General features: G+C 32.2%; 62 protein-coding genes and 1 riboswitch (2 of these 63 only partly in view). Of the genes, 41 read left to right on the plus strand and 21 right to left on the minus strand.

Annotation, left to right across the window (positions count from 1 at the left end):
* Window positions 1-178: the end of a phytase gene (locus tag J8L88_RS02750; RefSeq protein WP_211059886.1), read on the plus strand. The gene continues 833 nt to the left of window position 1, outside the view; the window shows 178 of its 1,011 coding nt (coding positions 834-1,011); its start codon lies off the left edge, out of view; its stop codon occupies window positions 176-178.
* A 116-nt stretch (window positions 179-294) separates the two neighbouring features.
* On the opposite strand, the gene ahcY is transcribed toward J8L88_RS02750, so the two are convergent.
* Window positions 295-1,611, minus strand: coding sequence for an adenosylhomocysteinase (gene ahcY, locus J8L88_RS02755; RefSeq protein WP_027394806.1), 1,317 nt, complete (start codon window positions 1,609-1,611; stop codon window positions 295-297).
* A 138-nt stretch (window positions 1,612-1,749) separates the two neighbouring features.
* On the opposite strand from ahcY, the gene J8L88_RS02760 reads away from it, so the two are divergent.
* The 8 genes from J8L88_RS02760 (at window position 1,750) to J8L88_RS02795 (ending at window position 7,845) form a co-directional block, all read left to right on the plus strand.
* Window positions 1,750-2,379, plus strand: coding sequence for a 4'-phosphopantetheinyl transferase superfamily protein (locus J8L88_RS02760; RefSeq protein ID WP_027394807.1), 630 nt, complete (start codon window positions 1,750-1,752; stop codon window positions 2,377-2,379).
* Window positions 2,380-2,413: 34 nt separating this feature from the next.
* On the plus strand, window positions 2,414-2,674 hold the full coding sequence (locus J8L88_RS02765; protein ID WP_027394808.1) for a hypothetical protein: 261 nt from the start codon (window positions 2,414-2,416) through the stop codon (window positions 2,672-2,674).
* Window positions 2,658-3,290, plus strand: a complete 633-nt coding sequence (pnuC, locus tag J8L88_RS02770) for a nicotinamide riboside transporter PnuC (RefSeq protein ID WP_118387940.1) — start codon at window positions 2,658-2,660, stop codon at window positions 3,288-3,290. Before J8L88_RS02765 ends, pnuC begins: the two co-directional genes overlap by 17 nt.
* Window positions 3,251-3,820, plus strand: a complete 570-nt coding sequence (locus J8L88_RS02775) for an AAA family ATPase (protein ID WP_027394810.1) — start codon at window positions 3,251-3,253, stop codon at window positions 3,818-3,820. The genes pnuC and J8L88_RS02775 overlap by 40 nt, the downstream gene beginning before the upstream one ends.
* Window positions 3,817-5,382 carry a DUF4301 family protein gene (locus tag J8L88_RS02780; RefSeq protein ID WP_027394811.1) on the plus strand — a complete coding sequence of 522 codons (1,566 nt, stop codon included), beginning with the start codon at window positions 3,817-3,819 and terminating at the stop codon, window positions 5,380-5,382. The genes J8L88_RS02775 and J8L88_RS02780 overlap by 4 nt, the downstream gene beginning before the upstream one ends.
* Window positions 5,379-5,780: an alternative ribosome rescue aminoacyl-tRNA hydrolase ArfB gene (gene arfB, locus J8L88_RS02785; protein ID WP_027394812.1), complete on the plus strand. Its 402-nt coding sequence runs from the start codon at window positions 5,379-5,381 to the stop codon at window positions 5,778-5,780. Before J8L88_RS02780 ends, arfB begins: the two co-directional genes overlap by 4 nt.
* Before the next feature lie 199 nt (window positions 5,781-5,979).
* Complete coding sequence (locus tag J8L88_RS02790; RefSeq protein ID WP_027394813.1) at window positions 5,980-6,309, plus strand: hypothetical protein; 330 nt, start codon at window positions 5,980-5,982, stop codon at window positions 6,307-6,309.
* A gap of 183 nt (window positions 6,310-6,492) precedes the next feature.
* Window positions 6,493-7,845: a sigma-54 dependent transcriptional regulator gene (locus J8L88_RS02795; RefSeq protein ID WP_211059887.1), complete on the plus strand. Its 1,353-nt coding sequence runs from the start codon at window positions 6,493-6,495 to the stop codon at window positions 7,843-7,845.
* Here J8L88_RS02795 and J8L88_RS02800 read toward each other — a convergent pair.
* Window positions 7,842-10,277, minus strand: a complete 2,436-nt coding sequence (locus tag J8L88_RS02800; RefSeq protein WP_108804855.1) for a hybrid sensor histidine kinase/response regulator — start codon at window positions 10,275-10,277, stop codon at window positions 7,842-7,844. The two genes, J8L88_RS02795 and J8L88_RS02800, sit on opposite strands and share 4 nt — an antisense overlap.
* A gap of 318 nt (window positions 10,278-10,595) precedes the next feature.
* Between J8L88_RS02800 and J8L88_RS02805 the strand changes: the two genes are divergently transcribed.
* The 9 genes from J8L88_RS02805 to moeB all read left to right on the plus strand — a co-directional run bounded on the left by J8L88_RS02805 (window position 10,596) and on the right by moeB (window position 20,186).
* Complete coding sequence (locus J8L88_RS02805) at window positions 10,596-12,779, plus strand: TonB-dependent receptor (RefSeq protein WP_211059888.1); 2,184 nt, start codon at window positions 10,596-10,598, stop codon at window positions 12,777-12,779.
* Window positions 12,780-12,842: 63 nt separating this feature from the next.
* A riboswitch (TPP riboswitch) is annotated at window positions 12,843-12,940 on the plus strand.
* An 83-nt stretch (window positions 12,941-13,023) separates the two neighbouring features.
* Window positions 13,024-13,224 (plus strand): sulfur carrier protein ThiS, encoded by a 201-nt coding sequence (gene thiS, locus J8L88_RS02810; RefSeq protein ID WP_027394817.1) that lies wholly within the window; start codon window positions 13,024-13,026, stop codon window positions 13,222-13,224.
* A gap of 46 nt (window positions 13,225-13,270) precedes the next feature.
* Entirely contained in the window at window positions 13,271-15,130 is a 1,860-nt protein-coding gene (thiC, locus tag J8L88_RS02815; protein ID WP_211059889.1) for a phosphomethylpyrimidine synthase ThiC, read from the plus strand.
* A gap of 76 nt (window positions 15,131-15,206) precedes the next feature.
* Complete coding sequence (locus tag J8L88_RS02820) at window positions 15,207-15,815, plus strand: thiamine phosphate synthase (protein WP_118387932.1); 609 nt, start codon at window positions 15,207-15,209, stop codon at window positions 15,813-15,815.
* 7 nt (window positions 15,816-15,822) lie between these two features.
* Entirely contained in the window at window positions 15,823-16,578 is a 756-nt protein-coding gene (locus J8L88_RS02825) for a hydroxymethylpyrimidine/phosphomethylpyrimidine kinase (protein WP_027394820.1), read from the plus strand.
* 6 nt (window positions 16,579-16,584) lie between these two features.
* The gene (locus J8L88_RS02830) at window positions 16,585-17,211 is read left to right on the plus strand and encodes a thiamine phosphate synthase (protein ID WP_211059890.1); all 627 of its coding nucleotides are present in this window, start codon (window positions 16,585-16,587) and stop codon (window positions 17,209-17,211) included.
* A gap of 7 nt (window positions 17,212-17,218) precedes the next feature.
* Window positions 17,219-17,989, plus strand: coding sequence for a thiazole synthase (locus J8L88_RS02835; RefSeq protein ID WP_027394822.1), 771 nt, complete (start codon window positions 17,219-17,221; stop codon window positions 17,987-17,989).
* Window positions 17,982-19,094 (plus strand): 2-iminoacetate synthase ThiH, encoded by a 1,113-nt coding sequence (gene thiH / locus J8L88_RS02840; protein WP_027394823.1) that lies wholly within the window; start codon window positions 17,982-17,984, stop codon window positions 19,092-19,094. Before J8L88_RS02835 ends, thiH begins: the two co-directional genes overlap by 8 nt.
* 30 nt (window positions 19,095-19,124) lie before the next feature.
* Entirely contained in the window at window positions 19,125-20,186 is a 1,062-nt protein-coding gene (moeB, locus tag J8L88_RS02845; RefSeq protein WP_027394824.1) for a molybdopterin-synthase adenylyltransferase MoeB, read from the plus strand.
* Here the strand turns inward: moeB and J8L88_RS02850 are convergent.
* Complete coding sequence (locus J8L88_RS02850) at window positions 20,183-20,617, minus strand: hypothetical protein (RefSeq protein ID WP_027394825.1); 435 nt, start codon at window positions 20,615-20,617, stop codon at window positions 20,183-20,185. The two genes, moeB and J8L88_RS02850, sit on opposite strands and share 4 nt — an antisense overlap.
* Window positions 20,618-20,786: 169 nt before the next feature.
* On the opposite strand from J8L88_RS02850, the gene greA reads away from it, so the two are divergent.
* From greA to J8L88_RS02865, 3 genes are all read left to right on the plus strand, one after another.
* Window positions 20,787-21,263 carry a transcription elongation factor GreA gene (gene greA, locus J8L88_RS02855; RefSeq protein WP_027394826.1) on the plus strand — a complete coding sequence of 159 codons (477 nt, stop codon included), beginning with the start codon at window positions 20,787-20,789 and terminating at the stop codon, window positions 21,261-21,263.
* A 120-nt stretch (window positions 21,264-21,383) separates the two neighbouring features.
* Entirely contained in the window at window positions 21,384-21,773 is a 390-nt protein-coding gene (locus tag J8L88_RS02860; protein WP_211059891.1) for an HIT family protein, read from the plus strand.
* A 1-nt stretch (window position 21,774) separates the two neighbouring features.
* Window positions 21,775-22,191 (plus strand): thioesterase family protein, encoded by a 417-nt coding sequence (locus tag J8L88_RS02865; RefSeq protein ID WP_027394828.1) that lies wholly within the window; start codon window positions 21,775-21,777, stop codon window positions 22,189-22,191.
* Window positions 22,192-22,198: 7 nt separating this feature from the next.
* On the opposite strand, the gene J8L88_RS02870 is transcribed toward J8L88_RS02865, so the two are convergent.
* Both J8L88_RS02870 and J8L88_RS02875 read right to left on the minus strand, forming a co-directional pair.
* Window positions 22,199-22,558 carry a hypothetical protein gene (locus tag J8L88_RS02870; RefSeq protein WP_027394829.1) on the minus strand — a complete coding sequence of 120 codons (360 nt, stop codon included), beginning with the start codon at window positions 22,556-22,558 and terminating at the stop codon, window positions 22,199-22,201.
* A gap of 37 nt (window positions 22,559-22,595) precedes the next feature.
* The gene (locus J8L88_RS02875) at window positions 22,596-23,810 is read right to left on the minus strand and encodes a HAMP domain-containing sensor histidine kinase (RefSeq protein ID WP_027394830.1); all 1,215 of its coding nucleotides are present in this window, start codon (window positions 23,808-23,810) and stop codon (window positions 22,596-22,598) included.
* A 136-nt stretch (window positions 23,811-23,946) separates the two neighbouring features.
* On the opposite strand from J8L88_RS02875, the gene J8L88_RS02880 reads away from it, so the two are divergent.
* From J8L88_RS02880 to upp, 4 genes are all read left to right on the plus strand, one after another.
* Window positions 23,947-24,822 (plus strand): flavin reductase family protein, encoded by an 876-nt coding sequence (locus J8L88_RS02880; protein ID WP_118387920.1) that lies wholly within the window; start codon window positions 23,947-23,949, stop codon window positions 24,820-24,822.
* Window positions 24,823-24,830: 8 nt separating this feature from the next.
* Window positions 24,831-25,205, plus strand: a complete 375-nt coding sequence (locus tag J8L88_RS02885) for a DUF3127 domain-containing protein (RefSeq protein WP_027394832.1) — start codon at window positions 24,831-24,833, stop codon at window positions 25,203-25,205.
* A 243-nt stretch (window positions 25,206-25,448) separates the two neighbouring features.
* Entirely contained in the window at window positions 25,449-26,087 is a 639-nt protein-coding gene (aat, locus tag J8L88_RS02890; RefSeq protein WP_027394833.1) for a leucyl/phenylalanyl-tRNA--protein transferase, read from the plus strand.
* Between the two features lie 27 nt (window positions 26,088-26,114).
* The gene (gene upp / locus J8L88_RS02895) at window positions 26,115-26,768 is read left to right on the plus strand and encodes a uracil phosphoribosyltransferase (protein WP_118387918.1); all 654 of its coding nucleotides are present in this window, start codon (window positions 26,115-26,117) and stop codon (window positions 26,766-26,768) included.
* Between the two features lie 5 nt (window positions 26,769-26,773).
* Here upp and J8L88_RS02900 read toward each other — a convergent pair whose 3' ends face one another.
* Both J8L88_RS02900 and J8L88_RS02905 read right to left on the minus strand, forming a co-directional pair.
* Window positions 26,774-27,184, minus strand: coding sequence for an ACT domain-containing protein (locus J8L88_RS02900; RefSeq protein ID WP_027394835.1), 411 nt, complete (start codon window positions 27,182-27,184; stop codon window positions 26,774-26,776).
* A 3-nt stretch (window positions 27,185-27,187) separates the two neighbouring features.
* The gene (locus J8L88_RS02905; RefSeq protein ID WP_211059892.1) at window positions 27,188-27,751 is read right to left on the minus strand and encodes a DNA-3-methyladenine glycosylase I; all 564 of its coding nucleotides are present in this window, start codon (window positions 27,749-27,751) and stop codon (window positions 27,188-27,190) included.
* A 235-nt stretch (window positions 27,752-27,986) separates the two neighbouring features.
* Here J8L88_RS02905 and J8L88_RS02910 point away from each other — a divergent pair, with 235 nt between their 5' ends.
* Window positions 27,987-28,598 carry a thioredoxin family protein gene (locus tag J8L88_RS02910; RefSeq protein WP_211059893.1) on the plus strand — a complete coding sequence of 204 codons (612 nt, stop codon included), beginning with the start codon at window positions 27,987-27,989 and terminating at the stop codon, window positions 28,596-28,598.
* Between the two features lies 1 nt (window position 28,599).
* On the opposite strand, the gene J8L88_RS02915 is transcribed toward J8L88_RS02910, so the two are convergent.
* The 7 genes from J8L88_RS02915 to J8L88_RS02945 all read right to left on the minus strand — a co-directional run bounded on the left by J8L88_RS02915 (window position 28,600) and on the right by J8L88_RS02945 (window position 33,292).
* Complete coding sequence (locus tag J8L88_RS02915) at window positions 28,600-29,220, minus strand: hypothetical protein (RefSeq protein WP_027394838.1); 621 nt, start codon at window positions 29,218-29,220, stop codon at window positions 28,600-28,602.
* Between the two features lie 117 nt (window positions 29,221-29,337).
* The gene (gene truB, locus J8L88_RS02920; RefSeq protein ID WP_027394839.1) at window positions 29,338-30,045 is read right to left on the minus strand and encodes a tRNA pseudouridine(55) synthase TruB; all 708 of its coding nucleotides are present in this window, start codon (window positions 30,043-30,045) and stop codon (window positions 29,338-29,340) included.
* Window positions 30,046-30,054: 9 nt separating this feature from the next.
* Entirely contained in the window at window positions 30,055-30,849 is a 795-nt protein-coding gene (locus tag J8L88_RS02925; protein WP_027394840.1) for an undecaprenyl-diphosphate phosphatase, read from the minus strand.
* Window positions 30,850-30,911: 62 nt separating this feature from the next.
* Window positions 30,912-31,175, minus strand: a complete 264-nt coding sequence (locus tag J8L88_RS02930; RefSeq protein WP_027394841.1) for a DUF3098 domain-containing protein — start codon at window positions 31,173-31,175, stop codon at window positions 30,912-30,914.
* Window positions 31,159-31,563, minus strand: coding sequence for a hypothetical protein (locus J8L88_RS02935; protein ID WP_118387911.1), 405 nt, complete (start codon window positions 31,561-31,563; stop codon window positions 31,159-31,161). The genes J8L88_RS02930 and J8L88_RS02935 overlap by 17 nt, the downstream gene beginning before the upstream one ends.
* Window positions 31,564-31,568: 5 nt before the next feature.
* Entirely contained in the window at window positions 31,569-32,402 is an 834-nt protein-coding gene (gene lgt / locus J8L88_RS02940; RefSeq protein ID WP_118387909.1) for a prolipoprotein diacylglyceryl transferase, read from the minus strand.
* A gap of 11 nt (window positions 32,403-32,413) precedes the next feature.
* Window positions 32,414-33,292 carry an ABC transporter permease gene (locus J8L88_RS02945; protein ID WP_027394844.1) on the minus strand — a complete coding sequence of 293 codons (879 nt, stop codon included), beginning with the start codon at window positions 33,290-33,292 and terminating at the stop codon, window positions 32,414-32,416.
* A 308-nt stretch (window positions 33,293-33,600) separates the two neighbouring features.
* Here J8L88_RS02945 and J8L88_RS02950 point away from each other — a divergent pair, with 308 nt between their 5' ends.
* From J8L88_RS02950 to J8L88_RS02980, 7 genes are all read left to right on the plus strand, one after another.
* Window positions 33,601-33,738, plus strand: a complete 138-nt coding sequence (locus tag J8L88_RS02950; protein WP_155839740.1) for a hypothetical protein — start codon at window positions 33,601-33,603, stop codon at window positions 33,736-33,738.
* Window positions 33,739-33,899: 161 nt separating this feature from the next.
* Window positions 33,900-34,832 carry a ketopantoate reductase family protein gene (locus J8L88_RS02955; protein ID WP_211059894.1) on the plus strand — a complete coding sequence of 311 codons (933 nt, stop codon included), beginning with the start codon at window positions 33,900-33,902 and terminating at the stop codon, window positions 34,830-34,832.
* 59 nt (window positions 34,833-34,891) lie between these two features.
* A complete protein-coding gene (gene leuS, locus J8L88_RS02960) occupies window positions 34,892-37,705 on the plus strand; it encodes a leucine--tRNA ligase (RefSeq protein ID WP_211059895.1) in 2,814 nt (937 codons plus the stop codon).
* Window positions 37,706-37,795: 90 nt separating this feature from the next.
* On the plus strand, window positions 37,796-38,077 hold the full coding sequence (locus J8L88_RS02965; RefSeq protein WP_233557452.1) for a SemiSWEET transporter: 282 nt from the start codon (window positions 37,796-37,798) through the stop codon (window positions 38,075-38,077).
* Between the two features lie 133 nt (window positions 38,078-38,210).
* A complete protein-coding gene (gene ald, locus J8L88_RS02970) occupies window positions 38,211-39,326 on the plus strand; it encodes an alanine dehydrogenase (RefSeq protein WP_118387903.1) in 1,116 nt (371 codons plus the stop codon).
* Window positions 39,327-39,431: 105 nt separating this feature from the next.
* Window positions 39,432-40,124, plus strand: coding sequence for a zinc metallopeptidase (locus J8L88_RS02975; RefSeq protein WP_211059896.1), 693 nt, complete (start codon window positions 39,432-39,434; stop codon window positions 40,122-40,124).
* Window positions 40,125-40,204: 80 nt separating this feature from the next.
* Entirely contained in the window at window positions 40,205-41,620 is a 1,416-nt protein-coding gene (locus tag J8L88_RS02980) for an FAD-dependent oxidoreductase (protein ID WP_211059897.1), read from the plus strand.
* Here the strand turns inward: J8L88_RS02980 and J8L88_RS02985 are convergent.
* From J8L88_RS02985 to J8L88_RS02995, 3 genes are all read right to left on the minus strand, one after another.
* Window positions 41,609-42,952 (minus strand): glycosyltransferase family 39 protein, encoded by a 1,344-nt coding sequence (locus J8L88_RS02985; protein WP_211059898.1) that lies wholly within the window; start codon window positions 42,950-42,952, stop codon window positions 41,609-41,611. The two genes, J8L88_RS02980 and J8L88_RS02985, sit on opposite strands and share 12 nt — an antisense overlap.
* Window positions 42,949-43,419 (minus strand): Lrp/AsnC ligand binding domain-containing protein, encoded by a 471-nt coding sequence (locus tag J8L88_RS02990; RefSeq protein ID WP_027394851.1) that lies wholly within the window; start codon window positions 43,417-43,419, stop codon window positions 42,949-42,951. Before J8L88_RS02990 ends, J8L88_RS02985 begins: the two co-directional genes overlap by 4 nt.
* Before the next feature lie 69 nt (window positions 43,420-43,488).
* The gene (locus tag J8L88_RS02995; RefSeq protein ID WP_027394852.1) at window positions 43,489-44,859 is read right to left on the minus strand and encodes a saccharopine dehydrogenase family protein; all 1,371 of its coding nucleotides are present in this window, start codon (window positions 44,857-44,859) and stop codon (window positions 43,489-43,491) included.
* 153 nt (window positions 44,860-45,012) lie between these two features.
* Between J8L88_RS02995 and J8L88_RS03000 the strand changes: the two genes are divergently transcribed.
* Both J8L88_RS03000 and pckA read left to right on the plus strand, forming a co-directional pair.
* Window positions 45,013-45,396, plus strand: coding sequence for a DUF423 domain-containing protein (locus tag J8L88_RS03000; protein WP_027394853.1), 384 nt, complete (start codon window positions 45,013-45,015; stop codon window positions 45,394-45,396).
* A gap of 67 nt (window positions 45,397-45,463) precedes the next feature.
* Window positions 45,464-47,080 (plus strand): phosphoenolpyruvate carboxykinase (ATP), encoded by a 1,617-nt coding sequence (gene pckA, locus J8L88_RS03005; protein ID WP_027394854.1) that lies wholly within the window; start codon window positions 45,464-45,466, stop codon window positions 47,078-47,080.
* Between the two features lie 105 nt (window positions 47,081-47,185).
* Here the strand turns inward: pckA and J8L88_RS03010 are convergent, their stop codons facing one another.
* Window positions 47,186-47,932 (minus strand): uroporphyrinogen-III synthase, encoded by a 747-nt coding sequence (locus tag J8L88_RS03010; protein WP_027394855.1) that lies wholly within the window; start codon window positions 47,930-47,932, stop codon window positions 47,186-47,188.
* 35 nt (window positions 47,933-47,967) lie between these two features.
* On the minus strand, window positions 47,968-48,621 hold the full coding sequence (locus tag J8L88_RS03015) for a DUF4271 domain-containing protein (protein ID WP_027394856.1): 654 nt from the start codon (window positions 48,619-48,621) through the stop codon (window positions 47,968-47,970).
* Between the two features lie 176 nt (window positions 48,622-48,797).
* Here J8L88_RS03015 and J8L88_RS03020 point away from each other — a divergent pair, with 176 nt between their 5' ends.
* The 3 genes from J8L88_RS03020 to J8L88_RS03030 are packed head-to-tail and all read left to right on the plus strand — an operon-like array spanning window position 48,798 to window position 51,411.
* Complete coding sequence (locus J8L88_RS03020) at window positions 48,798-49,529, plus strand: polyprenol monophosphomannose synthase (RefSeq protein WP_118387893.1); 732 nt, start codon at window positions 48,798-48,800, stop codon at window positions 49,527-49,529.
* Between the two features lie 2 nt (window positions 49,530-49,531).
* Complete coding sequence (locus J8L88_RS03025) at window positions 49,532-50,872, plus strand: dihydroorotase (RefSeq protein WP_211059899.1); 1,341 nt, start codon at window positions 49,532-49,534, stop codon at window positions 50,870-50,872.
* The gene (locus tag J8L88_RS03030) at window positions 50,869-51,411 is read left to right on the plus strand and encodes a DUF4296 domain-containing protein (RefSeq protein WP_211059900.1); all 543 of its coding nucleotides are present in this window, start codon (window positions 50,869-50,871) and stop codon (window positions 51,409-51,411) included. The genes J8L88_RS03025 and J8L88_RS03030 overlap by 4 nt, the downstream gene beginning before the upstream one ends.
* Here J8L88_RS03030 and J8L88_RS03035 read toward each other — a convergent pair.
* Together J8L88_RS03035 and J8L88_RS03040 are read right to left on the minus strand one after the other, a co-directional pair.
* Complete coding sequence (locus tag J8L88_RS03035) at window positions 51,380-52,390, minus strand: NAD-dependent epimerase/dehydratase family protein (protein ID WP_211059901.1); 1,011 nt, start codon at window positions 52,388-52,390, stop codon at window positions 51,380-51,382. The two genes, J8L88_RS03030 and J8L88_RS03035, sit on opposite strands and share 32 nt — an antisense overlap.
* Before the next feature lie 109 nt (window positions 52,391-52,499).
* Window positions 52,500-55,412, minus strand: coding sequence for a CHAT domain-containing tetratricopeptide repeat protein (locus J8L88_RS03040; RefSeq protein ID WP_211059902.1), 2,913 nt, complete (start codon window positions 55,410-55,412; stop codon window positions 52,500-52,502).
* Between the two features lie 243 nt (window positions 55,413-55,655).
* On the opposite strand from J8L88_RS03040, the gene J8L88_RS03045 reads away from it, so the two are divergent.
* From J8L88_RS03045 to tyrS, 3 genes are all read left to right on the plus strand, one after another.
* Window positions 55,656-56,237 carry an RNA polymerase sigma factor gene (locus tag J8L88_RS03045; protein WP_027394862.1) on the plus strand — a complete coding sequence of 194 codons (582 nt, stop codon included), beginning with the start codon at window positions 55,656-55,658 and terminating at the stop codon, window positions 56,235-56,237.
* 4 nt (window positions 56,238-56,241) lie between these two features.
* Window positions 56,242-56,988 (plus strand): tetratricopeptide repeat protein, encoded by a 747-nt coding sequence (locus tag J8L88_RS03050; protein ID WP_211059903.1) that lies wholly within the window; start codon window positions 56,242-56,244, stop codon window positions 56,986-56,988.
* Between the two features lie 76 nt (window positions 56,989-57,064).
* Window positions 57,065-57,093 carry the 5' end (the start) of a tyrosine--tRNA ligase gene (gene tyrS, locus J8L88_RS03055; protein ID WP_211059904.1) on the plus strand. Its footprint extends 1,267 nt past the window's final position, so 29 of the gene's 1,296 nt are visible here — the first part of the coding sequence; the start codon lies at window positions 57,065-57,067; the stop codon falls past the right edge of the window.

Raw genomic sequence — 57,093 nt, forward strand, 5'->3', positions numbered from 1 at the left:
TGTTTTCTCTAGAAAAGATAATAGCTATATTAAGGCTATAAATTTAGGAACTACGGCAACAGATGGGTGTGATGTAGTTACAATTCCCTTGGGTACTACTTTTACAAAGGGTCTTTTTGTTGCAATGAATGAGCAAAAGGATTTTTATTTCTACGATTTAAGTAGATTGGGGTTGTAAACTATTTATAGTTTAAGCTGATAAAAAAACTCCTTGTCTAAAACAAGGAGTTTTTTATAATATATTCCTGCTAAAAACTTAAATTCAATTTTAAGTAGAGGAATTATTATCTGATTTTAGTATCTGTAATGTTCAGGTTTAAAAGGACCTTCAACAGTTACACCAATATATTCAGCTTGATCGTTTCTTAATTCTGTTAATTCTACTCCGATCTTTTCTAAGTGTAATTTTGCTACTTTTTCATCTAAATGTTTTGGTAGCATATATACTTCATTCTTGTAGCTTTCACTGTTTTTCCAAAGCTCAATTTGTGCTAATGTTTGGTTTGTGAATGAATTACTCATTACAAAACTTGGATGACCAGTAGCACAACCAAGGTTTACTAAACGGCCTTCTGCAAGAATGATTACATCATTTCCGTTTACATTATACTTGTCAACCTGAGGTTTGATGGTATCTTTAGTGTGGCCATACTTTTCGTTTAACCAGGCCATATCGATTTCATTATCAAAATGCCCAATGTTACAAACAATAGCTTTGTCTTTTAAGGCTTCAAAATGTTGCCCTTGAACGATATCTTTATTTCCAGTAGTAGTAATAACAATATCACTATTTCCAATAACCGTTTCTAGTTTCTTTACTTCAAAACCGTCCATAGCAGCTTGTAATGCGCAGATAGGATCAATTTCGGTAACAGTAACTATACTTCCTGCACCTTTAAAAGAAGCTGCAGTACCTTTACCAACATCACCATAACCACAAACAGTAACTCGTTTTCCTGCTAGCATCACATCGGTTGCTCTTCTTATTGCATCTACTGCACTTTCTTTACATCCGTATTTGTTATCAAATTTAGATTTAGTAACAGAGTCATTTACATTGATAGCGGGCATTGGTAATGTTCCGTTTTTTACTCTTTCGTATAATCTATGAACACCTGTTGTAGTTTCTTCTGATAAACCTTTAATTCCTTCAGCTAATTCCGGATAACGATCTAATACCATATTTGTTAAATCACCACCATCATCAAGAATCATATTTAATGGTTTGCGATCTTCTCCAAAGAATAAAGTTTGCTCAATACACCAGTCAAATTCTTCCTCGTTCATGCCTTTCCAAGCATATACAGGGATCCCTGCATCAGCAATAGCAGCGGCAGCTTGATCTTGTGTAGAAAATATGTTACAAGAACTCCAAGTAACCTCTGCACCAAGAGCTTGTAATGTTTCTATTAACACAGCAGTTTGGATAGTCATATGAAGACATCCTGCGATACGAGAACCTTTAAGAGGTTGTTCGTCTTTATACTCTTCTCTAAGGGACATAAGACCTGGCATCTCAGCTTCTGCTAGTTCGATTTCTTTTCTTCCCCAGGCAGCTAATGAAATGTCTTTAACTTTGTAAGGAACATAAGGTACTGTTTTGGTACTCATAGTATCTGTTTTATGTTTATGAAGTGCAATAATTTTAGTATTTCGCACTAAATTATTCTAAATTCGTCTCCTGAAAATCAAGATACTGATGTCCTGAATTTCAGTTTGCAAAGGTACATAATAACTTTAAGAATTCACATGCCTCTTTACAAAACTATAACAGTAGATGATAGTACTAATATATTGATTTGGAAGATAGAAGAGTCTTTTGAAACGCTGTCGGAAGGAATTAAGTTAACAGATCATTGTCAGAATCGCGTTGATAATATGAAATCTGATATGCATAGAAGAGGGTTTATGAGTGTCCGTCATTTATTAGCAGTTTTTGGATACAATGATCACGATTTATATTATGATGATTTTGGTAAGCCACATCTAAAAGATGGAAAGCAAATTTCAATAACACATTCTTACGAGTATGCAGGAATTATTATAAGCGATAAACTTGTGGGTATTGATATTGAAAAACAACGCGAAAAAATTCTTAGAATTGCTCATAAGTTTGTAGATTCTGAACAAGATTTTGTAAATCAACAAGAGGACAAAACCCGAGTGTTGACCGTTATTTGGGGAGCAAAAGAATCCTTATATAAATTATATGGTACTGCAGGGTTGAGTTTTGAGCAAAATATACACATCATGCCATTTGATCTAAATATGCCTTTTACTGCAGGCAGTATTCATTATAATGAAACGATTAGTCATTATGATATAACTTTTTTAGAATTTGATGGGTTTACCTGTGTATATGCTTTGCCCTATGTCTGAGTATAAGAACTAGAATTTTTGAAAATTTGACAAGATGCAGATATCAATAGAGTTAACACTTACCCCTTTACAAAATGATTTTGAAGAACACATTATTAAGTTTATAAAAAGACTTAGAGATTCAAAATTTATAGTATTAGAAAATCCTTTGAGTACTCAGGTATATGGAGGTTATGATGAGGTAATGCCGTTTTTAACTAAAGAAATTAGGAAAGCCTTTGGGGATATGGAGCATGTTTTGGTTTATATGAAAATGGTGAAAAGTAATAGAAGTGACTATGAGCCAAATTTTTGATTTCCTTTTCGGACAATATTCGGAATATTCTACACTAGATATTTCTTTAGAAGTTATTGCAGTATTATTCGGGATAGCAAGTGTTTTTTTTGCTTGGTTTAATAAAATATGGGTATATCCTACCGGATTAATCAGTACTTCTATTTATGTATATTTACTTTTAAAATGGTCGTTATTGGGTGATATGATGATCAATGCATATTATTTTGTGATGAGTATATATGGTTGGTATATATGGACAAAGAAAATAGATGAAACAAATACAACTCCCATTTCTAGAGCAACTTCTACAGAAAAGAAAATAGAATTTTTAATTTTTATTGGTACTTTAATTTTTGTATTTGTTGTTTATAGAACATTTGATAAATGGAATGATTGGACCGCATATGTAGACACATTGACAACAGCAATATTTTTTGTTGGGATGTGGTTGATGGCAAGAAGAAAAATAGAGAATTGGATTTTTTGGATTATAGGAGATATTATTTCTATTCCTTTGTACTTTTATAAAGGGTTTACTTTTACCAGTTTTCAGTATGTGATATTTACATTTATGGCAATTCAAGGATATTTAGCATGGAAGAAAAGCTTAGACAAGAACCCAGTGACTGTATAAGAATTGTATTATTTGGCCCTGAATCAACGGGTAAAACTACTTTATCCAGACAATTGGCAAATCATTATAATGTTTCTTGGGTGCCAGAATATATGAGAATATATCTTCAAGATAAATGGAATAGACTTAAAGAAGTTTGTGTCTATGAAGATTTGATTCCCATTGCTACGGGACAAATGAAGTTAGAAAATCAAATGATTAAAAAAGATGATCCAATAATCTTTTGTGACACAAATCTTTTGGAGATTAAAGTCTATTCTGAGGCTTATTATGATGGATTGGTCCCAGAAGTTATAGAGAAATTTTCGCTAGAAAACACATATGATTTGTATCTTTTAACTTATATTGACACTCCTTGGGTTCCGGATGATTTAAGGGATAAGCCGGATCAGAGAGAAGAGATGTTTTTGAATTTCAAAGAATCTTTAGAAGAAAATAATTGTAATTATGTTACATTAAAAGGAGATCCAGATACTCGTTTTAAGAAAGCAAAAGTTATCATTGACCAATTAATAAAAGAAGCAAAGTGAATATTACGGATAAGGATATTAAACTAATAAGATCAAAAGAATTAACTGTAGAAAAAGTATTATCTCAGATAGAGACATTTAAGAACGAAATTCCTTTTGTAGCCTTAAGAAGCGCAGCTAGTTTAGATAATGGAATTTTAAAATTTTCTGAGCACTATCAATCTGAGTTAACTAAATTATATGAGTCAAGATCTGCTAATCTAGATACAACCAAATTTGTTCCTGCTTCTGGAGCCGCAACGAGAATGTTTAAGGAATTGTTCAAGTTTTTAGATAATTATGAGTATCAAAAAGAAAGTTTAAATTCATATACCAATCATGAGAAAGCTAATGCAATTCGGCTTTTTTTAATAGGACTAGAGAAGTTTCCTTTCTATGATATCGTTATGCAAAAAGTGAAAAGTGCTTACCCTAATTTTGCATCACTCTCAGAAGGGCGACAGCTTCATATTTTTGTGGAAATGATGTTGAAGGAAAAAGGATTGAATTTTGGGGTATATCCAAAAGGGTTGTTGCCATTTCATAAATATACGAATAGCATATCGACTTCTTTTGAGGAACATTTGTTTGAAGCTGCTGGATATAATAAAAATATGAATGGTGATTCTAAATTACATTTTACCATTTCTAAAGAACATTTAGACGCTTTTAAAGATGAATTCGAGAGAATTAAGAAAAAAGTAGAAGCAGAGACTGATACAAATTTTATAATTACATATTCTTTTCAAAAATCAGAAACAGATACGATTGCAGTAGATGAAAATAATGAACCATTTAGAAAAGAAGATGGCTCGTTGTTGTTTAGACCAGGAGGACATGGAGCTTTAATTGAAAATCTGAATGATTTAGATTCTGATATTATATATATTAAAAATATTGATAATGTCGTGGTTAGGAAATATCAAGACGAAGTGTCTGGGTATAAAAAGGTATTGGCTGGTAAGTTAATTGAGATTCAGGATGAAGCGTTTAGAATATTAAATGCAATTGATAAAGAAGCTCCTACAGAAGCGGAATTAAAGGATATCAAGAAGTTTTTGGTGGAACAGCTTAATGTGAGATTGCCTTTGGATTTTGATAAGTTTTCAGAAAATTATAAACTTCAATTTTTAAAAGAATCATTAGATAGGCCTATTAGAGTTTGTGGTATGGTAATTAACGAAGGAGAACCTGGTGGAGGGCCTTTTTGGATTAAAAAAGAAAATGGAAGACTGGTTTTACAAATTATCGAAACACCTCAGATAAACTCCGAGGACAATAGACAGCAGGATATTTTAAAAAGTGCTACTCATTTTAATCCAGTAGATTTAGTTTGTGGCGTTCGCGATTATAAAGGGAATAAATTTAATTTATTGAATTTTGTAGACCCAGATGCTGGATTCATAACGACAAAATCACTTAATGGTAAGGTTTTAAAAGCATTAGAGTTACCAGGTTTGTGGAATGGAGCTATGGCAAATTGGATTAGTGTTTTTGTAGAAGTTCCGCTAACTACTTTTAATCCTGTTAAAACCGTAAATGATTTATTAAAGTCAGCACATCAAGTAAAACTTTTCTCGTGAACACTGCTATCATAATTAATGAATTAAAATTTAAAGCGGTTAGAAGTTCTGGCGCAGGAGGCCAGCATGTTAATAAGGTGTCTTCTAAAGTTGAGCTTGTTTTTAATATTTTGGATTCTAAAGGGTTGACTGATGAAGAAAAATTAAGAATTACTCAAAAGTTGACTTCAAGAATTACCAAATCTGGTGAGCTCATTTTAAATTGTGGGGATACTAGAAGTCAACATAGAAATAAAGAACTTGTAATTAGTAGATGTTTGGATATTTTAAAAGCAAGCTTGCTTGCTCCTAAACCAAGAAAACGGTCTAAACCCACTAAATCTTCTATTAAAAAACGATTAGAAAGCAAAAAAAGACAAGCTTTAAAAAAGTCTAATCGTAGAAAACCACTGTTGTAATAATAATCGTATTAAAAGTGTGTAAAATTTCTACACTTTTGTGTGGATTTTACAAATTTCTACAGTTTTTTATTTTCGCAGAAAATACTTAAACACCTGTAATATAGTATTTTAAATCATTTTCTTTTGCTATTTATTTTTTGGAACAATTATTCCTATTTATAATACCGTAAGACCAGTTTTTACAATAATTATAAAAATGAAAAATTTACAAATGATCATCGCGATAGTAGTTAGCATTATATCAGCACAAGGAGTGATAGCTCAAGATGAGTTGGCTGAAAATGACGGATGGGAATTTATGGATTATGAATATGAAGTACAGGAGTATGCAGAGATCGAAATTGTAGAATTACCAATGTCAATTCAAGATGCTGCTGCAAGAGATTTTGAAAACTTACGTATACACAAAGCCTACATTTCAAAGGATAATACTTATAAAATTATTCTTAAAGGTAAAGATAACTACACTAAAGTTGTATTTGCTAGCGCTAATGGCGAATGGATAAAGCCAGACGACAAATCTTAAATCTAGGGGTAGAAAAGGATATCGTTTTGCAACCAAAAGACGATATAAAGTTGTTTAGTGCTAAAAAGAGACCCAATCCCAAGGGTCTCTTTTTTATTTTTTACGTTTCTTTGATGTAGAGAATTATTAAATGTTTTTAATGTTTAATTTTATGTAATACATTTAGAATTAAATGATGTCAATATGTCCAAATTACTGATTGTTGAAGATGATGTTGCTTTTTGTACAATGCTTAAAACTTTTTTGCAGAAAAAAGGATATGATGTATCTACTTCATTTTCTGGTAGCGAAGCAGTTTTGCAAATTCAAGAGCATACATTTGATGTTGTACTCACTGATGTAAGGTTGCCGGATAGAGATGGAATTACCTTATTAGAAGATATTAGAGCGAAAAACCCAAAGACTCAAGTTGTAATTATGACGGGTTATGCAGAAATTAATATGGCAGTTAGTGCTATTAAGCAAGGTGCTTTTGACTATGTTTCTAAGCCATTTAATCCAGATAAGATACTTCAGATTATAGAAAATGCTTTAAAAGCTGATACTAAGGAGCTAGAACCAAATAGAAATAAAGATTCTAAGAAGAACGATGTAGTTATTGCTAATAATAATTCTTTTGTAAAGGGAATTAGTGATGCTTCTAAAAAATTAAATGAATACGTTGCATTGGTAGCACCTACGCGTATGTCTGTGCTAGTTATAGGGGATAGTGGTACAGGAAAAGAATATGTGGCAAGTAGTATCCATAAAGCTAGTAAAAGATCGGATAAACCTTTTGTTCCTGTAGATTGTGGTGCAATTCCGAAAGAAATAGCTTCAAGTGAATTTTTTGGTCATATTAAAGGATCTTTTACAGGGGCAGTAAATGACAAAGTAGGACATTTTGAAGCTGCTAACGGAGGTACTCTGTTTTTAGATGAAATAGGTAATCTTAGTTATGAATTGCAAGTTCAGCTACTTCGGGCGTTACAAGAACGAAAAATCAAGCCAGTAGGTAGTAATAAAGAAATAGAGGTAGATATTAGGGTTATTGCTGCTACCAATGAAGATCTTAGTAACGCTGTTAAAGAAGGAGAATTTAGAGAAGATCTGTACCATCGACTAAATGAATTTTCGATAAAAGTCCCTCCATTAAAAGATAGAATAGAAGATTTGATGCTTTTTGCGAATTATTTTTTAGAAGAATCTAATGTAGAACTAGATAAGCATGTAGTAGGTTTTGCGGATGAGGTATTGGATACTTTTAAAAAATACGATTGGCCAGGAAACTTAAGGGAGTTGAAAAATATTGTAAAGAGATCAGTTTTGCTATCTCAAAATGAGATGATAACTATGGATATACTACCTAGTGATATAGCGTATGCTTCTCATAATTCTAAACAAACGTACGGTTTGTTTAAAAATCAGAATGAACAGGAGTTGATTTTGGATGCTTTAGAAAAAGCAAATGGCAATAAGGCTAAAGCAGCACGTATGTTGGATATCGATAGAAAAACACTATACAATAAGTTAAAACAATACGATATAAGTCTTTAGTTTTTGACTTTTAATTTATTGATTAAATCTTCTATTTTGTGTATTCCTTCTTCCGTAAGTGAAAGTATTTTATTAGGTGTGAACTCGTAATCGTCTTGATGTTCTAAAGTGTTTAAAATAGGAACAATTTCCCTTGCTTTTATTTGCTTAAACATGGGTAACATTTTATGAGCTAATCTTTTAATTTGTTCAAAGTCTTCATTACTAATGGCAGATTTTAATTCTGTTATGTGATCTATTGTGCTATTGCAGAAAGTTTCTAAAATAGCATATAGAGATTCTGAATCTCCTTGAGCAAAAAGCATTAGATCGTTTAATGAGTAATTGGCGTCTTTTTCTTGATCAGACGTGTTATTTTCATACCCAAGATCTACATCGATGGTTTTAATTTTTAAAACACCTGCGATTAAATCTATTAAAGCTTGTGGAGCATATGGTTTACGAAGGCTTCCAGAAAAACCTGCATCTTCATATTCTGATAAAGAAATTGCAGTTCTACCTGATAACGCAATAATTGGTAAATCGTTATATTTAGAATTATTCTGAATTTCTTTTAGTAGTTCAAAACCATCCATTTTAGGCATTTGTATATCGGTCAGAATTAGATCGTACTCGTTTTTGTTTAAAAGCTCCAATGCATCTATTCCATGTTCTGCTATATCATACGACAACCCTATTAGTGATACTACCTCACTAGTTAAATCTAGTTGGCTGAGATCATCATCTACTATAAGGACCTTTTTGTTTGTAAAATGTTGAATTTCTACAGATTCATTGTCTTCTTCTGTAATTTGAGTTTTAGCAAGTTCAATAGGTATACAAAATATAAAATTACTTCCTTTTTCAACTTCACTCTCTAACTTGATTTTTCCATTAAGTAGTTTGATTATTTTTTTGGTAATTGCTAGACCTAAACCAAAACCACCATATTTTTTTTCCGTATCGTCATCTCCTTGGGAGAATTCTTCGAAAATGTATTTCTGTTGTTCCTTAGTAATTCCAATACCGGTATCTTTTACAGAAATTACAAGCTCCTTTTCCGCAAGACCGTTTTCAGTTATTTTACCATCTATAGTAATTGAACCTTGATCAGTAAACTTATAGGCGTTGTTTAATAAGTTAGTGAGAATTTGTTTGATTCTAAATGGATCTCCTAAGTACTGCTTGTTTAGACTTTTATCCACGTTTATAAAAACCTCTAGGTTTTTAGTATCGTTCACAGGGATGATACTGGTAATAGTATTTTCTATTAACTTTTTAGGAGAAAAAGGTAATTCTTCTATAACCATTCTACCAGCCTCAAGTTTAGATAGATCCAAGAGATCATTTACTAAATGAAGAATATAATCAGAGGATTTTTTTAGATGTCCTAAATAGTGTTTTTGTTTATTAGTTAACCCTGTTTTTTCTAATAAATCGGAATACCCAATAACTGTATTTAAAGGAGAGCGAAGATCGTGAGTCACTGTGTTTATTAGCGATTCTCTAGTTTTTAGTAAAGTTTCTTTATAGGTCTTTTCTGCTTCTAATTCGTTTCGATATTTCTGACTCTTTGATACATCTTTGGTGATCAAAAAGAGAAAAGTAATAGCGATTATTAAGCTAATTGCAGTAATAATTATAATGAATTGAGCAGTTTTATCAAGAATATTATTAGATCGTTCTAGTTTCGCCACATATTCCTTTCGCTCATTATCTTCTATAGCAGCCATCAAATCTCGAAGCTGTCGAGTAATAATTTGATCGTTCTTTAAGAGTTTATTTTCTCTAGCTTTGATCTGTCTTTGGTACCTTCTTTCTTTTTCCTCAGCATCCGAAAGTGCCTGATAAATAGATCTGGCAATAGAATCAATAGTTTGATTGGTTAAACGCTCTTCATTATCTTTTCTCGTATATTCTAACCAAGCTATGATAGCCTCTTTTTTTTGAGGACTATATTTTCTAAAGCGTTTATCATAATCGGTATAATTCCCAAAATTCTCATTCTTCTTTAGTTGGTCCATTACATTTTCCTGCAACCCTTTTTCTTTACTTTGCTCATATATTGCAATAAGTTTCTCAAAGTTTTGGTTTTTATTGTCAATTAAAACCTTAATGCTGTCAATTTTTCTGGATTGTAATGTGTCAAGAGACATTGTACTAACTCTATCTATGGTACTTATAATAGAATCAATTTTTGTTTTATAATTTTTGAATTTCTCTGTATCTGAGGTTTGGATGATATTTCTTGTTAGACTTTCTGCCTCGTAAAGACCGGTTATGGCTTCGCCAACTAAGAAAAGTTTTTCATTGTTATCATTTTTAATTTTAGTGATTTCAGAATAATTGCTAAACTGCCTGTAGATCACCCAAAAAGCAATTACTGCAAGTACAATTGCCAGTGTGTAACCAGCAATTATTTTTAACGTAATAGAACGTTTTGTATTTTTCATACTATACTAACTTCAAAAAAACAGAAGCATTGTTTTTATCTTTAATAAAGTTACAATAAATCAATTAAACATAGTACTTTTGCGGCAAAATCTCAAAGGGGTGCAATGTCTTAAAAAAAGAATTTTTTTAGACAAAGCTGAGATCATACCCGATGAACCTGGGCAGGTAATGCTGCCAAGGGACGCTAGAAGTTATTAATGTCCTTGGATAATAGTACTTTAGGGAATAATAATTATGCTTTTTATGCAGTGTAATTATATTAAACTAATTTTAATCGTTGAATAATTACTCCTTTTATTCGTATCAATATTTTACGAATGAAAAACATATTGTTTTATCTCATCATCTTTTTATTGAGCCTACAGATCTCAGCTCAGGAAAAGCAAAAAGATTCCATAACCAATAAAGTTGAAAAACTGGATGAAGTTCTAGTTAAATCTGTTCGTGTTGATGCAGATTCGCCAATAACACATTCTAATCTTTCTAAAGAAGAATTGGCTACTCGTAATCTTGGTCAGGATATACCAATATTACTTAACTATTTGCCAGGCGTTGTAACTACCACGGATGCAGGAGCAGGAGTCGGGTATACATATATTAGAGTGAGAGGTAGTGATGCATCCCGAGTAAATGTTACTTTAAATGGAATTCCTTTTAATGATGCGGAGAGTCAAGGTACCTTTTGGGTTAACCTACCTGATTTTGCATCTTCTGTAGAAAACTTACAACTTCAGCGTGGAGTTGGAACTTCTACCAATGGTTCTGGAGCCTTTGGAGCTAGTTTAAATCTACTAACGGATGCTGTTTCCGAAAATGCAAATGCAGAAATTTCTAATTCATTTGGGTCTTTTGGTACAAGAAGACATAATCTTAAGTTTAGTACTGGATTGCTCAAGGATCATATAGAAATTGCAGGTCGTTTATCGGCAATTGCATCTGATGGATATATCGATAGAGCATCATCGGATTTGAAATCATATTTTTTACAAGGTTCTTATGTAGATGAAAATACATTAATTAAGGCAGTTGCTTTTGGAGGGCATGAAATTACATATCAATCTTGGTTCGGAATAGATGAAGCAACTCTAGAAAGTGATCGTACTTTTAATCCTGCAGGTCAATATACAGATGAGGACGGAAATACACGTTTTTATGATAACGAAGTAGATAACTATAAACAAGATCATTATCAATTACACTGGAACCAGAAATATAATAATTATTGGTCTACTAATGTGGGACTTAATTATACGTATGGTAGAGGGTTTTTTGAGCAGTATAAGGAGGATGAAGATTTTGCTGATTATGACTTTACTCCTATTGTTATCGGTGGTGAAACTATCAATACTACAGATTTAGTTCGTCGTCGATGGTTAGATAATGATTTTTATGTAATTAATGCCACCGCTAATTATAAGAATAATAATTTGGATGTTGATTTTGGTGCATTTTATAGTTTTTATGATGGTGATCATTTTGGAGAAGTAATTTGGGCACAAAATGCTGGAGGATCAGAAATCAGGGATAACTATTATTTCGGTAATGGAAAGAAAAATGAGTTTACCATTTTTGGGAAAACTACCTATAGAGTTAACAATAAATGGAGCGCATTTGTAGATTTACAAGGGCGTTTTGTAGGGTATAAAACAACTGGTTTAACATCCGATCGAGTTCCATTAGAAGTAGATGAAGACTATGATTTCTTTAATCCAAAATTGGGAACTACATACCAAATCAATGCTTCTAATCAATTATATGCATCTTATGCAAGAGCGAATCGAGAGCCAAGAAGAAGCGATTTTGAAAATGGAATTAACAAGGCAGAAAAACTTAATGATATCGAATTAGGTTGGAGGTTTAATAAAAAGAGAACGATAGTAAATGCTAATTTATATTACATGTGGTATAAAGATCAATTAGTACTTACCGGAGCATTGGATGATGTAGGAGCACCTATAAGAGCTACAAGTGGAGAGAGTTATCGTTTAGGGATAGAAATTGATGCCGATATAACTATTACGGACAAATTTATTGTAAAGCCTAATATAGCTATTAGTACCAATAAAAATAAAGATTTTGTAACTTCTAGAGATGGTAGTTTAGTAAATTTAGGAAACACTAATATTTCTTATTCTCCAAATATAGTAGCAGGGAATATGTTTATATATCAACCTGTAAAAAACCTTCAACTTGGATTTCTTTCTAAATTTGTTGGAGAACAATATATGGGTAATATAGATAGTGAAACCTCTAAATTGGATAGCTTCTTTATAAATGACCTAAACGTAGTATATGAGATCAAAAACATACCAGTTTTTAAATCTATTGTGCTAACAGGTTTAGTGAATAATATTTTTGATGCAGAATATGTGTCTAATGGGTATTTCTTCACTTTTGATGATGATTTTAGTAATCCAGGAACAGTTACAACGGTTGAAGGAGCAGGATTCTATCCACAAGCTGGAATTAACTTTTTACTCGGAGCAACATTAAAATTTTAAGTTAAAAAACCTAGAAAACTAATATTTCTTAGTATAGTTTTCTGGGTTTTATTATTTTTATCAAATGAACTTTAGGGGTGACTCCTTATTATGGAGTCTGAGAAATACCCTTTGAACCTGATGCAGTTAGTACTGACGAAGGGAAAAGTTAATCTCATTTCTTATATTATAAGATATATAAGAATATGATTTTCTTCTCAAAGAACAGGTTTTACCTAAAGTTTATGGATTTAAATCTAAATAAATGACCATAAACGTTAATAATCAAAAGCAAATTATTTCAGAAAATAGTTCGATAGATTTTCTATTAGAAGAGCTATCACTTTCTAAAAACGGAATTGCTATTGCTATTAATAATCAAATCATAACCAAAGATACTTGGAGTGATACCATCGTTAAGGTAAATGATAATGTTACCATCATTCGTGCTACACAAGGAGGATAAATAAAATACTAACTAGGCTTACTAAAAAGTTAAAACGACTTACTTTATGAAGAAAAAAGATACTGCACCACAGGAGGGGAAAATAACAACAACTCCTTTTCCAAGTTCTAAGAAGATCTACGTAAATGGAAATATCCATCCAAAGATTAAAGTGGCCATGCGAGAAATAGAGTTAAGTGATACCGTAGATTCGATGACTCGTAAGAAAACACCCAATGAATCAGTAGTAGTATATGATACCAGTGGGCCATATACCGATCCGAGCAAAGAAATTAATGTGCATGAAGGGATTGAGCGTATTAGAGAACAATGGATTTTGGATCGTGGTGATGTAGAAGAATTGGATAATTTTTCTTCAGAATATTGTAATCAACGTCTAAATGATGCAAGTTTAGATCATCTTAGGTTTAACCATTTAAGAAAGCCTAAGAGAGCAAAAGCAGGAAAGAATGTTTCCCAAATGTATTATGCTAAGCAAGGAATCATAACTCCTGAAATGGAATATGTTGCTATCCGAGAAAATCAAAAAATTGAAGAAGCTACCAGAATTGCTAATCAACATCCAGGTCAAGATTTTGGAGCAAGTATTCCTAAAAAAATTACAGCAGAGTTTGTAAGAGAAGAAGTAGCTAGAGGAAGAGCAGTAATCCCTTCTAATATAAATCATCCAGAAGCAGAACCAATGATCTTGGGGCGTAATTTTTTGGTAAAGATAAATGCCAATATTGGTAACTCTGCTACAACTTCTAGTATAGAAGAAGAAGTAGAAAAAGCGGTTTGGGCTTGCCGTTGGGGAGCTGATAATATTATGGATCTTTCTACAGGTCAGAATATTCACGAAACACGAGAATGGATCGTTCGTAATTCTCCAGTACCAATTGGTACAGTGCCTATTTATCAAGCTTTAGAAAAGGTAAATGGAAAAGCAGAAGACCTTACTTGGGAGATTTTTAGAGATACTTTGATAGAGCAAGCAGAACAAGGAGTGGATTATTTTACAATACATGCGGGTGTACGTTTAGCATATGTTCCTATGACAGCAAAAAGAGTTACAGGAATTGTTTCTCGAGGAGGTTCTATTATGGCAAAATGGTGTTTAGCACATCATAAAGAAAGTTTTTTATATACTCATTTTGAAGAAATTTGTGAGATTATGAAATCCTACGATGTAGCCTTCTCTTTAGGAGATGGTTTACGTCCAGGGAGTATAGCTGATGCTAATGACGAAGCACAATTTGCAGAATTAGAAACGCTAGGTGAATTAACAAAGATTGCCTGGAAACACGATGTACAAACTTTTATAGAAGGACCAGGGCACGTTCCTATGCATATGATTAAACAAAATATGGATAAGCAATTAGAAGCTTGTGGAGAAGCACCTTTTTATACATTAGGTCCTTTAACAACTGACATTGCACCAGGATATGATCATATAACATCAGGAATCGGTGCAGCAATGATCGGTTGGTATGGTACAGCCATGTTATGTTATGTAACTCCTAAAGAACATTTAGGTTTGCCTAATAAAGAAGATGTTCGCGTTGGTGTGATTACCTATAAGTTAGCGGCTCACGCTGCTGATTTAGCAAAAGGGCATCCAGGAGCACAACATAGGGATGACGCATTAAGTAAAGCTCGATTTGAATTCCGCTGGGAAGATCAATTCAATTTAGCTCTAGATCCAGAAAGAGCAAGAGAATATCACGATGAGACATTACCGGCAGAAGGAGCAAAGATTGCTCATTTTTGTAGTATGTGTGGTCCAAAATTTTGTTCTATGAAAATCTCACAAGAAGTACGTGATTATGCTGCTCAAAAAGAAATTGATGATCAGAAAGCTCTAGAAAAAGGAATGCAGGAGAAAGCAGAGGAGTTTAAAGAAAAGGGAAGCGAAGTATATCTATAAGTATAAGTTGTCGGGCATTGAGTTTCTATAATTATGATACTCAATGCTTGATGTCCAATTACCTGACACCAAAAAGATGATTATAGTATTAACATCAGAAAAACCAATTCCTAACGAAGCCAATCAGATTAATCAATTATTTAAAGCTGGTTTAGAAATATTACATCTTCGTAAACCGACTTTTACAATTGATGGATATCGATCTTTGTTAGATTTAATAGAGGCTAAATATCATAATAGAATAATGACGCATCAGTTTCCCGAGCTTACTCAAGAATATAAATTAAGAGGGATTCATTTACAAGAGCAAGCACGTATTGATCTAGAAGATGCATTAGAAGTTACTATTAAAGTTTATACTAATAAAGGGTTTTCTGTGACAAGTTCTTTTCATTCTAAAGAGGATATTGAAGCATGTAAAGCAGATTTCGAATATGTTTTATTAAGTCCGGTTTTTGGATCAATTTCTAAAGCAGGTTATGAAGGGAAAGGTTTTGATGTAAATGACTTGAATCATACCATTATCGGAATGGGAGGAATTAATGAAACTACTTTACAAAAAACCTATGATTTAGGATTTAAAGGAGTTGGTGTTTTAGGTGGTATTTGGAATACTGAAGATCCTATAAATAGTTTTTCTAAAATACAGGAAGCAAATAATATAGTGTTAAAAGACACGATTTAGATTCTATATGCAAAATCGTCCTAATGTACTTACAATTGCCGGTTTTGACCCTTCTTCGGGAGCAGGATTAACAGCAGACATTAAAACTTTTGAAGCTTTAAAATGTTATGGAATAGCAGTTTGTACGGCAAATACTATTCAGAATGACAAAGATTTTGAGGCATGTCATTGGATCGAAGAACAAATTATAAAGAATCAGATAGAAGTTTTATTGAAAAGATTTAAGATTGATTATGTAAAAATCGGGATTATCCAAAATTGGGAAGTACTTCTTGATATTATTGACTTTCTATTAGAGAAGAATAGTAATATGAAAATTGTCTTAGATCCAGTTTTAAAATCAAGTTCGGCTTATGATTTTCATGAGCTTTCAATTGTAGCACCTGAATTCGAAGAGATATTAGATAAAATATATCTTTTGACTCCAAATTATAGTGAAATTAATGCTTTTTATCCTGATAAAACTATTGAAGAAACGATACAACATATTTCTAATAAAACGAATGTATTGCTAAAAGGAGGCCATCGAGAAGAAATGCTGGGAAAAGACGAATTATTTACCAAACAGGGAACTTACTTTGTATTAAATCCTAAAAACAAAAACATGACTGAAAAACATGGAAGTGGTTGTGTGTTATCATCGGCGATAACAGCATATCTGTCTCAAGGTTTTCCGTTATTAAAATCCTGTTATCGAGGAAAGCGATACATAGAAAAAGTGCTAAGTTCTAACACCTCGCTTTTGGCGTATCATAAATTCTAAAATATAATGACTACACTACAATATATCTCTCAAGGCAAATCTCCACAAGAACATTTACAACATATTGGAGAAGCATGTGAAGCTGGTGTTCGATGGGTACAATTACGTTTAAAGGATATGGATCCTGCTACGGTATTAAATACGGCTTTAAAATGTAGAGAAATCTGTGATCAATATGCAGCTGTTATGATTGTTAATGATAACGTAAGCATAGCAAAAGCTTCTCAAGCTGATGGTGTGCATTTGGGATTAGAAGATATGAATCCTAAAGAGGCGAGAACTATTTTAGGAGATAATTTTATTATCGGAGGTACCGCTAATACATTACAAGATTGTATAAAACATAAGGAAGATGGAGTGGATTATATAGGATTAGGACCTTTTAGACATACCGATACCAAAAAAAAGTTAAGTCCAGTATTGGGGTTAGATGGATATCAAAAAATTATTTCAGAATTAGATGATCATAATACGCCAATAGTTGCAATTGGAGGTGTTGAGCAGAATGACATAGGTCAAATTTTAGATACTGGAGTAAACGGAATTGCTGTCTCAGGAATGCTTACAAAGCAAGATGATTTAGAAGAAAGAATAAAAAATATAAAAAAGCTAATGGCTATAACCGAAAGCTAAAAACACAATGGATACATTAAAAATTGCAGACAAACAGTTTTCGTCTAGGTTGTTTACCGGAACAGGGAAATTTAGTTCATCGGATCAGATGAGAGAAGCATTAGTAGTTTCTGAGAGTGAGTTGATAACTGTGGCACTTAAGAGAGTTGATGTTACAAATGAAGATGATGATATACTGACTCATTTAGATCATCCAAGAATTAATTTATTACCAAATACTTCTGGAGTTAGAGATGCTAAAGAAGCTGTTTTTGCTGCTCAGTTGGCAAGAGAAGCTCTAGAGACCAATTGGATTAAATTAGAGATTCATCCGGATCCAAAATATTTATTGCCAGATGCTATTGAAACATTAAAAGCGGCAGAAGAGCTCGTAAGACTTGGTTTTGTTGTGATGCCTTATATACATGCAGATCCTGTTTTATGTAAACGATTAGAAGAAGTAGGTACGCAATGTGTAATGCCCTTAGGAGCGCCAATAGGAAGTAATAAAGGATTAAAGACATTGGATTTTTTAGAAATAATCATAGATCAGAGTAATGTTCCTGTAATAGTAGATGCTGGTATAGGTAGTCCATCTCATGCAGCTCATGCAATGGAAATCGGTGCTGATGCAGTCTTAGTAAATACAGCTATTGCTGTTTCGGAAGACCCAGTAGCGATGGCTAAAGCTTTTAAAATGTCGGTTGAAGCAGGTAGGTTGGCATATAAAGCTAAATTGGCTCCAATCAAAAAGCACGCAGAAGCAAGTAGCCCTTTAACAAGTTTTTTGAATGACTAGTTTCAAACACATATTTGACCAATATGATTGGGACTCCGTCTTATCCGATATTCTTAGGAAAACTGAACGGGATGTTCAGAAAGCTTTAGATGCAAATAATAGGACTATTGAGGATTTTAAAGCTTTAATTTCTCCAGCTGCTAAACCATATTTGGAACAAATGGCACAATTGAGTTATCAGGTTACAAAGAAACGGTTCGGAAATACGATACAGATGTATGCGCCCATGTATCTAAGTAACGAATGTCAAAATATTTGCACATATTGTGGTTTTAGTATGACTAATAAAATTCCTCGCAGAACCTTAACCAATGAGGAAATACTTAAAGAAGTAGCTTTTTTGAAATCCAAAGGCTATGACCACATTCTTTTAGTTACTGGAGAAGCGAATAAAAAGGTTGGGGTAGATTATATTAATAAAGCAATTAAATTAATACATTCTCAATTTGCTAATATCACTATAGAAGTACAACCATTAGATCAAGAAGATTATGAGTTGTTGATTGATAGTGGTTTATATGCGGTTTTAGTATATCAAGAAACATATCATAAAGGAGAGTATAAAAAACATCATCCGAAAGGAAGAAAATCAAATTTTGATTATCGATTAGAGACTCCCGATAGATTGGGACGTGCAGGAATTCATAAAATAGGTCTAGGTGCTTTATTTGGTTTAGAAGATTGGAGAGCTGATAGTTTTTTTACTGCTTTACATCTGCAGTATTTACAGAAGACGTATTGGAAGACCAAATATTCTATTTCATTTCCCAGGTTGAGACCTCATAGTGGTGGATTAGAACCAAAAGTTGAAATGACAGATGCTGATTTAGTGCAGTTAATCTGTGCATTCCGTTTATTGGATGAGGATGTAGAGTTATCTATGTCTACTAGAGAAAGTGAAATTTTTCGAGAAAATATTGTGAATCTAGGGATTACTTCTATTAGTGCAGAGTCTAAGACAAATCCTGGAGGCTATGCCGTAGAACCTCAATCACTAGAACAGTTTGAAATTTCTGACGAACGTTCTACGGAAGAAGTAGTAATGATGTTAAAATCTAAAGGGTTGGAGGTAGTTTGGAAAGATTGGGCTCATAATTGGAAATAAATTGTAATACCTTTATAGTTTGTTCGTAAAATGCTAGATAAAGAAGAAAAAATACAATATAGCCGTCATATTTTATTAAATGAGATAGGTTTAGAAGGCCAAGAAAAATTAAAGTCAGCTAAGGTTTTAGTGATTGGCGCAGGAGGATTGGGCTGCCCTATTTTACAGTATCTTACTGCTGCCGGTGTTGGCACTATTGGGATTATAGATAACGACGTTGTTGACCAAACAAATCTTCAAAGACAAGTTTTATATACGGTAGATGATATTGGAAAATCAAAAGCTAAGGTAGCTTCAGAAAAATTATCAAAACTAAATCCTTTTGTGTTTTTTAAAGTATATGAAGAGAAATTGGATAATGATAATGCATTAGAACTTTTTTCCGAGTATGATATTATCGTAGACGGAAGTGATAATTTTCCAACTAGGTATTTAGTAAACGACGCGTGTGTGATTACTGATAAGCCGTTAGTATTTGGTTCTATATTTAAATTTCAAGGACAAGTTTCTGTATTGAATTATGAAAATGGTCCTACATATCGATGCTTATTTCCTAACCCTCCAGAAGAAGGTGCTGTTCCAAATTGTTCGGATATAGGAGTTTTGGGAATATTACCCGGAATTATAGGAAACCTTCAAGCAAATGAAACTATTAAAATAATCGTTGGTATAGGAGAAGTTTTAAAAGGGAAATTACTCTATTTTGACGCCCTTACCTTACAACAGCAAATATTAAGCTTTAATAAAAATGAAAATATCTATATAGATCAATTGGTTGACGACTATGATTTTTTCTGTGGTATTAAATCAAATACTTTCAAGGAAATTTCTGCTACCGAACTAAAGAAAAATTTAGAAAACTATCAAATTCTAGATGTTAGGTCTCAAAAAGAATTTGAGCATTATAATATTGGAGGTATTCATATCCCTTTAGATACGATATCCACCAAAACTTCTGAGCTAAACAATAAAAAATCAATTGTAGTTTGCTGTCAATCTGGTTTACGTAGTAAAAAAGCGATCGAAATTATCCGTGAGTATAGGGATGACCTTCATTTAATTAATCTAAAAGATGGTTTGTCCACCTATTAATTAGAAACGACTAAAATATTTCCTTCTCTTCTAATTTGATATCTTAAAAGAGGAAACCCTCCTTCTCCTTCTAATTGTTGTCCATTAATAATTTCATAAGCATTATCATTTCCACAATTAGATTCAGCTCTAATCCCTGTTACGCTTAATGCAGAGCAGCTACTAGGAGTGATATTAGGATCACTCAATTCAAAAGCAGAATATAAAGTGTTATCTATATTATAAATAATAACTCCTTTTATCCCTACTCCTTCAATTCTGATTACTTCGAAGTTTCCAGGAAATTTAAGCTCGTTAAATTGTGGCAAGTCTAAATTTACCGTATGATTAAAACCAATAGAAGGGAGATTAGGATTATTAGAACGCCCATCATCGTTACTACAGGAGAGAATAAATACTGAAATAAAAACTACTAATATTATCTTTTTCATTTTTTGTTGTATTAATAATAAAGAAAGATATTCTTTACTAATCCAAGTGCAATTTTTTAAATGACCAAATTAAGTAAAAATGTGATTCGGTATTATTTTTTATTATATTTGTTTATAGTTAAAGTCCCATAGCCGTGGGATTTTTTGTATTTATATAAACGATGAAGTTATGAGCAAAGTATCTTATTACACTGCAGAAGGGCTAAAAAAGTTAAGAGACGAATTAAATAACCTTAAAGATATAGAGAGACCAAAGGCATCGCAGGCTATTGCAGAAGCTCGTGATAAAGGGGATTTAAGTGAAAATGCTGAGTATGATGCGGCCAAAGAAGCACAAGGGTTACTAGAGATGAGAATTTCTAAATTAGAAGCAACATTATCTGGAGCGCGTTTAATTGATGAATCTCAATTAGACACCTCAAAAGCATTAATACACTCTACAGTTAAAATTAAAAACCAAACGAATGGCGCACAAATGACATATAAGTTAGTTGCGCAGAGTGAGGCTGATCTTAAAACAGGTAAGATATCTGTTGATTCGCCTATTGGAAAAGGTCTTTTAGGAAAAAGTGTGGGAGAAGTAGCAGAAATTCAAGTCCCTAATGGGATTATGAAATTTGATGTTGTAGAAATTACACGAGAGTAAAATATTACAGGTAGTTACGAAAACCTTTCTTAAAAAAATGAGAAAGGTTTTTTTATGACCTTTATTTTGCCAGAAATATCCTATATTCCGTTTTAATAAACCAACTAAAAGTTTTAACGGATGTCTACCCTGTTCACTAAGATTATTAATGGCGAAATACCTTCTTATAAAGTCGCTGAGGATGAGCATTTTTATGCTTTTTTGGATATAAATCCAAATGCAAAAGGGCATACCTTATGTATTCCTAAAAAAGAAGAAAACAAAATATTTGATCTCGATGAAGAAACTTATGTCGAATTAATGCGTTTTTCTCGAAAAGTAGCTAAGGCAATTGAAAAATCTGTTGTTTGTAAGAGAGTTGGTATTGCAGTAGTAGGTCTAGAAGTACCCCATGTTCACGTTCATTTAATACCGATTAATGAAATGAAAGAGATGACTTTTCAATCGAAAGTAGCCATGACCAAAGATGAATTTGAAATATTAGCCGAAAAGATTCAATCGAATTTATAAAATGAGTACTACTTCAGAATTTAAATTGTCGCTACAATTAAGAATTGATTGGAGTGAAATGGATACGTATCAGCATGTAAATAATGTGAATTTCATGAAGTATATGCAAAGTGCTCGCGTTCAGTTTTGGGAAGTTTCTGGATTGGCCAAATTACATACCGAAACTAAGAAAGGACCGATGCTTGTTTCTACAAAATGTGATTTTAAAAACCCACTTTTCTTTCCTGGAAATGTATTGATTAAAACCAGAGTAGCGTTTATAAAAAACTCTAGTTTTGGATTGTATCATGAACTTTATAACGATAATGAAGTATTATGCGCTATAGGTAATGATGTAGCCGTTTGTTTTGATTTTAATATAGATAAGACTTTTAGTATCCCAGATGAATTACGAGAAATAATGAGTCAATATGAGTAATACAATATTACATTTGAAAAAGTTCTGGGCGTAGAAGAAATATACCTAATACAACTCCTATAACAATTACTAAAGTAACTATTAGGTAAAATAACCCAGTAAATTTAATTCCTGATGGTTTTAGGTTAATGGTTTTTTTGTGATAATTATATACTCTTTCGATATCATCTGTCCAACGTCCTGGAAAAATAGTAGTTTCACATTTTTTGCAATCCATGCTTTCAATAACTTCTTTCTTAGTTTTGACAAAAAGTTTAGAAAATGATTTCTTTTGCTTAAATGAAAGTAATAAGCTTTCTGTAGAATAACATTCAGGACAATTATTATTTAGAACAGTTTCTTTTAAAACAATATACTCGGTTTTCACTTTATAAGGTTTGTAGCTTATAACGTTTATAAGAGAATTATGTTATACTAACAGTATCAGATTTACTTAATGTAATCTGAAAAGTAGTGCCCTTGCCTATTTCCGATCTTAAAACTCTAATTTTACCAGAGTGATAATCCTCAATGATTCTTTTAGCTAGCGAAAGACCAAGTCCCCAACCTCTAGTTTTAGAGGTATAACCAGGTTCAAATATTTTAGTAAACTTACTTTTAGGAATTCCCTTTCCCGTATCTGTAATTCTAATGTATACTCGTTTGGAGTCCTCTGATAAATCAATATTTAAATCCCCTTTACCGCGCATGGCATCAATTGCATTTTTAACTAAATTTTCAATAGTCCAGCTATATAACTGAGAGTTTAAATGAACCGGAATTGGTTTTTCAAGTAAATTAATTGAAAAATTAATCAACTTAGAACTTCGAGATTGTAGATAAGTATATGCTTCACTCGTTTCTTGTACAATGTCTACTTCTTCTAATTTGGGAATAGATCCAATTTTAGAAAAACGCTCTGTAATAACTTTTAATCTAGAAATATCTTTTTCTATTTCTACTATATATTCGGGATTAACATGTTCTACTTTTAAAATTTCATTCCATCCAACTAAAGAAGAAAGAGGTGTTCCAATTTGATGAGCAGTTTCTTTAGCCATACCTGCCCAGAGCTTATTTTGTTCGCTAGCTTTAGAGGTGGTAAAGAAGAAATAAATAACACCAATTAATAGAAAGATTATTAAAGCAATTGCTATTGGGTAATATTTTAATTTATTAAGAATAGAAGAATTTCCATAATACACATATTGCACCGTTCCTTTAAGATCTAATACTATCGGCTCATTTTCAGATTTCATTCGTGCTAAATAATCAACGAGTTCTTCTTCAGTAACATTGTCTGGCAGGTTAAGTGTGGTACTTGCGATATTTATTTCTCCTGATGGACTTTTAATAAAATCACCTTCAGAATTTGTAATTATTGTTGGAATAGTAGTGTTGGTACGATTAATAAGGTTAGATAATTCTAAATATTCATCTAGACTTAAATCACTAGATCCGTCTATTCCAGAGCTACTTAATGCCTTAAACGACTGCGCCCAAACTTGCATTTTAATATTTTCATCCTTTTTTAATCGTTGAAGAAATAAAGATGTGTTCCATAGTACAAGACCTGTAATTACAAGAACCGCAAATATTATAAAGTAACTAGCTAGATTACGTTCATCAGAAAAATTCATAAAAAATGTGTTACCAAACTCTAAATATAAACGTTTTAAAACTAATTTATTGTTTCTAAACTAAGGTAAGTAAAACCAATCGATTGAAGCCTTAGAGCTATAAAGTTTAAGTATCTTTGTGTAATAGATTTTATTTATGATACGTATAGATCCCTCAGAAGTTTCCACAGGAAAATTACATGGAATGATGCTTGGAGCAATTGGCCCTAGGCCTATCGCTTTTGCAAGTACTATCGATGAAGATGGTAATCCTAACCTTTCGCCGTTTAGTTTTTTTAATGTTTTTAGTGCTAATCCACCAATTCTTATTTTTTCGCCTGCAAGAAGAGTAAGAGATAATTCGACTAAGCATACTTTAGAAAATAGCATAGCTTCAAAGGAAGTGGTTATCAATATTGTTAATTATGATATTGTTCAGCAAATGTCATTGTCTAGCACTGAGTATCCTGAAGGTGTAAATGAGTTCGATAAAGCTGGTTTAACGATGTTGCCATCCGAAAAGATAAAATCGTTTAGAGTAGCAGAAGCTCCTGTTCAGTTTGAGTGTAAAGTGAATGAGATAGTTTCTTTGGGGAATGAAGGAGGTGCTGGGAACCTTGTTATTTGCGAAGTGTTACTAATGCATATTAAAAAAGAGATACTTGATAATGATGGTAAGATTGATCAATATAAAATTGATCAAGTTGCTCGTATGGGTGGTAATTGGTACACAAGAGCCAATATGGGTATGTTTGAGGTTCCAAAACCTTTAAGTACCATCGGTATAGGTATAGATGCTTTGCCCGATAATGTAAAAAATAGTACTGTGTTTACTGGAAATGATTTAGGAAAATTAGGTAATGTACAGAGAATACCTACAAATGTTGAGGTTCAAGATTTTGTTAATAACAATACTGATATTAAGGATAAAATTCAGGATGCTAACCTAATAGAAATTCATAAATTTGCACAGCAGTATTTAGATATGGATGATATTTATACTGCCTGGAATATTTTAGCAGCAATACAATAATTAAAAAGATGGAAGTACAAGGTAAAGTAAAGATGGTCGGTGAGACACAAACTTTTGGAAACAATGGTTTCAGAAAGCGTGAGATAGTGGTTACTACAGAAGAACAATATCCGCAACATATAATGGTAGAGTTTGTTCAGGATAAATGTGATTTATTAAACAGCTTTCAGGTAGGTCAAGATGTAAAAATAAGTATCAATTTGCGTGGTCGTGAATGGGTGAATCCTCAAGGAGAAACTAAATATTTTAACTCAATCCAAGGATGGAGAATAGAAAACTTACAGGCAGCTGCTCCTTCTGGTTCAGCTCCTATGCCACCAGCAGATGCGTTTGAACCTGCAACAAACCTTAAGGAAGAAGATCATGATGATTTACCATTTTAGGTAAATCAATACATATAGATTAGCACTAGGCTTATCCTAGTACCTAGTATAAAAGTAAAAAGTCCGATACATTAGTATCGGACTTTTCATATTGTGGTTTTAGGTTAACCTTTTAATAAAACTCAAAAAAGCAATGATGAACAAAATTTATCTTAAAAGGTTCTAACAAATATTGCGATTTTTTTGGTCAATTCAAACAACTAATTGATATTTAACGTTGTAGAAACGTTAGAGCATTCAGATTTGTATATACTTAATGATTCCATAGATTTTCCACCCGTATCTGCGACTAATAAAGACGGGTTATTGGCGGTAGGAGGAGATCTTTCTATCCCTAGATTGTTACACGCATACTATAATGGTATTTTTCCTTGGTATGATGATGATCAACCAATTTTATGGTTTAGTCCTGACCCCAGAATGGTTCTTTTTCCGGAAGATCTTAAAATTAGTAAAAGTATGAGAAAACTACTTCGAAAGAATTCCTTCGAAGTTACTTTTAATAAAAACTTTGACCAAGTAATTAGTAATTGTGCAACTATAAGTCGTCCTGATCAATTAGGTACTTGGATAACATCAGATATGAAACATGCATACACATTACTTCATCAGGAAGGTTACGCAGTTTCTACAGAAGTATGGCAAGGGTCCGAATTAGTAGGTGGTTTATATGGTATATGGTTAGAAGACAAAAAAATATTTTGTGGAGAGAGTATGTTTTCTAAAGTAAGTAATGCATCAAAATATGGGTTTATTAAGTTAATTGAGTTTTTACAGATAAAAGGAGTGCAATTGGTAGATTGTCAGGTTCACACGGATCATTTAGAAAGTTTAGGAGCAAAAGAAATCCCAAGAGATGCTTTTATGGAATATTTAAAGTAGTTTTATATCTATTAAATTTTACTTAGTATGATTATTCACAATCTTGAAACAGAAAATTCTATTTTAAATCAATTTATTGGTGAAATTAGGGATCAAGTGATCCAAAAAGATAGGATGCGTTTTAGAAAAAATATAGAGCGCATAGGAGAAGTTTTAGGTTATGAGTTAAGTAAAACTTTAGAATTCACTACAAAGAGTGTTCAAACACCACTAGGCAATAGAGAAATTTCTGTACCAGAAAAAGCATTGGTTTTATGTTCTATTTTACGAGCAGGTTTGCCCTTACATCAGGGACTGCTTAATTATTTTGATACTGCAGAAAATGCATTTATATCTGCTTATAGAGATCATGTTGATGATACTGATGATTTTGAAGTGATTGTTAATTATCTAGCATCTCCTTCTTTAGAAAATAAAACACTGTTATTAGCGGATCCTATGCTTGCCACAGGAAAAACATTAGAGAACACTATAAACGCTATGAAAAGTCATGGAGAACCAAAGCAAATTCATATCATATCTGTTATTGGCTCTCGCAAGGGTGTAGAATATATTAAGGATGTTTTTCCAAAAAATACGCATCTTTGGATCGCTGCCATAGATGAAGAATTAAATAGTAAAGGTTATATTATTCCTGGATTAGGCGATTCTGGGGATCTATCATACGGAGTGAAATTATAGAGTAATCAGTTTTTATTCGGATAGTTTTGCGATAATCTTTTAAGAATCTCAATTGTTTTTTCTGCATCCTTCGTGTTAACGAAAATGTGATCGTGATAATAACCTGCGATCACGTTGCAACTTATTTCATTAGCTGCTAATTCTGCAGAAAAAATTGCAGTAAACCCAATTGCATCAAGAGAAGAAAGAATTTTTAGTGTTATCCAAGAGGCAATAAATTCGTATTTTAAGTTAAGATTATCAGCTGTTTCGCGTTTTAAAACTAGTGTAATTCCTTTTTGTTCTTTGAACTCACAGATAATATCTTTTCTTTCAATTAAATCTGTTGTTTTTACTGTTGTAAAAACATACACTCCAGGTTGTAGTTCTGGAGTCATTTTTTGAATCAGTGTGGTTAAATTCTTTTCGCCAGCCATTTTTTAAACTTCATTGTATCTAAAACAATCTACAGTGTGATCATTTACCATTCCGATGGCTTGCATAAATGCGTAAATAACCGTTGATCCAACAAACTTGAAACCGCGTTTTTTTAAATCTTTACTAATAATGTCAGAAATTTCGGTGGTAGCAGGGCATTCTTTATGATGGTTCCATTTATTTACAATAGGTTTGCTGTCTATAAATCCCCAGATATAAGAGTCAAAACTTCCGAACTCTTCTTGGATTTTCATGAAATTTTGAGCATTGGTAATTGCGGAATTTACTTTTAGTTTATTTCTAATAATCCCAGCATTTTGAAGCAATTCTTCTTTTTTAGACTCATTATATTGGGCTACGATTTTATAATCAAAGTTGTCAAAAGCAACTCTAAAATTTTCTCGTTTTCTAAGAATGGTAATCCAGCTTAATCCAGCTTGAAATGTTTCTAAAACTAAAAATTCAAATAGAAGACGCTCATCGTGTAGAGGAACTCCCCATTCATTATCGTGATAGGATTCATATAAAGAATCTCCAACACACCAACCACATCTATGTTTTTCCATGATTTGATTTTTGATTTTTTAAAAATACATTATTCTAATATATATTTTGAATTGATAGGAAATTGTTTTTTTATGAATTCAAAGTTGTCATTTACTGAAAAAGATAATTTTATCTAAATAATAAATGAAGCATAAAATGTATTTTTGAAAAGCTATTTGGTTATTCGTATAGCACACTATTTGTAAGTTTTAAGCTTTTATATCGTCCTATTGTGTAAGATATGAGCAAATAATCATGGATACAACTACAATGACAATAAATGAATTAATAGAAGGAGGAATAGAGAACTCCTATTCTTATCAAGAATATAGAAATATAGTGAGCAGTTTGTTAGCTGAAGGAAAATCAACCGGACATGAACAATCTGATGCACTTACTAATTATAGTATGTTAAATGATCGTAGAATGAAACGATTAGATAAGACTATAAAAATTAATGAAACCATAGCCGATACAGTTTCAAAAGCGGAAACAAATATTACTTGGTTAGTACTTACAGAAGGTTGGTGTGGTGATGCTGCGCAATCCTTACCAGTAATCAATAAACTTTCTGAGATGAATGAAGGGATTGATCTTAGAATTGTATCCAGAGATGATAATGATGAGTTAATGAATAATTTTTTAACTAATGGTGGAAAATCCATACCTAAGTTAATAGCATACAATAAGGATACCAAAGAAGTAGTTAGTACTTGGGGACCAAGACCATCTGTTGCTACTAAAATGGTAAACGATTATAAAGAGAAGCATGGAGGTTTAGATCCACAATTTAAACAAGATTTACAAGTTTGGTATAATAAGGATAAAGGACAAAATGTGGCAGAAGATTTGGTGAAATTATTATAGTTTACCCTCCATAATTGAAGTAATAGGTAATAAATCCTTTTTGTTCTTTTAAATCTGAAGAAGAAAATAGAGCATCTTGCGCATAGTCCAAAGCATTGTCAAAAAGACATTCATTCCTAGTAGTGGATTTCTTTTTGTCAATTTTTGCATCAGTTACATAGCCGTTTTGGTTCACCTCAATTTTTACAACAACTTTTCCGCTTCCATTACAGGTATAAATCGGATTAGGGATATCCTTTTTTTCTCTTCCTTTTAAGGTAAAGGTAACGGAGCTATTTCGATTGTTTACCTCTTCAGTAATTGGTTTTTCTTCTTTTTTTGCTTCAGGAACTTCTTCAGTTGTGATGTCTTCTTCGATTGCCTCTTGTCCTTCGGTAAGTTGATCACTGTTGGAGGTTTCTTCTGTTGCTTCTGCAGTTTCGGTAAGGGATTTTATTCTTTGTTCGAAATCTTCAGAATCCTCAAAATCTTCATTAAAGGCATCATGAGTCCTTTTAGAAGCTATCAATTGTCGATCTTCTTCTTGCGGAATTTCTGGTTCTTCTTCTTTGGTAAGTTCTTCCATTAATTCTTCTGGAATTTCCATAAGAATTTCAGATTGTTCCTTTTTCTTGTTTACCATGTTGATGTTATAGAGTGTCAAAACGAAAATACCCATCAACATTGATGTGATTATTAAGGCTTTATGTTTTTCTATAAATTCCATAGGTATCTATAACTACTTTTCTGTTACAATATTTTATGCGGTTTCAATTTCTGTACGTAGCTGTTTCTCAAATGTTTCTGGACTGATAGCATCATGTACGGAGAATTCACCTATTTTAGTTCTTCTTAAAACACTTAGGTGACCTCCACTTTTTAATGCTTTTCCAAAATCGTGTGCTAGTGATCTAATATATGTTCCCTTTCCGCAAACTACTTTAAAATCTACTTCGGGTAATTCTATTCTTGTAATTTCAAATTCTGTAATTGTAATTTTTCTAGATGCGATTGTTACTTCTTCTCCTTCTCGAGCATATTCATAGAGTCGTTTTCCATCTTTTTTTAAAGCAGAAAAAACAGGAGGATATTGTTCAATCTCACCAATAAATTGTTTTGTGGTGGTGTGTATTATTTCCTCCGAAATATGATCTATAGGAAAAGTTTGATCAACTTCTGTTTCTAAATCATAAGAAGGAGTGGTTGCTCCTAGCGTAATAGTTCCAGTATATTCCTTCGTTTGCCCCATAAATTCTTGTATTCTTTTTGTGAATTTACCGGTACATATAATAAGTAATCCAGAAGCAAGAGGATCTAAAGTTCCTGCATGTCCTACCTTTATTTTCTTAATCCCAAAATTTTTACGAATTAACCAACGAAGTTTGTTAACAACCTGAAAGGATGTCCATTGTAAAGGTTTGTCGATCAAAAGGACTTGACCGTCTTTATAATCTTGTTCGGTTAACATTATTGGGGGCTATTTAATAAAACCAAAAATGATGGCTACAACGCCAACAATAACACAATATAAGGCAAAATATGATAATTTACTCTTTTTTACTAAAGAAATCATCCAAGTACAGGCAAAAAGGCCTGATATAAATGCAGCAATGAACCCAAGAATTAAAGGTGTATTGTTTTCTGCAGAAAAATTTAAATCTCCACTCAGTAAGTCTTTTCCAATTTTACCAAAAATTAATGGAATTACCATTAAGAAGGAAAATCGAGCCGCTTTTGTTTTGTCATTACCAAGTAATACAGAAGTAGAAATGGTAGCACCGCTTCGGGAAATTCCAGGTAGCATAGCAATCGCTTGCGCGATTCCTATAACAAATGCATTAGATGTAGTAACTATCTTATTAGTATCCTTAGCTTTATCAGCTAGCCATAAAAGGATTGCGGTAATAATTAACATAAAACCTACTAGAAGAATATTTCCTCCGAAAAGTTGTTCCAATTGTTCTTCAAAAAATAAACCAACTAATACTGCGGGAATCATTGATACTATAATTCTTAAAGAAAACATGGTTTCATCATTCCTTTTGAATTGTAGAAGACCTTTGATAATTTGAAAAATATCTTTTCTAAATATAACAATAGTACTAAGCGCAGTTGCAAAATGTAAGACTACTGTAAACAGTAATGATTCTTCTGGGACACTTTCATCACCAAGAATAGCTTTGCCAAGTTCTAAATGGCCACTAGAAGAAACAGGTAAGAATTCTGTAAGCCCTTGAATAACACCTAAAATAATCGCATCAATAGTTTCCATAAGGAACAATTTGTAAATTTCGATGCAAATATATAATTACCAGAATAGAAATTGTTTGTTTGTTAGTTTTTCTTCTTGTCAGGATTCAATAAAATAGCGTAGACCTCAATTCCAAAACCAATTAAAACGACCATAGGAGCTAATCGGATTCTTCTAAAACTATAGATGTCAGGATTAAAAACGTTGGGATCGTCACTTCCTCCTCCTGCCATAAGAATAAATCCTAGTGCAATTACTGCAATTCCGATAGCCATTACTACATAGTTCTTTTTACCAAAAACAAAATCCGGTTTGTGCACTGAAGTATTGTTAGAATGTTTGCTCATGAATGTCGTTGTTAATTTCATTAAAAATTACCTGATCATCAATCATTAGTTTAGCTATATGTCCCATGATCTTGTCAGGTGTAAATATAGTCCATCTATGAATAGGATACAAAACCACTTTTTTATTTAGTATTTGATCTTGTAACTTTTCTATAGTTAATCCATATTCTAATCCACGATTGATATAATAGTAATGAGGATCGTTTTCTAAAGTGATGGCAATATCAAAACCACTTCGTTCTTCTATTTTTGAAACAACTCCTGTTATTTTTATTACATCATCTGGTTGTACATTTTGTATAGGTTTAAAGGTTTGAAAAGCAATTGTTATAAAGACTATAAAAAGAACAAAAGCACAAGCAAACCAAATTTTCCCTAATTTTTTCATACGCTTTAAGTTTGAGAAGCAACTACTTCTCTTTTGTTGATTTTCAAAATAATTAATATTGCACCAGTAATAATAAATGGAATACTAAGCATTTGTCCCATGTTTAATACCATACTATCCTCAAAAGCTACCTGATTCTCTTTAGAAAATTCTATGATGAATCTAGCAGAAAACATTAAAATCAAAAATATGCCAAATACAACTCCATTTTGGTTAAAGAATATTTTCTTTTTATTTATAAACCACAGAATTACAAAAATAGTTAGAAAAGAAAAGGCTTCATACAATTGAGTAGGGTGTCTAGCGATTAAATCATCTTTCATAAAAACAACTCCATAATTACTATTGGTTGGTTTGCCATAGATTTCTGAATTCATAAAGTTGCCAAATCTAATAAAAGCACATCCAATAGGAATTACAATAGCTATTTTATCCATAATCCATAAAAAAGGTAGTTTGGTCTTTTTTATAAAAATTGTAATGGCGATTAAAATTCCAATTGCACCACCATGGCTAGCAAGACCTGTAAAACCAGTAAAATTCCAACCATTGGAGGATATTTTAAATGGGAGGAAAATTTCTAAAGGGTGTTGCGAGAAATATTCAAAATCGTAAAATAAACAATGTCCTAATCTTGCACCTACTAGCGTGCCAATAAATATATAGTTAGCAAGTGTATCCAGGTTTTTTAAAGAAATGTTTTCTGTAATAAATACTTTTTTTAGAATTCGGTAGCTTAATAGCAGTCCTATTACAAATAACAATCCATAATATTTTAATGGAAAAACACCAAAAAGAGTTGTGATTTCTGGGTCAACGTTCCAATAAATTGGTTTCATGAATTTACTCTTTAATAATATAATTCATCAGTTCTCAGATTTAGGAAACGTTGGGTAGCAAAAAAAGTACTAATCCAGGTAATTAAAATTCCAATCCCAAAAACTCCTCCGAACAAACCTATCAATAATATTTTATCACTAAGCAATGTTAGTTCCGGAAAAGCCTTATCTAAATAATATAAAACTACAGCAACACCAATTAGAGCAACAATAGCACCTATCATTCCTAAACGAACACTTTTCCAAACAAAAGGTTTGCGTATAAATCTTTTCGTGGCTCCTACCATCTGCATAGTCTTAATAATAAATCGTTTAGAATAAACGGAAAGTCGTATAGAACTATTAATTAAAAGTACTGCGATAAAAGTAAAAATCCCACTAATTAGTAATACCCAAAAGCTTATTTTCTTGATATTATCATTTAACAAAGAAATTAGAGGCTTATCATATGTTACTTCGTCAACAAAATCTTTTTTGGTAATAGTAGTAGTAATTTCATCAATTTTTACTTGATCTACAAAGTCAGCTTTAAGATAAACATCAATTGAATTTTGTAAAGGATTATAACCAAGAAAATCCATAAAATTCTCTCCTATATCTTTGCTGTGCTCTTCGGCCGCTTCTTCCTTAGAAATGTAGGTAGTTGATTTTGTGTATTCTGCAAGTGCTAAACTTTTTTCCATCTGTTTTATCTCTACTTCTTTTGCAGTATCTTTTAAATAAATGGTAAGTGCAATTTTTTCTTTAAAGTGATCAGCTACTTTTTTAGTGTTTAATACCAAAAGCCCTAATAAACCTAAAAGGAAAAGTACCAGAGAGATACTAATCACCACAGAGAAGTAAGAGGATATTAGTCTACGCTTCTGATATTTTTCGAAAGATGAGCCCATAGAGATTTGTTTTGCAGGTAAAAATAATAAATTAATCCTGTTACTAAAATAGGATCTCGGTATTAAGAGGTGTAATTAATTTTTACTATTTGGATAACGAATAATAAGAGTAAAAATTTTTCGGTTTTAACTATATGTTTGTCTAAAATGTCTTTTGGATACTAAAACTCTGTCAGGTTATTTTATTTTGTTTCGTAATTCCACAGATTTAAGTAGAACTTCAACATTAAATAAACCAAAACGCTCAATTGTTAATATGTGATAAGATTGGGTGTTAAATTTATAATTCACTAAAACTTAAAACCATTATGAAAAAAGACATCAAAACGTTAAAGCTTAAAAAAACAAAGATTTCTTTACTTAATTTAAATAAGATTAAAGGAGGAGGAATTAGTCTAGCAAGTCGCAGAGCACTCTGCCATACTACTGCTTCTCAACTTTGTTAAAGTAAAGTTTTTTATTAAGTGATAAAATGGTGGTAATTGATATTATCGCCATTTTCTTTTTTTGAAATCTTAATAAAGAGTATATTCCGTACAAAGGAATTTTAATAATGGTCTAATGCTTAAATTAGGGATTGCCTCATTTGATCAAATAATCCATAAATATGCATACAGTAATTATTGGTGTTGGTGGTGTTGGAGGATATTTCGGAGGTAAAATATCTCATTCTGGACAAAAAGTATCTATGATTGCTAGAGGAACCCATCTTCAAGCAATACTTAATAATGGATTAAAGATTAAAAGTATTGATGGCGATTTCGAAACTAAGCCTTTTCTTGTAACGGATGATATCAAAAAAGTTGATAAGGCGGATCTGATATTGATCTGTACTAAATCTTGGCAGGTTATAGAAGCTGCAGAACTTATTAAGCCAATGCTAAAAGAAGATACTATTGTAATTCCCCTTCAAAATGGCGCAGATAATACTGAAAAAGTAATGTCTGTCATTGATCCAAAATATGTTTTGGGAGGGTTGTGTAAGATTTATAGCAAAATTGAATCTCCTGGAGTTATTTCACATTTCGGTCATGCTCCAGAGGTAATTTTTGGAGAATTAAATGAAAATACTTCGGAGCGTTTATTAAAAGTAAAAGAAGTTTTTGATAAAGCAGGGTTTAAGAATAAAGTTTCAGAGAATATTCAAGGAGATATCTGGAGTAAATTTATGTTCATTGCTACCGTTAGTGGTTTAGGAGCATTAACTAGAGCGACAATAGGAGAAATGTATGCGCATCCAGAATTGAATAAAATGCTTAGAAATACTGCTCTGGAGATATATCAAGTCGCTCTAAAAAAAGAAGTTGCAATGCCACCAAACATTGTAGAAGGAATTATGAATTTTATTGGTAAACAGCCATATACTGCAACAGCCTCTACACAGCGGGATATTATGGAGGGTAAGCCTTCAGAGTTAGATAATTTTAATGGATTTATTGTAAAAGAAGGTAAAAAACTAGGCGTAGAGACACCTACAAACGCATTTGTTTATAGTTGTTTGCAACCAATGGAAGCAAAAGCTAGAAAGGCTAAAAACTAAGATGAAAAAGTATACTTAACTCGCATAAAATCGTAAATTTGCGGTCTTAATTTCAGATCATGAGTTACGATTTTAATACGATTGAAGCCAGATGGCAAGCCTATTGGGCAGAGAATGGAACGTTTAAAGCTGAAAATAACAGCGATAAACCAAAATATTATGTACTTGATATGTTCCCTTATCCGTCAGGAGCTGGACTTCATGTTGGGCATCCATTAGGATATATTGCTAGTGATATCTATGCTCGATATAAACGTCACAAAGGTTTCAATGTATTACATCCGCAAGGATATGACTCATTTGGGTTGCCAGCAGAGCAATATGCTATCCAGACTGGGCAACATCCTGCAATCACTACTAAAGACAATATTGCTAGATATCGTCAACAATTAGATAAAATTGGTTTTTCTTTTGATTGGAGTCGAGAAGTTAAAACGAGTGATCCTACATTTTATAAATGGACACAGTGGATTTTTATTCAGCTTTTTAATTCTTGGTATGATAATGATGCTGATAAGGCAAGGTCAGTTTCTGAATTAGAACAATTGTTTTCCGAAGAAGGAAATACAAATATTAATGCAGTATGTGATGAAGATGTGATTGTTTTCACGTCTGAAGGTTGGAATGCTTTTTCATCTAAAGAAAAACAAGAAGTATTATTAAAATATAGGTTAACCTATCTTGCCGAGACAGAGGTGAACTGGTGTCCGCAATTAGGAACAGTGTTAGCAAATGACGAAATCGTTAATGGAGTTTCTGAACGTGGTGGTTATCCGGTGATCCGCAAAAAGATGACGCAATGGAGTATGCGTATTTCTGCATATGCACAACGTTTAATTGACGGATTAAATACGATTGATTGGCCGCAGCCTCTAAAAGATTCTCAAACAAATTGGATTGGTCGTTCAGAAGGAGCAAGTGTAACCTTTAATGTAAAAGATCATGATGAGGTGATTGATGTGTTTACTACGCGTCCTGACACTATTTTTGGTGTTAGTTTTATGACATTGGCTCCAGAACATGAATTAGTAGCTAAAATTACTACTCCAGAACAAAAAGCCGAAATTGAAGCTTATATAGAAGCTACAGCAAAACGTAGTGAACGTGATCGTATGGCTGATGTAAAAACAATCAGTGGGGTTTTTACAGGTGCTTACGCAGAGCATCCATTTACAAATGAACCTGTGCCAATCTGGATTGGCGATTACGTGTTAGCAGGATATGGTACAGGAGCTGTAATGGCTGTACCTTGTGGAGATCAACGTGATTATGATTTTGCAAAACACTTTGATATTGATATTCCTAATATTTTTGAAGGAGTAGATATTTCTGAAGAAGCGTTTGCGGATAAAGACAATACCATCATTGCTAATTCTGATTTCTTAAATGGATTAAAGTATAAAAAAGCAGTAAAAACTGCGATTTACGAATTAGAAAAGTTAGGTCAAGGAAAAGGTAAAATCAATTATAGATTGCGTGATGCTGTATTTAGTCGTCAGCGATATTGGGGAGAGCCGTTTCCGGTGTATTATGTAGACAGTATGCCGCAAATGATTGAGCTAAAACATTTACCAATAGAATTACCTGAAGTAGAAAAATATTTACCAACCGAAACAGGTGAACCGCCATTAGGTAGAGCAGATGTTTGGGCTTGGGATACTACTAAAAATGAAGTCGTATCTAATGATTTTATAGATCATGATACAGTTTTTCCTTTGGAGTTAAATACTATGCCGGGTTGGGCGGGAAGTTCGTATTATTTTAATAGATATATGGAACCTAATAACGAAGATGAGGTTTTTTCGCAAGATGCAATTAACTACTGGAAAGAAGTAGATCTATATATAGGAGGAAGTGAGCACGCAACTGGTCACTTATTATATGCACGTTTCTGGCAGAAATTTTTATTTGATAGAGGAATTGTTCCTGTGGATGAATTTGCGAAGAAGCTAATCAACCAAGGAATGATTTTGGGCACTAGTGCTATTGTTTATAGGATCAGTGGCACGAATAAATATGTTTCCAAAGGATTGAAAGATCAGTACGATGTAGAGGAACTTAGAGTGGATGTTAATATGATAAATGCATCTGATGAGTTATTGCCTGAGGATTTAAAAAATTGGCAACCGCAATTTAAGGATGCAGAATTTGAACTTGAAAATGGTAAGTACATTGTCGGGAGAGAGGTAGAAAAAATGTCCAAAAGATGGTTTAATGTAGTAAATCCGGATGGTGTTTGCGATCAATATGGAGCCGATAGTTTACGATTATACGAAATGTTCTTAGGGCCATTAGAGCAAGCAAAACCTTGGAATACAGCAGGAATTACTGGTGTACATGGATTTTTAAAGAAATTATGGAAACTATACCATAATGGAGATGCTTTTGGTGTAACGGATGCAGAACCTACAAAGGATAATTTAAAGACCTTACATAAAACCATTAAAAAGGTAGAAGAAGATATAGAGAACTTTTCTTTTAATACTTCGGTAAGTACCTTTATGATTGCAGTAAATGAATTAACTGCTCAGAAATGTAATAGCAAAGAAATTTTAGAACCATTATTGATACTAGTTTCTCCATATGCTCCGCATATAGCAGAAGAATTATGGAATAAATTAGGTCATAATGAATCTATAGCTACAGCTGCTTTTCCAATTTTTGAGGAAAAACATTTGGTAGAAAGCACAAAACAATATCCTATATCCTTTAATGGTAAGATGCGTTTTACAATGGAACTTCCTTTGGATTTAAGTAAAGAGGATATTGAAGCTGCAGTTATGGCACACGAAAAAACACAACAACAATTGGATGGACGAACACCTAAAAAAGTGATCGTAGTGCCAGGTAAGATTGTAAATGTTGTTGGGTAGTTCTTAGAAAGAAATTTATGTCAGTCTGAACCTATCGAAGACTTTTATGTTGTAACACTTCGACAGGTTCAGTGTGACTATAATAAGTTTATGACTTTTTTAGTAACAGATATGATCAACTCGGTAGAAATTCTTGGATTTGTTGCAGCAACTTTGACTACAGCTGCTTTTTTGCCACAAGTGTATAAAACCTGGAAGACTAAATCCGCAGAAAGTTTATCACTGTCGATGTTATTAATTTTTGTGATCGGAGTATCATGTTGGTTGGGTTATGGTCTTTTGATAAAAAGTTTACCTATAATTTTATGTAATCTGATTACTTTGATATCAGGCTTTTTATTACTCTATTTTAAAATTCGCTATAAAAACTAAAGAAAACTACCAATCCTGATTGTTTTTTAACAAGTTTTGCTAAGTTTTGTTAAATTACGGATAAGATATTTTTTAAGTGTATTTTATTGGTTTATTTCAAGAAAACTTCTATTTTCGACCCAAAAATAAGAATATGATAATTGGTGTTCCTAAGGAAATCAAGAATAACGAGAACAGAGTAGGTGTTACACCTGCTGGTACGATGGCGCTCGTTGGACATGGTCACACTGTTTTCATTCAGCAAAATGCTGGTCTTCAGAGTGGTTTTAGTGATGAAGAATATATTGAAGCTGGTGCAAAAATATTACCTACTATAGAAGAGGTGTATGCAACGGCAGAAATGATTATAAAGGTGAAGGAGCCTATAGAACCAGAATATAAATTGATCAAGAAAGATCAGTTATTATTCACATATTTCCATTTCGCATCAAGTGAGCCTTTAACAAAAGCTATGATTGAGAGTGGATCCGTTTGTATCTCTTACGAAACAGTAGAAGATCCTGATCGTAGTTTGCCATTACTTACACCGATGAGTGAAGTAGCGGGACGTATGTCGATCCAACAAGGAGCTAAATATTTGGAGAAACCATTAAAAGGAAGAGGAATTCTTCTTGGTGGTGTGCCTGGAGTTGCTCCAGCTAAGGTATTAGTTCTTGGTGGTGGTGTAGTAGGTACTCAAGCAGCTAAGATGGCAGCAGGAATGGGAGCTGATGTTACTATTCTTGATATTAGTATGAAAAGGTTACGTTACCTTGATGATGTAATGCCAGCTAACGTAAATACTGAATTCTCAAACGAATATACAGTTCGTAAACATATAAAAACGTCTGATTTAATTATTGGAGGTGTATTAATACCAGGAGCAAAAGCACCTAAGCTTATCACTCGTGATATGCTTAAAGATATGCGAACAGGAACGGTATTGGTAGATGTAGCTGTAGATCAAGGCGGGTGTTTTGAAACTACAAAACCAACTACACATCAAGATCCAGTTTATATTATAGATGATGTGGTGCATTATTCTGTAGCAAATATGCCAGGAGCAGTACCTTATACGTCAACTTTGGCACTTACAAATGTAACTTTGTCATATGCTATCCAATTAGCAAATAAAGGTTGGAAAGCAGCTTGTGCAGATAACGAACCTCTTAAAAAAGGATTAAATGTAATCAATGGAGATGTTGTGTATCCTGCTATTTCAGAAGCATTTAACCTTCCTCTGGAAGATGTAAATAACTATTTAAGTTAAACTCGACTTATTGGCTAACTCAAGTTTATTTAACTGAAAACCTCGTCTTTATGGCGAGGTTTTTGCTTTTATTGTTGTAAATTTAATAACAAAAAGTTTTTAATTATGATGGGATATTATGTAATAGCAGGGGTTATCTTCTTAGTAAGTTCTTATGTTAGTAATAAGCTAAAAAGTAAATTCAAGCATTATTCTAATGTACACTTACAAAATGGAATGAGTGGGGCTGAGATTGCTCAAAAAATGTTGGATGATAATGGGATACGTGATGTAAAGGTTATTTCGACTAAAGGACAATTAACGGATCACTATAATCCGAGAAATAAAACAGTTAATTTAAGTGAGGTAGTGTATAGCCAAAGAAATGCAGCCGCTGCAGCCGTAGCAGCTCATGAGGTGGGTCATGCAGTGCAACATGCAACAGCATATAGTTGGCTTACAATGAGGTCTAAGATTGTTCCAGCTGTAGGTATTGCTAGTAAGTTGTCGAACCTTGTTATCATGGTTGGTTTAGGATTATCTTTTACAGGTTCTTTACTTGGAAATACAATCTTTCTAATTGGTATTATTTTGTTTGCAGTGACTACATTATTCGCTTTTATTACACTTCCGGTGGAGTATGATGCTAGTAATCGTGCTTTAGCTTGGTTAGAAGATAATAGAATGGTTAATCAAGAAGAATATAATGGTGCAAAAGATGCATTAAAATGGGCGGCAAGAACTTATTTAGTAGCTGCTTTAGGATCCTTAGCTACATTACTTTATTTTATATCCATGTTTTTAGGTAGAAGAGATTAGGGAATATAGAAAGATATTAGGCTTTGTCTTGTTTTTATTTCAGTATCTTTTGCCACTAATTTTATATATAAAATAAATTGGTGAAAAAGGTAATTATCATTGGTGCTGGACCGGCAGGACTAAGCGCTGCGTATACGCTTAGTAAAAATGATATAGATGTAGTGGTTTTTGAGGCATCTCCTTATATTGGAGGAATGTCTAGAAGTTTTGATCTTTGGGGACAAAGAGTAGACTTAGGGCCGCATAGATTCTTTTCTAAAGAACCTAAGATCAATAATTTCTTTGATGAAATAATAAAAGAAGATTATGCATTAGTAAGTCGTCTTACACGGATATATTACAAAAAACGGTTTTTTGATTATCCTCTTAAATTATTAAATGTACTGAGTAATCTATCAATTACTACAATTTTTAGTATTCTATTTTACTACGGAAAACAGCGTATATTCCCAATAAGAAATCCAGAAACCTTCGAGAAATGGGTTACTAATCGTTTTGGAAAAAAGCTATATACTATTTTCTTTAAATATTATACAGAAAAATTATGGGGTATACCCTGCTCTAAAATTGATGCCGATTGGGCTGCGCAACGAATAAAAGGACTCTCTTTGTTTGAAGCGGTATGGAACGCTTTTAAAGGAAATAAAGGAAATAAACATAAAACTTTGGTGGATGAGTTTTCATATCCGAAAAATGGTACAGGTACTCTGTATGAGCGTTCAGCAAGTTATGTCGAAGATAACGGTGGAGTTATACATAAAAATAAACCTGTTCAGAGTATTGTTATAGAGAATAATCAGTGTAAAGGAGTAATAACAGTAGATGGAGAGAAACACGAAGCCGATTATATAATATCATCTATGCCGCTAACCTCTTTGCTCAAAGGAATAGGTTCTGTTCCGAAGTCGGTTTTAGACGCCTCTAATAAGTTATATTTTAGAAACACAATTTTGGTGTATTTAGAGATAGATAGAGATGATTTATTTGAGGATAATTGGATTTACGTGCATTCTCCAGAAGTTAGACATGGGAGAATTACCAATTTTAGGAATTGGTGTCCAAGTTTAAATAAAGGTAAAAACAGCACTATTCTGTGTTTAGAATTTTGGGCTTTTGATGCAGACCCAATATGGAAAGAAAAGGATCAATATCTTAGCGATATAGCTATCAAAGAGCTGAAAACTCTAAAATTAATAGGAGAGACAGAAATAATAGAAAATACCAAGATTGTACGAGTTCCTAAATGTTATCCTGTATACGAAATAGGATATCGTGAGCATCTTGATGTTATAGAAGATTATCTTATTGGGATAGACAAATTAACTCCAATAGGTAGATATGGTGCTTTTAAATATAATAATCAGGATCATTCTATTTTAATGGGAATCCTAGCAGCAGAGAATATCGTAAACAACACCAAAATTGATTTATGGAAAATTAATACAGATACAGAATATCAGGAAGATGGCGAAGTTAAGGATGTATTAATTCAATAATTTCTTTCTTTTTTTCTCTGTGTAGTAACTCTTTAGTGAAGTTGTTAAATTACTAAAGCCTAATACGGATATAACTAAATAACTAGGCAGAATAGGTACGAAAAATCTTGAAGCTCCCAAAGGACCTGTCAGTGCAACGATATATAAAATAATAAATAATATTGTTGCTAATATGAAACTTGTTTCACGATAATTCTTTATCCAAAACCAAATAAATCCAACGCCTTTTAAGAGGTTAAAAATCAAAATAATACTCAAGATAAAAAGAAGGGGTATCGGTTGGTTTTTTAGAAAGGTTATTGCTCCTCGAATACCTTTGTTATTAATATGGTGTAGTAGACCAATTTCTGGGTTCTCAGAATGCATTTTGAAAAAATTAAATAAATCAAATCTACCCGGATCTATAAATATTCGTACACATCCTTTTGCGTGAAATATACCGTAGCCTACGATGTCATCTTTTAGATACGAGATCACCTCTCTTTTTATAAAATCTTGTTGCTTTTTGTAACTATTAATTGCTATTGCATCTTGTTTGATTTGATCAGAAATTGTTTTAGCTTTTTCTGCACCGAATTTATTCTCATGAAAGTATTTCAGATTCCATTCTAATAAATTAATGTTCTGAATGCTTGAAAAATCAGTGCTTCCGGTTCTTTTAAAATTCCATGAAGAGTATAAAATAAAAATTAGGATTGGTAGGATAGCGCTAAGAGGGCTAAATCGGATTTTGGTTTTTTTATATAGTAAATAGGTGATAAGAATATTAGGAACTATAAATAAATAAAAAACAGGTTTTGTTAGAAACAATAGTATTATAACTATTTGATACCAAAGGATATTTTTCCAAGAAGGGTTTTTTAAGCACTGATGCAATCTATAGACGAGCAGTACTATAATGAATTGAAAAAAAATCTCACTCATTATAAGATTGCTGTATATGAATTGATTTATAGATGCAATAATAAAAAAGAAAAATAGACCATTGTTTATTTTGAAATTATTTTCCTCAAACACTTTTTTGATCAGTAATATGCTGCATATGGAAATAAGATTTTGACACAGTAATATCCCTATTTTGGTTTTTAAAAATAAAGAAGAGATAATGATAAATATACTATATAAAGGAGGTCTTTTTGTATAATGTCGGTAATCTATAGCGTCATTCAAATCTCTTGAGTAGAATTCGAAATCAGTTAAAATGTTCTTAGCTAATTCATAATATTCATAGGAATCCATTAAGAAAAAATCTCCAATGAAAATTTTTATTATCAAGAATAAAAGATGAAATCCTATTAAGCCAATAGTAAAAGGACTAATCTTGATTGTCATATTTTGATCTGTCTGCTTATTTGTTGGTCTAAAGATATAAATGTTTCGGTTCTTGAAACACCTTCGATGGCTTGTATTTCTTTATTCAATACATTCATCAAGTGTTCATTATCTTTACAAAGGATTTTAATAAAAATCGACCAATTTCCAGTGGTGTAATGGCATTCGATAACTTCAGGGATATCTTTTAACTGTCTAACCGCTTTAGGGTTGCTGACAGCTTTATCTAAGTACACTCCGACAAAAGCCATAGTCTTGTATCCTAATATTTTTGGATCGATAATAAATTTAGATCCTGCGATAAGACCTGAAGCTTCTAGTTTTCTTAATCTTTGGTGAATAGCAGCACCCGAAATACCAATTTTTCTGGCAATTTCGAGGATAGGTCTTCGCGCATCTTCCATAAGGTTACGAAGAATCTCTTTGTCTATACCGTCTATTTTTAGATTACCATATTGGCTTTTCATAAAGGTATATGATTACAATTATTAACCAAAAATAGAGGATAAGATTTAGAATTAGGACTTTTTTTAGAATTATCCTTTAACACCATCAGGATTATATCCTAGGTATTCACGCTCTTTTTCATTAAATATAATTCCGTACTCTTCTAGTTCTTTTAGTATAGGTGCGTATATTTCTTCGGTAATAGGTATTTGTACTCCGGTAGATGTGATTTCTTTATTTAGTATTTTTAACGTTGCCATTGCCACAGGAAGTCCAACAGTTTTTGCCATAGAAGTATATTTTTGATCTTCTCCAATGCTAACCATCGTAGCGTCTATTTGTTTACGCTCTCCATTAAGTTCATATCCAAACTTATGGTACATAACAATCATATCTTTATCACCTTCATCTAATGTCCATTTGTCCATTAAAATTTTTTGTAAGATCTGTGCTGGTGTTGCATTAGGAATCCCGACTTTTTTATCAATGTTAAAAATGTCGAGTTCTAATAACTTATCCCATATGATATCATCTTGATCGATTTTTAGATAATGGCGTAGCTTTAATTCTACTGAATCTGTCGGTGAGTATGCTAGAAATGAGTTTGTGAAATCACGGTAACTCATGTGTTCTGAGTTGGTTAAGGTGTAATCATCTGCGGTCATTCCTAATTGTACAAAAATATTCCAAGCTTTAGAAAACCCTACTCTTCTTATTGTACCACGGTACAAAGTTAGAATGTCTTCTAAGCCATATATGCTTTGGTATTTTAATGAATTTCTATTCGCATATGCTTCAAAACGACCATATTTTTCTACTTCTAGAAATTCTGTCCTTCTAAATAGTTTATGATAAGGGATGTATTTGTACGTTCCTTCTTGAAGAAATTCTGCAGCACCTCCTTGTCCTGCAACTACCACATTTCTGGGGTTCCAAGTGAATTTATAATTCCAAAGATTAGTGTCGCTTTCTGGGGCTACAAGTCCTCCGGTAAAAGATTCGAATAAAATTATTTTACCTCCTTGATTTCTTATTCTATCAATCACTTGCATAGCACTCATGTGATCAATGCCAGGATCTACTCCGATTTCGTTCATGAAGATAAGTCCTTTTTTCTTCACTTCTTCATGCAGTTCTTTCATTTCCTGGCTCACGTAAGAAGCAGTTACCATTGATTTTTCTAATCTTAGGCAATCTTTGGCAACTTCAATGTGAAATCGTGCAGGTAACATGGAGACTACAATATCTGCACTTTCGATAGCTTTTTTTCTAGAGTTTTGATCAAAAACATCTAGTGTAATAGCCTTGGTATTAGGGTGATTAGCAGCTAATGCTTTTGCGTTTGTAAGAGAAATGTCTCCAATGGTAATATCTAAATTTTCAGAAATAGATTTGTCCTGAAAATATTTGATTAAAACTGCTGTTGATTTACCTGCGCCAATGACTAGTATCTTTCGCATATCTAAATATTATTTTGATAACTTTGATGCGAATGTAGTAAATACATCAAAAAGTAAGTTCTCTATTTTGGCGTATTCATTATATTTTGAGATAAAATTTGTCTAAAATTCATTTTTTATTTAAAAAAATGATCAATTATTGCTGAAAAAGGAATGAATAAAACAATTTTGATTACCGGAGGAGTTGCGGCTTTATTAGCCGTATTGTTAGGGGCATTTGGAGCACATGGATTAGAGAAAATGGTAGATGGGGGTAATATCGAATCCTTTAAGACGGGTATTCGTTATCAAATGTATCATGCGATTTTTTGTATTATTTTAGGTAACATGACTATAATACAAGATGTTGCCAAAAAACGTGTTTTTTATTTCATCTTAATAGGAATGATTCTTTTTTCTGGATCAATTTATCTTTTGGTCATGGATGAATTATTAGGAATTTCTTTATCAAGTATTGGTTTTATTACACCTTTAGGAGGGTTGATGTTAATTTTTGGTTGGATTTTCTTTATAATTTCCCTTGTTAAGATTAAGTGATTTTTTTGACGGTTGGTGTAGTTTTTATTTATAATTTTGTCAAACATAACAAACACAACATATTTTTATGGAACCACTGTATCCAATTACGAAAACGATTTCGTTAAAGCATTACGGTATTGAAAATGCAACAATACGCTACCAGTTATCTCCAGAAGAGCTTCAGGAAGAAACGGTGCAAAAAGAACAGGGAAAACTTACCAAAAATGGAACATTAGCTGTTAACACGGGTGAGTTTACCGGTCGTTCACCAATGGATCGTTTTATTGTAAAAGATCAAATAACCGCCGAAAAAATTTGGTGGGGTGATATCAATATTCCTTTCGAGCCAGATGCTTTTGATGCGCTGTATGATAAAGTTATCTCATACCTTTCCGGTAAGGAGATATTTGTAAGAGATAGCTATGCTTGTGCAGATCCCGATTATAAATTAAACATAAGAGTGATCAATGAGTATCCTTGGTCTAATATGTTTGCTTATAATATGTTTCTTAGGCCAACAGAAGAGGAGTTAAAAGAGTTTGATCCAGAATGGACGGTGATTAATGCTCCGGGTTTTATGGCTGATGCATCTGTTGATGGTACACGCCAGCATAATTTCGCAATATTAAATTTTACAAAAAAAATAGCACTTATTGGTGGAACTGGATATACAGGTGAGATCAAAAAAGGTATTTTTTCTGCGTTGAATTTCATATTACCAGTATATAAAGAGACGCTTCCAATGCATTGCTCAGCTAATGTTGGTGAACAAGGAGATACAGCTATCTTTTTTGGTCTTTCTGGAACAGGTAAAACTACATTGTCTACGGATCCTAATCGTAAATTAATTGGAGACGATGAACACGGATGGACAAAAGAAAATACTATTTTCAATTTCGAAGGTGGTTGCTATGCAAAAGTAATTGACCTTTCTGCAGAAAAAGAACCAGAGATATATGGAGCCATTAAAAAAGGAGCGATTCTGGAAAATGTAATAATGGATAATGATGGAGAGGTTGATTATGCAGATACTTCAATAACTCAGAATACACGAGTAAGTTATCCAATTTATCATATTGAAAATATTCAGGAGTCTTCTATTGGTAAAAACCCAAAGAACATATTCTTTTTAACTGCTGATGCATTTGGTGTAATGCCTCCTATTTCAAAACTAACTCCAAGTCAAGCCGCATATCATTTTATATCGGGGTATACGGCAAAAGTTGCTGGAACTGAAGCTGGAGTTGTTGAGCCGACACCTTCTTTTTCTGCTTGTTTTGGTGCGCCATTTATGCCATTACATCCTGCTAAATATGCAGAAATGTTGGTTAAAAAAATGAAGGATACTGGTGTAAATGTATGGTTAGTAAATACAGGATGGACCGGTGGACCTTATGGTGTTGGGACTAGGATTAAGTTAAAATATACACGTGCTATGATTCAGGCGGTTCTTAATGGTGATCTAGGATTATATTCTTATGACAACTATCATATTCATTCTGTGTTTGGAGTTGCTCAGCCAAGAGAGTGCCCAGGAGTTCCGACAAAATTACTTAGCCCAAGAGCAACTTGGGATAATGATGAAAAGTATTATAAAACTGCATTTAAGTTAACAAATGCATTTAGAGAAAATTTCAAAAAGTTTGAATCATATGCAAATGAGGAGATCCGTAGAGGAGGTCCACAACGATATGGTTTTTAGGAATAGATAACGAAAAAGTAATTTTCGGAAATAAATAAAGCCAGGAATTTAAGTTCCTGGCTTTATTTATTTTACTAACTATCTAAATAGATAATTAGTATATGTTTATTTTTTATTTGCTTCTTTAATGTATTTCTGTAAAGCCATAGTCATTGAAGGTGTTTCTGGAGTTGGAGCTTGTATGTTTACTTCCAAATTATGTTCCTTAGCAGCTTTTACTGTAGAATTTCCAAAAACGGCAATACGTGTATCGTTCTGTTTGAAATCAGGGAAGTTTTCAAATAGTGATTTTATCCCAGAAGGGCTAAAAAACACTAAAATATCATAAAATACATCTCTTAAGTTAGAAAGGTCACTAACTACTGTTTTATAAAAGATAGCTTGCTTCCATTGTACTTTTAAATTATCTAAAGTGTCTGGAATTTCTGGCTTTAATTTATCGGAAGAAGGTAATAAAAACTTCTCATTTTTATATTTCTTAATCAGAGGAGTTAACTCTTGAAAAGTACGTTTACCCACGTAAATCTTTCTTTTTCTGTAAACTACATACTTTTGCAAGTAATAAGCAACTGCTTCACTCTGACAAAAATACTTAAGAGCGTCAGGAACTTTAAAACGCATTTCTTCAGCGATTCTGAAAAAATGATCTACAGAGTTTCTGCTGGTAAGTATAATCGCGGTGTATTGCGATAAATCTACTTTTTGTTGTCTCACTTCCTTAGCATCTACGCCCTCTACGTGAATAAACGGTATAAAGTCAATTTTTACCTTTTCTTTCTCCTCAAGTTCGAAATAAGGCGAATTTTCTACTTTAGGCTCTGGCTGTGAGACCAAAATCGTTTTCACTTTCATATATAGTCTTTATTTCTAATACGTCATCCTAATAATTATATAATTAGCTTGTACAGCATAAAATAGGGTGCGATTTCAAGAGCGCAAAGATACAAAATAAAATAAAACAAGTTGTTTAAAATGACGTTTTCATTCCTTCTGTATACAGAAAAAAGTATGATTAGGTTTAATAATAGTAAAGAAACTATCAAAACAATCATAACAATTTTTGAAGGTTTCACACTATAAACGAATAATAAATTAAGAGGTAATAAAATAACCCCCAAAAAATTACGATATGATATTTTATAGAATAAATAATCTTCAATCAAAGTTTCTATTGAAAATATTGTTGAAATGATCTTTTCAACTAAAATTTTACAGATAAACACAAAAAGGTAAAGAGAAACAATTTTAAAATAGAGCATCATATCAATAGTATCTCCTTGCCATTGGAAAGCTTCTATACATAAGTATGCAAATAGAGATATAGAAAGAATCTGTGCTAGAATAAGAACTGAGTTGAAAAATGTAGAAAGTTTATTTCCTTTTTGATTAACAACTATATATTTATTAGTATTAAAAAGCATTATAAATTCAGAAAAACGAATAGAATTTATAAGTTTAGCAGATGCTAATAACGTAATTGATACCATAATTACTATGGTGATCCAATCTGTCGAAATAAGTTCTCTTGCAATAAATTTCATACTCTTCTAAAGGGGTAAAATTAAGTCATAGGTATAACATAATAAAATAAAGTGTTGTAAATAAAGATGCAACACTAATTTTTTAGGATAGTTATATAAATAAACAATAATAATAGCCTTAAAAACTAAAAATAATCTAGTGATTATTTAGTTATATTTGCCTGAAAACAGCTTAGATGGTGGATGCCGTAGTAATTATTCCTACCTACAATGAGATTGAAAATGTGGAGCGTATTATAAAAAATGTGCTTGCACTCCAGCGTGATTTCGATATTTTGATTGTAGATGATAACTCTCCAGATGGTACAGCAGCAAAAGTTAAGGAGCTACAGGAAGAGTATCCGGAACATTTGTTTTTATTAGAAAGAGAAGGTAAGTTGGGGCTGGGGACAGCTTATATAACTGGATTTAAATGGGCATTAGAAAGATCTTATGAATATATTTTTGAAATGGATGCAGATTTTTCACATAATCCAAATGATTTAATAAGATTATATAATGCTTGTGCTAAAGGTACATCACAGGTGGCGGTAGGATCGCGATATGTAACAGGTGTCAATGTTGTTAATTGGCCAATGAGTAGAGTGCTTTTATCTTGGTTAGCATCAAAATATGTGCGCTTTATTACTGGAATGAATATTCATGATACTACTGCAGGTTTTGTTTGCTACAAAAGAGAAGTTTTGGAGAAAATTAATCTAAATAAAATAAAGTTTGTTGGATATGCTTTTCAGATAGAAATGAAGTACAAAGCATATTTGTCAAAATTTAAAATAAAAGAAATACCCGTAATATTTACGGATCGAACACGTGGTACCTCTAAGATGAGTAAAGGAATTATTTCTGAAGCTGTTTTTGGAGTTTTACGAATGAAATTAAAGAGTATGTTTAATAGTTATGAAATATGATCATGAATAGTGTATTGATTAAGAATGCTAATATTGTTAATGAAGGAAAGATTTTTAACGGAGATGTATACATAGAGAATGGTTTCTTTAAAGAAATAGCTTCCCAAATTAGTGCTAAATCTCCAGATGTGCAGGTGTTTGATGCAGAAGGAAAATATCTTTTGCCAGGAGTTATAGATGATCAAGTTCATTTTAGAGAACCAGGGCTAACACATAAGGCCACGATAGAGACAGAATCTAGAGCTGCTATAGCAGGAGGAATAACCTCTTTTATCGAGATGCCAAATACAAATCCACAGACAACCACCATAGAAAAGCTTGAAGAAAAGTTTGATATAGCAGCTAAAACTAGTTATGCTAACTACTCTTTTATGTTTGGGGGTACAAATGATAATCTCGAAGAAATATTAAAGGTCGATCCGAATAATGTAGCAGGTCTTAAGTTATTTTTAGGTTCTTCTACAGGGAATATGTTAGTGGATAATCCTGAAGTGTTAGAAAAGATATTTTCATCGACGGACTTGTTAATTTCGGTACATTGTGAGGATGAGGAAACGATTAAAAATAATACTGCAATATATAAAGAGCGATATGGAGATGATATTCCCATTGATATGCATCCCATAATTAGAAGTGAAGAAGCGTGTTATTTATCATCTTCTAGAGCTGTTGCTTTAGCTAAAAAAACCGGAGCGAGATTGCATGTTTTTCATCTTTCTACGGCAAAGGAATTAGAGTTATTTACAAATAAAATACCATTAAAAGATAAAAAAATCACGGCAGAGGTGTGTATACATCACCTTTGGTTTTCTAATGAGGACTATAGGCAAAAAGGTACTTTGATAAAATGGAACCCAGCTGTGAAAACTCCAAAAGATAGAGATGCTTTGTTTCAAGCACTGCTTGATGATAAATTAGATGTGATTGCTACAGATCACGCTCCACACACTAAGGATGAAAAAGACAATGTATATACAAAAGCGCCTTCAGGAGGGCCATTAGTGCAGCATGCATTACCTGCGATGTTGGAGTTTTATCATAGAGATAAGATTTCTTTAGAAAAAATTGTAGAGAAAATGTGTCATAATCCCGCGATCTTATTTCAGGTTGAGAAGAGAGGTTACATTAAAGAAGGGTATTGTGCTGATGCGGTTTTAGTAGATCTAAATGCTCCGTGGACTGTTAATACCGATAATATAGCATATAAATGTGGCTGGTCGCCATTTGAAGGAACTACCTTCAAATCAAGAATTACTCATACATTCGTCAATGGAAGTTTAGTATATAAGAATTTTAAATTTTATGATGTTAAAAATGCGCAACGATTAACTTTTGATAGATGAAAAAGAGCTTAGTATATAGTGTTTTTGCAATCATTTTGGTTAGTTTTTCTTGTCAAAAATTAAACTCGCCTGATAGACCTGATAATCTTATTGCAGAGGACAAGATGGTTGAAATACTTACCGATATTGCCTTTGTAAAAGCTGCAAAAGGAAGTTATAAAAAGGTTTTTGATATCCAAAAAATAAATCCGGAGTCGTATATTTTAGAAAAACATGGGATTGACAGTTTAGTATTTGAAGCCAATAATAATTGGTATACTAGTCAGTTGGATCAATACGAAGAGATTTTTAAAAAGGTGAAAAGCAATATAGAGATCTCAAAAATTAAATTTGAAAAGCTAAAAAAGGAAGAGGATTCGCTAAAAAAGATATCAGATTCGATTAAGAGGGCAAAAAATAACCTTAAAGATGATAAGATTTTACCCGAAGATTTAGATGAACTAGAATCGATTAAGGAAGAATTAATGGACGTAGAAAAAGAAAATGCTGTAAGGAAAAGAACCAATCCTAGCGCTGTTTCTGGAAAAAAGAAGCAGTAGTTTCAATAGCTTTTTCCATAGGAGTAAAACTATAGGTAAGTTCTTTTTTTATTTTATCATTTTCATAAAAGGAATTAGAGAAAGCACTTTTTATAGAAGACTTAAATATGGTTCTTTTTGTTTTAAAGAATGTATGACTGAACTTTTGTAAGTAAAAAGCAACTTTCATTAAAAATGGAGACACTTTCTTTTTTGGAGTAGGTTTATTAAGTGCCTTAGAAATCATTGAGAATGCACTTTTAAAGCTCAAATTTTCTGAAACTAATATGTATCGCTGATTTTTTATTTCACTATTCATAAGTCGATACATTATTTTTACTACATCATTTACAGCTACATATCCTGTGGTGCCTGTGGTATAGAATTTCATTCCTTTATGGATTTTCTTAAATAAATAGCCACTTCCAGAATTATAGAAACCACGGCCAATAATAATACCAGGGTTTACAATTACAGTATCTAATCCTTCTTGTGTACCACGCCAAACTTCCATTTCTGCGCCGTATTTTGTAATAGCATAAACAGAATCAGAAATTTCTGGATTCCACTCCGAAGTTTCATTAATTGGTTTTTGTAGATTGTTTTCGCTTATTGTTGCTATTGAACTTACATAGCAAAGCTTCTGTATATTATGAATCAGCGATAAATTTACAATATTAGCAGTACCTTGTATATTAGTTTTACGAAGTTTTTTATAGTGAGAAGGATTAAATGATATCATAGCTGCACAGTGGTATACGTGAGTAATTCCATCAAAAGCGTTTGTAAGTGTAGGAATATCATTAAGATCGCCTTGTACCCAATCTATAGTGTCGAATGTATTTTTATCTTCAGGTTTACAGCATTGAGCAAATATATTTTTTGCATATTCTTTTTTATCAATTGTTCTGTATAATGCACGTACGTGCTGCTTTTCTTCTACTAGTTTAATTAATAAATGAGTGCCTACTAAGCCTGTAGCTCCGGTAACTAATATCATAGTTTTTATTCTATAATACTAATGTAAACAATTAGTGATTAATAATAAGTTTGGTTTGTTAAAAAGTAGTAACCTTTTTAGATGAATAGCGACTCTAGTTATTAGAGTTTTATAAAGTCTGTTTTTTCTTTTTGTACCAAAGATATCCTAGAATAAGTAAAATAAGTATTGAAACAATAGTTATCGACCAATACCAATTATAATAGCTGTTAAATTGAATCGGAGTAGTGTCTCCTAAAACATAAAAGCCTCCCCAATAAAAGGGATGTATACGATTTATATTGGCGTTGTTTAAGTATTGAAGTTTTGCTTGTTGTAACGCTTCTGCTTTACTCATCCCTTCCTTTAAATTAGTATAAAAATGTTTCATTAAATCAGGTGTGGTTTGATCAGATACTTCCCAACTGCTCAATAATAGACTTTTAGCACCAGCGTATTGGAACGCAGTTCCAAGACTCATAATGCCTTCGCCTTTGGCGATTTTTCCTGTTCCAGTATTGCAGGCACTGAGAACGGTGAGTTCTGCAGGGATGTTTAATGCAAATAATTCGTGGCTATGTAAAAGATCATCTTCTATAGAATCATTACTTTGAGTAAAAAAGAGTTTAGAGTTTTCAGGTTTTTCGTTATCAACCTCACCGTGTAATGCAAGATGCAGAATATTATATTGACTCACATTTTTTTTAAAATTCTTTTCTACAGCTTCTAATCCATAAAAGTAGTTTCCATTGATTATGTTTGCAATTGATTTGATTTCTTTTCGAGTTCCGGGAAGATCGTTTTCATGTTCTGTAAGAGCTGATAAGCTAATAGTATTTGAGTTTTGTTGATCATTGCTATTAGAGAAAGAAAATGCTAAACATTCCTTCTGCATTTGCTTGAAATTAAAAACACTTTTTTCTTGTGGCGCTAACAATAAGTTAGCAGAATTTGCATATGAAATGATATGTTCTTTCAATAAATATGATAATTCTTTTGGATTGTTTGTATTATCTTTTTTACTTAATAATAAATCAAAATTAAGATGCCATAAAGCTCCGTCCGGTACAATGATCAATTCAGTCCCAGTAAATAAATGTTTTAAAGGGGCTATTAAATCCTGATATAAACCATAGGCAACCGTTTTATATTCTAGTGTTTGTTTATTTGTAATTGTTCTCCTAAATTCCTGAATTTTTTCTTCTAACCCAGAAGTATTTAGTTCCTTTACCTCTATTTTACTTTTGGTAATTATAAATGCATAAATGATATCATCTGACACAAAGAATTCCAATAAAGTAGTGTTATCTTTTAGTGTTTTTTGAATATCATCAACTAGGATAATTGTATTTTGATATTTCAGTCTATGATATTTAGGATAGTTGTTTTTTATAATGTTGGTTAATGAATCTTCTATATTTTTTAAGCGAGATAACTTGTTCTCATATTCTTGAATTCTTGAATTATTTGCAGCGGATTTGGATTTTTCTTCTATGATTCTGGATTGATAAAACGCTCTATTAATTCTTTGGTTTTTTTCTAACTCTAATAATTCTTTAGATAATCCTGCAAATTCCTTTGTCTTTGATTCATTGATTAAATCTTTAAGTGTGTTGGCTTTGCTTTTTTCGATATAGTAAATTATCTTTTCAAGAGTTTGTTGTTCCTCTATTTCTTTATAAAATAGGAATTGAGTTTTTATAGCATCAGAATAGACTTCTCTTGCACTGGAGGCAAATGCTATTTTATCTTGATAATTCTGATAAGATTTTCTGATGTAATCGATAAGGATATCTGCTTCCTCGTATATTTTTAGGCTGATACATAAATCTTCTATGTTTTCATTTTCAATATATTTAGATTGTAATGTTTTTGCTTTTCCATGAAGAACGGTCAGCAGTAATTTTAAATCATAATACTCGCTAGGATCAAAAAAGGTTTCATCATTATTAGATGATTGATCTTTTTTGTTTGCAATTACAGCTTTGTTATAATAAGTGATAGCTGTGTTAAAATCCTTCTTTTTGTCATACGCTTTGGCAATGTTATAATAGAAGTCGGATGTAAGTAAATGGTTTGTTCCATATGTTTCCTTAAAGGTGTCTAATCCCTTTTCATAATATTTAATGGCTTCTTCAAACTTCTTTTTTCTGATATAAATACTAGCGATTCTCAAGTTCAGATTTACAATTTTTGGATCGTTTAGATCTAAAATTGTAGAGTAAGCTTCAAGGGATTTTTGATAATAATCTAGAGAGAGGTCATATTCTTTTTTACGGTTATATATATCCCCTATATCAGAATAAAGTTTGGCGACTTTTAAGTTATTTTGACCATAGGCGTTAATATATACGGCTATACTTTTTTGGTAGTAGGATAATGATTTTTCATACTCTTGTTTAGTACTATAAAGAGCTCCAATGTTTTGGTAGCTTTTCCCATTTTCTATATAGTTTTTACCAAATAATTTAGTTCCTATTTTTATGCTTTTGTCATAGTATTCAATGGCTTTAGTGTTTTCTCCATTCTTGGTAAATACTACTCCTATGTTATCATATATAAAAGCAGTCATATCTTTTTTTCTGAGATATTGAAATGTAATTAAGGACTTTTCATAATTTTCTAAGGCTAAATCATATTGGAATAGATTTTTATAAGTAACTCCGATGTTTAAAAACCCGTAGCCTGCATAAAAATGATACCTTCCGTATCTTTTGATGGCAAGATTTAAAAAGGTTTTAAAATAATCAAGAGCAATTTCATGTTGTCCAATATTTTTATAGATAAGACCGATTCGATCGTAATAAATAATGGTTTTTTCATGATTCTGTCCATATATTTTAAGTTCAACATCCAGTGCTTTTTTAAAATAAATAACAGAGCGCTCTAGTTTCTTTTCTGCTAATAGTGACTCTGCTTTTTTTAAATATTTGGCAGCTAAAATACTATCCTGAGCTGATTGTGCGGAAACTTTGTTAAAAGGAATGACAAGAATAAAAAAGCATAAGATCTTTAGATTAAAAAGATATTCTAGTCGTTCCATAGATTACAAGATAGGCAAATGGTGATTAACTTATTCCACCTCTTTATATAATAACTGATTATTTTAAGTTAAGAAAAGAGGATGTTTTTGAAAATTGTCTTAAAATTGTTTTTTATAAGATTTCAATCAAAAATAGATAACGTTATCTATTTATTTATAGCATAGAAGGTAAAAATGTTACTTTTACTAATAAAATAAAATTTAAAATAAAGGTAACAGATTGCCGTTTGATGACATTAACCTATGAGTATTAATGAAGAACGAAAAATTTTAGAAGGAATTGCAGCAGGAGATGCTAAGGTTATTAAATCTTTCTATAAAGACAATTATAATTACATTAAAGGATATATCTTAAAGAATTCTGGAGATGATGTAGATGTAGAAGATGTATTCCAGGATGCAATGATAGTTATTTATCAGAAACTTAAATCAGGTACATTAGAGATGAATGTTTCGATACGAACGTATCTCTATGCAGTATGTAAGAATATTTGGAGAAGTAGATTACGAAAGAAAAAGAAATTAATTGTAGATAATGATGCAATAGAAGCTAATGAAGAAATAGAAGCGTCTATAGCAGAGGACATAGAAAATAAGGAACGTGAGCATGTATACAGGAAATATTTTCTTAAATTAAGTGATAGTTGTAAAGAATTACTAAATCTGGTTTTTGATGGAAATAGTATGAAAGAGATCGCAAATATCACAGGGTATTCTGATGGATATACAAGGAAGAAAAAATTTGAATGTAAAAAATCACTTCTTGAAAAAATCGAAAAGGATCCCATGTATAAGGAGTTAAAAATAACTTCGTTAAAAGAATAATGGTATGGAAAGGACTCAGGAATTATTTGAAAAAATAGAAAGATATTTAGATAAAACATTATCCGAACAAGAAGCAATTGCTTTTGAAACGGAAATGGCTACTAATCCAGAACTTAAACATGAAGTAGAGAAACACGAAGAATTGCACAAAGTTTTAAGTGATACAGATGTGTTGGATTTTAAAAAGAAATTACAAAAAATTGGAGAAGAAGTAAAAAATGAAAAATTAGAAGATACTAAAACATCATTTTTCCCATATTTAAAAATTGCGGCTTCTATAGTTGTGATTATTGGTGCTGGAACATTGTTATGGAATACTTTTAATTCATCTAATGATTTTTCTAATTTATATGGATCTTATTATGAATTATATCCAGTAGAAGATGCTACAAGGGGAAATGCTCTAGCACAATTGGATATTATTATGAAGAATTATGCTCAAGGTAATCATGATGTGGTGGTAGAGAAGCTTGAAGAGAACACTTCCTTAGTTACTTTAGAACAATTAGAACTTTATCTAGGAAATAGTTATCTCCATATGGGAAAAGAAAAAGAAGCGCTATTACAATTTGAAAAAATAAAAGAGGAAAGTAAATATCACGAAGGTGCTAGTTGGTATCGAGCTCTTACTTATCTTAAGTTAGGAAAAACAGATACTTCTATAGAAATCTTGAATGAAATTATCAAATTTAATGGAATTTACAAAGAGAAAGCAATACAACTGAAAGGAGATTTAGAATCGTTGTATTAGAAATGATTTCTTAATTATTCATAGTAGTATATAATCCATATTTCTATCTTTGCCGGATAAATTGAATACTACTAAAATGGCCGTAAACTTTATAGAAGAACTACG

Origin of the sequence: Aquimarina sp. MMG015, from assembly GCF_018100855.1 — a bacterium.
In the GTDB taxonomy this organism is placed as follows: Bacteria; Bacteroidota; Bacteroidia; order Flavobacteriales; family Flavobacteriaceae; genus Aquimarina; species Aquimarina latercula.

What these genes read in the sequence shown, in the direction of transcription:
- J8L88_RS03035 (WP_211059901.1), bottom strand. Translation starts at nt 52,390, where the DNA reads ATGATATTAGTTACCGGAGCTACAGGCTTAGTAGGCACTCATTTATTA.
- moeB (WP_027394824.1), top strand. Translation starts at nt 19,125, where the DNA reads ATGCTAGATAAAGAAGAAAAAATACAATATAGCCGTCATATTTTATTA.
- J8L88_RS02850 (WP_027394825.1), bottom strand. Translation starts at nt 20,617, where the DNA reads ATGAAAAAGATAATATTAGTAGTTTTTATTTCAGTATTTATTCTCTCC.
- J8L88_RS02860 (WP_211059891.1), top strand. Translation starts at nt 21,384, where the DNA reads ATGTCTACCCTGTTCACTAAGATTATTAATGGCGAAATACCTTCTTAT.
- J8L88_RS02830 (WP_211059890.1), top strand. Translation starts at nt 16,585, where the DNA reads ATGACTACACTACAATATATCTCTCAAGGCAAATCTCCACAAGAACAT.
- J8L88_RS02760 (WP_027394807.1), top strand. Translation starts at nt 1,750, where the DNA reads ATGCCTCTTTACAAAACTATAACAGTAGATGATAGTACTAATATATTG.
- J8L88_RS02825 (WP_027394820.1), top strand. Translation starts at nt 15,823, where the DNA reads ATGCAAAATCGTCCTAATGTACTTACAATTGCCGGTTTTGACCCTTCT.
- J8L88_RS02875 (WP_027394830.1), bottom strand. Translation starts at nt 23,810, where the DNA reads ATGAATTTTTCTGATGAACGTAATCTAGCTAGTTACTTTATAATATTT.
- thiC (WP_211059889.1), top strand. Translation starts at nt 13,271, where the DNA reads ATGAAGAAAAAAGATACTGCACCACAGGAGGGGAAAATAACAACAACT.
- J8L88_RS02945 (WP_027394844.1), bottom strand. Translation starts at nt 33,292, where the DNA reads ATGGGCTCATCTTTCGAAAAATATCAGAAGCGTAGACTAATATCCTCT.
- J8L88_RS03025 (WP_211059899.1), top strand. Translation starts at nt 49,532, where the DNA reads ATGAATAGTGTATTGATTAAGAATGCTAATATTGTTAATGAAGGAAAG.
- J8L88_RS03000 (WP_027394853.1), top strand. Translation starts at nt 45,013, where the DNA reads ATGAATAAAACAATTTTGATTACCGGAGGAGTTGCGGCTTTATTAGCC.
- leuS (WP_211059895.1), top strand. Translation starts at nt 34,892, where the DNA reads ATGAGTTACGATTTTAATACGATTGAAGCCAGATGGCAAGCCTATTGG.
- J8L88_RS03020 (WP_118387893.1), top strand. Translation starts at nt 48,798, where the DNA reads ATGGTGGATGCCGTAGTAATTATTCCTACCTACAATGAGATTGAAAAT.
- J8L88_RS02790 (WP_027394813.1), top strand. Translation starts at nt 5,980, where the DNA reads ATGAAAAATTTACAAATGATCATCGCGATAGTAGTTAGCATTATATCA.
- J8L88_RS02865 (WP_027394828.1), top strand. Translation starts at nt 21,775, where the DNA reads ATGAGTACTACTTCAGAATTTAAATTGTCGCTACAATTAAGAATTGAT.
- thiS (WP_027394817.1), top strand. Translation starts at nt 13,024, where the DNA reads ATGACCATAAACGTTAATAATCAAAAGCAAATTATTTCAGAAAATAGT.
- J8L88_RS02975 (WP_211059896.1), top strand. Translation starts at nt 39,432, where the DNA reads ATGATGGGATATTATGTAATAGCAGGGGTTATCTTCTTAGTAAGTTCT.
- J8L88_RS02835 (WP_027394822.1), top strand. Translation starts at nt 17,219, where the DNA reads ATGGATACATTAAAAATTGCAGACAAACAGTTTTCGTCTAGGTTGTTT.
- greA (WP_027394826.1), top strand. Translation starts at nt 20,787, where the DNA reads ATGAGCAAAGTATCTTATTACACTGCAGAAGGGCTAAAAAAGTTAAGA.
- J8L88_RS02775 (WP_027394810.1), top strand. Translation starts at nt 3,251, where the DNA reads ATGGAAGAAAAGCTTAGACAAGAACCCAGTGACTGTATAAGAATTGTA.
- J8L88_RS02985 (WP_211059898.1), bottom strand. Translation starts at nt 42,952, where the DNA reads ATGACAATCAAGATTAGTCCTTTTACTATTGGCTTAATAGGATTTCAT.
- J8L88_RS02805 (WP_211059888.1), top strand. Translation starts at nt 10,596, where the DNA reads ATGAAAAACATATTGTTTTATCTCATCATCTTTTTATTGAGCCTACAG.
- J8L88_RS03050 (WP_211059903.1), top strand. Translation starts at nt 56,242, where the DNA reads ATGGAAAGGACTCAGGAATTATTTGAAAAAATAGAAAGATATTTAGAT.
- J8L88_RS02800 (WP_108804855.1), bottom strand. Translation starts at nt 10,277, where the DNA reads ATGAAAAATACAAAACGTTCTATTACGTTAAAAATAATTGCTGGTTAC.
- J8L88_RS02925 (WP_027394840.1), bottom strand. Translation starts at nt 30,849, where the DNA reads ATGGAAACTATTGATGCGATTATTTTAGGTGTTATTCAAGGGCTTACA.
- J8L88_RS02935 (WP_118387911.1), bottom strand. Translation starts at nt 31,563, where the DNA reads ATGAAAAAATTAGGGAAAATTTGGTTTGCTTGTGCTTTTGTTCTTTTT.
- truB (WP_027394839.1), bottom strand. Translation starts at nt 30,045, where the DNA reads ATGTTAACCGAACAAGATTATAAAGACGGTCAAGTCCTTTTGATCGAC.
- J8L88_RS02930 (WP_027394841.1), bottom strand. Translation starts at nt 31,175, where the DNA reads ATGAGCAAACATTCTAACAATACTTCAGTGCACAAACCGGATTTTGTT.
- J8L88_RS02990 (WP_027394851.1), bottom strand. Translation starts at nt 43,419, where the DNA reads ATGAAAAGCCAATATGGTAATCTAAAAATAGACGGTATAGACAAAGAG.
- ald (WP_118387903.1), top strand. Translation starts at nt 38,211, where the DNA reads ATGATAATTGGTGTTCCTAAGGAAATCAAGAATAACGAGAACAGAGTA.
- J8L88_RS02900 (WP_027394835.1), bottom strand. Translation starts at nt 27,184, where the DNA reads ATGGCTGGCGAAAAGAATTTAACCACACTGATTCAAAAAATGACTCCA.
- J8L88_RS02905 (WP_211059892.1), bottom strand. Translation starts at nt 27,751, where the DNA reads ATGGAAAAACATAGATGTGGTTGGTGTGTTGGAGATTCTTTATATGAA.
- J8L88_RS02885 (WP_027394832.1), top strand. Translation starts at nt 24,831, where the DNA reads ATGGAAGTACAAGGTAAAGTAAAGATGGTCGGTGAGACACAAACTTTT.
- J8L88_RS02955 (WP_211059894.1), top strand. Translation starts at nt 33,900, where the DNA reads ATGCATACAGTAATTATTGGTGTTGGTGGTGTTGGAGGATATTTCGGA.
- J8L88_RS02965 (WP_233557452.1), top strand. Translation starts at nt 37,796, where the DNA reads ATGACTTTTTTAGTAACAGATATGATCAACTCGGTAGAAATTCTTGGA.
- J8L88_RS02950 (WP_155839740.1), top strand. Translation starts at nt 33,601, where the DNA reads ATGAAAAAAGACATCAAAACGTTAAAGCTTAAAAAAACAAAGATTTCT.
- pckA (WP_027394854.1), top strand. Translation starts at nt 45,464, where the DNA reads ATGGAACCACTGTATCCAATTACGAAAACGATTTCGTTAAAGCATTAC.
- J8L88_RS03015 (WP_027394856.1), bottom strand. Translation starts at nt 48,621, where the DNA reads ATGAAATTTATTGCAAGAGAACTTATTTCGACAGATTGGATCACCATA.
- J8L88_RS02820 (WP_118387932.1), top strand. Translation starts at nt 15,207, where the DNA reads ATGATTATAGTATTAACATCAGAAAAACCAATTCCTAACGAAGCCAAT.
- upp (WP_118387918.1), top strand. Translation starts at nt 26,115, where the DNA reads ATGATTATTCACAATCTTGAAACAGAAAATTCTATTTTAAATCAATTT.
- pnuC (WP_118387940.1), top strand. Translation starts at nt 2,658, where the DNA reads ATGAGCCAAATTTTTGATTTCCTTTTCGGACAATATTCGGAATATTCT.
- thiH (WP_027394823.1), top strand. Translation starts at nt 17,982, where the DNA reads ATGACTAGTTTCAAACACATATTTGACCAATATGATTGGGACTCCGTC.
- J8L88_RS03045 (WP_027394862.1), top strand. Translation starts at nt 55,656, where the DNA reads ATGAGTATTAATGAAGAACGAAAAATTTTAGAAGGAATTGCAGCAGGA.
- J8L88_RS03040 (WP_211059902.1), bottom strand. Translation starts at nt 55,412, where the DNA reads ATGGAACGACTAGAATATCTTTTTAATCTAAAGATCTTATGCTTTTTT.
- J8L88_RS02910 (WP_211059893.1), top strand. Translation starts at nt 27,987, where the DNA reads ATGGATACAACTACAATGACAATAAATGAATTAATAGAAGGAGGAATA.
- lgt (WP_118387909.1), bottom strand. Translation starts at nt 32,402, where the DNA reads ATGAAACCAATTTATTGGAACGTTGACCCAGAAATCACAACTCTTTTT.
- J8L88_RS02765 (WP_027394808.1), top strand. Translation starts at nt 2,414, where the DNA reads ATGCAGATATCAATAGAGTTAACACTTACCCCTTTACAAAATGATTTT.
- ahcY (WP_027394806.1), bottom strand. Translation starts at nt 1,611, where the DNA reads ATGAGTACCAAAACAGTACCTTATGTTCCTTACAAAGTTAAAGACATT.
- J8L88_RS02795 (WP_211059887.1), top strand. Translation starts at nt 6,493, where the DNA reads ATGTCCAAATTACTGATTGTTGAAGATGATGTTGCTTTTTGTACAATG.
- J8L88_RS02995 (WP_027394852.1), bottom strand. Translation starts at nt 44,859, where the DNA reads ATGCGAAAGATACTAGTCATTGGCGCAGGTAAATCAACAGCAGTTTTA.
- J8L88_RS03030 (WP_211059900.1), top strand. Translation starts at nt 50,869, where the DNA reads ATGAAAAAGAGCTTAGTATATAGTGTTTTTGCAATCATTTTGGTTAGT.
- J8L88_RS03010 (WP_027394855.1), bottom strand. Translation starts at nt 47,932, where the DNA reads ATGAAAGTGAAAACGATTTTGGTCTCACAGCCAGAGCCTAAAGTAGAA.
- J8L88_RS02915 (WP_027394838.1), bottom strand. Translation starts at nt 29,220, where the DNA reads ATGGTAAACAAGAAAAAGGAACAATCTGAAATTCTTATGGAAATTCCA.
- J8L88_RS02880 (WP_118387920.1), top strand. Translation starts at nt 23,947, where the DNA reads ATGATACGTATAGATCCCTCAGAAGTTTCCACAGGAAAATTACATGGA.